The 56,024-nt window shown below is 59.0% G+C and carries 55 protein-coding genes and 2 tRNA genes (1 of these 57 cut by a window edge); 16 read left to right on the top strand and 41 right to left on the bottom strand.

What is annotated here, in order from left to right; genetic code table 11:
* Together QM007_RS01195 and QM007_RS01190 are read left to right on the top strand one after the other, a co-directional pair.
* Positions 1-75, top strand: partial view of a hypothetical protein gene (locus tag QM007_RS01195; protein WP_283490199.1) — the 3' portion only. It extends 654 nt beyond the left edge of the window; only the last 75 of its 729 coding nucleotides appear in the window; its start codon lies off the left edge, out of view; the stop codon is at positions 73-75.
* Positions 76-111: 36 nt separating this feature from the next.
* Positions 112-726, top strand: a complete 615-nt coding sequence (locus tag QM007_RS01190) for a recombinase RecJ (protein WP_283490198.1) — start codon at positions 112-114, stop codon at positions 724-726.
* 19 nt (positions 727-745) lie between these two features.
* Here the strand turns inward: QM007_RS01190 and QM007_RS01185 are convergent, their stop codons facing one another.
* From QM007_RS01185 to QM007_RS01165, 5 genes are all read right to left on the bottom strand, one after another.
* Entirely contained in the window at positions 746-937 is a 192-nt protein-coding gene (locus QM007_RS01185; protein ID WP_283490197.1) for a hypothetical protein, read from the bottom strand.
* Positions 938-1,028: 91 nt separating this feature from the next.
* Positions 1,029-1,394, bottom strand: a complete 366-nt coding sequence (locus QM007_RS01180; protein ID WP_283490196.1) for a DCC1-like thiol-disulfide oxidoreductase family protein — start codon at positions 1,392-1,394, stop codon at positions 1,029-1,031.
* Complete coding sequence (locus QM007_RS01175) at positions 1,354-2,628, bottom strand: glycosyltransferase 87 family protein (protein ID WP_283490195.1); 1,275 nt, start codon at positions 2,626-2,628, stop codon at positions 1,354-1,356. Before QM007_RS01175 ends, QM007_RS01180 begins: the two co-directional genes overlap by 41 nt.
* 2 nt (positions 2,629-2,630) lie before the next feature.
* Positions 2,631-3,023: an antitoxin HicB gene (locus QM007_RS01170; RefSeq protein WP_283490194.1), complete on the bottom strand. Its 393-nt coding sequence runs from the start codon at positions 3,021-3,023 to the stop codon at positions 2,631-2,633.
* Positions 3,024-3,227: 204 nt separating this feature from the next.
* Positions 3,228-4,088 carry an HAD family hydrolase gene (locus QM007_RS01165; protein ID WP_283490193.1) on the bottom strand — a complete coding sequence of 287 codons (861 nt, stop codon included), beginning with the start codon at positions 4,086-4,088 and terminating at the stop codon, positions 3,228-3,230.
* Positions 4,089-4,306: 218 nt separating this feature from the next.
* Between QM007_RS01165 and QM007_RS01160 the strand changes: the two genes are divergently transcribed.
* A complete protein-coding gene (locus tag QM007_RS01160) occupies positions 4,307-4,990 on the top strand; it encodes a metal-dependent transcriptional regulator (protein ID WP_283490192.1) in 684 nt (227 codons plus the stop codon).
* A 76-nt stretch (positions 4,991-5,066) separates the two neighbouring features.
* Here the strand turns inward: QM007_RS01160 and QM007_RS01155 are convergent, their stop codons facing one another.
* From QM007_RS01155 to serS, 4 genes are all read right to left on the bottom strand, one after another.
* Positions 5,067-5,891, bottom strand: a complete 825-nt coding sequence (locus QM007_RS01155; protein WP_283490969.1) for a metal ABC transporter permease — start codon at positions 5,889-5,891, stop codon at positions 5,067-5,069.
* 31 nt (positions 5,892-5,922) lie between these two features.
* Positions 5,923-6,666, bottom strand: coding sequence for a metal ABC transporter ATP-binding protein (locus QM007_RS01150; protein ID WP_283490191.1), 744 nt, complete (start codon positions 6,664-6,666; stop codon positions 5,923-5,925).
* 9 nt (positions 6,667-6,675) lie between these two features.
* The gene (locus QM007_RS01145; protein ID WP_283490190.1) at positions 6,676-7,683 is read right to left on the bottom strand and encodes a metal ABC transporter substrate-binding protein; all 1,008 of its coding nucleotides are present in this window, start codon (positions 7,681-7,683) and stop codon (positions 6,676-6,678) included.
* 220 nt (positions 7,684-7,903) lie between these two features.
* Positions 7,904-9,211: a serine--tRNA ligase gene (gene serS, locus QM007_RS01140; RefSeq protein WP_283490189.1), complete on the bottom strand. Its 1,308-nt coding sequence runs from the start codon at positions 9,209-9,211 to the stop codon at positions 7,904-7,906.
* Between the two features lie 127 nt (positions 9,212-9,338).
* On the opposite strand from serS, the gene QM007_RS01135 reads away from it, so the two are divergent.
* Complete coding sequence (locus QM007_RS01135) at positions 9,339-10,499, top strand: diacylglycerol/lipid kinase family protein (RefSeq protein WP_283490188.1); 1,161 nt, start codon at positions 9,339-9,341, stop codon at positions 10,497-10,499.
* 277 nt (positions 10,500-10,776) lie between these two features.
* On the opposite strand, the gene pheA is transcribed toward QM007_RS01135, so the two are convergent.
* Positions 10,777-11,730, bottom strand: a complete 954-nt coding sequence (pheA, locus tag QM007_RS01130; protein ID WP_283490187.1) for a prephenate dehydratase — start codon at positions 11,728-11,730, stop codon at positions 10,777-10,779.
* A 146-nt stretch (positions 11,731-11,876) separates the two neighbouring features.
* Positions 11,877-15,092, bottom strand: coding sequence for a DEAD/DEAH box helicase (locus QM007_RS01125; protein WP_283490186.1), 3,216 nt, complete (start codon positions 15,090-15,092; stop codon positions 11,877-11,879).
* A 637-nt stretch (positions 15,093-15,729) separates the two neighbouring features.
* Between QM007_RS01125 and QM007_RS01120 the strand changes: the two genes are divergently transcribed.
* From QM007_RS01120 to QM007_RS01100, 5 genes are all read left to right on the top strand, one after another.
* A complete protein-coding gene (locus QM007_RS01120; RefSeq protein WP_283490185.1) occupies positions 15,730-16,410 on the top strand; it encodes a DUF6318 family protein in 681 nt (226 codons plus the stop codon).
* Between the two features lie 49 nt (positions 16,411-16,459).
* The gene (locus QM007_RS01115) at positions 16,460-17,389 is read left to right on the top strand and encodes a hypothetical protein (protein WP_283490184.1); all 930 of its coding nucleotides are present in this window, start codon (positions 16,460-16,462) and stop codon (positions 17,387-17,389) included.
* Between the two features lie 348 nt (positions 17,390-17,737).
* Positions 17,738-18,160 carry a hypothetical protein gene (locus QM007_RS01110; RefSeq protein ID WP_283490183.1) on the top strand — a complete coding sequence of 141 codons (423 nt, stop codon included), beginning with the start codon at positions 17,738-17,740 and terminating at the stop codon, positions 18,158-18,160.
* Between the two features lie 67 nt (positions 18,161-18,227).
* Positions 18,228-18,644 (top strand): hypothetical protein, encoded by a 417-nt coding sequence (locus QM007_RS01105; RefSeq protein WP_283490182.1) that lies wholly within the window; start codon positions 18,228-18,230, stop codon positions 18,642-18,644.
* The gene (locus tag QM007_RS01100; protein ID WP_283490181.1) at positions 18,641-19,048 is read left to right on the top strand and encodes a hypothetical protein; all 408 of its coding nucleotides are present in this window, start codon (positions 18,641-18,643) and stop codon (positions 19,046-19,048) included. Before QM007_RS01105 ends, QM007_RS01100 begins: the two co-directional genes overlap by 4 nt.
* Positions 19,049-19,138: 90 nt before the next feature.
* Here the strand turns inward: QM007_RS01100 and ald are convergent, their stop codons facing one another.
* From ald to QM007_RS01085, 3 genes are all read right to left on the bottom strand, one after another.
* Positions 19,139-20,227 (bottom strand): alanine dehydrogenase, encoded by a 1,089-nt coding sequence (ald, locus tag QM007_RS01095; RefSeq protein WP_283490180.1) that lies wholly within the window; start codon positions 20,225-20,227, stop codon positions 19,139-19,141.
* Positions 20,228-20,354: 127 nt separating this feature from the next.
* Positions 20,355-20,771: a DUF3151 domain-containing protein gene (locus QM007_RS01090; RefSeq protein WP_283490179.1), complete on the bottom strand. Its 417-nt coding sequence runs from the start codon at positions 20,769-20,771 to the stop codon at positions 20,355-20,357.
* A 41-nt stretch (positions 20,772-20,812) separates the two neighbouring features.
* Positions 20,813-22,021 carry a Fic family protein gene (locus QM007_RS01085; protein WP_283490178.1) on the bottom strand — a complete coding sequence of 403 codons (1,209 nt, stop codon included), beginning with the start codon at positions 22,019-22,021 and terminating at the stop codon, positions 20,813-20,815.
* 318 nt (positions 22,022-22,339) lie between these two features.
* Between QM007_RS01085 and gltS the strand changes: the two genes are divergently transcribed.
* Positions 22,340-23,563 carry a sodium/glutamate symporter gene (gene gltS / locus QM007_RS01080; RefSeq protein ID WP_283490177.1) on the top strand — a complete coding sequence of 408 codons (1,224 nt, stop codon included), beginning with the start codon at positions 22,340-22,342 and terminating at the stop codon, positions 23,561-23,563.
* Between the two features lie 93 nt (positions 23,564-23,656).
* Here the strand turns inward: gltS and fbaA are convergent, their stop codons facing one another.
* The 10 genes from fbaA to QM007_RS01030 form a co-directional block, all read right to left on the bottom strand.
* Positions 23,657-24,682: a class II fructose-bisphosphate aldolase gene (gene fbaA, locus QM007_RS01075; RefSeq protein WP_135012224.1), complete on the bottom strand. Its 1,026-nt coding sequence runs from the start codon at positions 24,680-24,682 to the stop codon at positions 23,657-23,659.
* Positions 24,683-25,018: 336 nt separating this feature from the next.
* Positions 25,019-26,629 carry an SLC13 family permease gene (locus QM007_RS01070; protein WP_283490176.1) on the bottom strand — a complete coding sequence of 537 codons (1,611 nt, stop codon included), beginning with the start codon at positions 26,627-26,629 and terminating at the stop codon, positions 25,019-25,021.
* Between the two features lie 140 nt (positions 26,630-26,769).
* A complete protein-coding gene (locus QM007_RS01065; protein ID WP_283490175.1) occupies positions 26,770-28,218 on the bottom strand; it encodes an MFS transporter in 1,449 nt (482 codons plus the stop codon).
* Between the two features lie 204 nt (positions 28,219-28,422).
* Positions 28,423-29,079 (bottom strand): TrmH family RNA methyltransferase, encoded by a 657-nt coding sequence (locus QM007_RS01060; protein ID WP_283490174.1) that lies wholly within the window; start codon positions 29,077-29,079, stop codon positions 28,423-28,425.
* Positions 29,080-29,661, bottom strand: a complete 582-nt coding sequence (pyrE, locus tag QM007_RS01055) for an orotate phosphoribosyltransferase (protein ID WP_237187354.1) — start codon at positions 29,659-29,661, stop codon at positions 29,080-29,082.
* 107 nt (positions 29,662-29,768) lie between these two features.
* On the bottom strand, positions 29,769-30,701 hold the full coding sequence (locus QM007_RS01050; RefSeq protein ID WP_283490173.1) for a hypothetical protein: 933 nt from the start codon (positions 30,699-30,701) through the stop codon (positions 29,769-29,771).
* Positions 30,694-31,608, bottom strand: coding sequence for an ATP-binding cassette domain-containing protein (locus QM007_RS01045; protein WP_283490172.1), 915 nt, complete (start codon positions 31,606-31,608; stop codon positions 30,694-30,696). Before QM007_RS01045 ends, QM007_RS01050 begins: the two co-directional genes overlap by 8 nt.
* Entirely contained in the window at positions 31,605-32,021 is a 417-nt protein-coding gene (locus QM007_RS01040; protein ID WP_283490171.1) for a GntR family transcriptional regulator, read from the bottom strand. Before QM007_RS01040 ends, QM007_RS01045 begins: the two co-directional genes overlap by 4 nt.
* A 184-nt stretch (positions 32,022-32,205) precedes the next feature.
* Positions 32,206-33,630, bottom strand: coding sequence for an anthranilate synthase component I family protein (locus tag QM007_RS01035; protein ID WP_283490170.1), 1,425 nt, complete (start codon positions 33,628-33,630; stop codon positions 32,206-32,208).
* Positions 33,631-33,737: 107 nt separating this feature from the next.
* Positions 33,738-34,067, bottom strand: coding sequence for a rhodanese-like domain-containing protein (locus QM007_RS01030; protein ID WP_237187352.1), 330 nt, complete (start codon positions 34,065-34,067; stop codon positions 33,738-33,740).
* 179 nt (positions 34,068-34,246) lie between these two features.
* On the opposite strand from QM007_RS01030, the gene QM007_RS01025 reads away from it, so the two are divergent.
* Positions 34,247-35,728 carry a peptide MFS transporter gene (locus QM007_RS01025; protein WP_283490169.1) on the top strand — a complete coding sequence of 494 codons (1,482 nt, stop codon included), beginning with the start codon at positions 34,247-34,249 and terminating at the stop codon, positions 35,726-35,728.
* 138 nt (positions 35,729-35,866) lie between these two features.
* Here the strand turns inward: QM007_RS01025 and mnhG are convergent, their stop codons facing one another.
* Genes mnhG through QM007_RS00995 form a run of 6 tightly spaced genes read right to left on the bottom strand, consistent with a single transcriptional unit; the run spans position 35,867 to position 42,485 of the window.
* On the bottom strand, positions 35,867-36,223 hold the full coding sequence (gene mnhG, locus QM007_RS01020) for a monovalent cation/H(+) antiporter subunit G (protein WP_237222104.1): 357 nt from the start codon (positions 36,221-36,223) through the stop codon (positions 35,867-35,869).
* A gap of 3 nt (positions 36,224-36,226) precedes the next feature.
* Entirely contained in the window at positions 36,227-36,646 is a 420-nt protein-coding gene (locus tag QM007_RS11030) for an MrpF/PhaF family protein (RefSeq protein ID WP_349361491.1), read from the bottom strand.
* Entirely contained in the window at positions 36,643-37,227 is a 585-nt protein-coding gene (locus tag QM007_RS01010; protein WP_283490168.1) for a Na+/H+ antiporter subunit E, read from the bottom strand. Before QM007_RS01010 ends, QM007_RS11030 begins: the two co-directional genes overlap by 4 nt.
* Entirely contained in the window at positions 37,224-38,840 is a 1,617-nt protein-coding gene (locus QM007_RS01005) for a Na+/H+ antiporter subunit D (RefSeq protein WP_283490968.1), read from the bottom strand. The genes QM007_RS01010 and QM007_RS01005 overlap by 4 nt, the downstream gene beginning before the upstream one ends.
* A 9-nt stretch (positions 38,841-38,849) precedes the next feature.
* Entirely contained in the window at positions 38,850-39,362 is a 513-nt protein-coding gene (locus QM007_RS01000; protein ID WP_135012253.1) for a Na(+)/H(+) antiporter subunit C, read from the bottom strand.
* A 3-nt stretch (positions 39,363-39,365) separates the two neighbouring features.
* Entirely contained in the window at positions 39,366-42,485 is a 3,120-nt protein-coding gene (locus QM007_RS00995; protein WP_283490167.1) for a Na+/H+ antiporter subunit A, read from the bottom strand.
* A gap of 279 nt (positions 42,486-42,764) precedes the next feature.
* Between QM007_RS00995 and QM007_RS00990 the strand changes: the two genes are divergently transcribed.
* From QM007_RS00990 to QM007_RS00980, 3 genes are all read left to right on the top strand, one after another.
* Positions 42,765-43,547 (top strand): type IV toxin-antitoxin system AbiEi family antitoxin domain-containing protein, encoded by a 783-nt coding sequence (locus QM007_RS00990; protein WP_283490166.1) that lies wholly within the window; start codon positions 42,765-42,767, stop codon positions 43,545-43,547.
* Positions 43,548-43,568: 21 nt separating this feature from the next.
* Positions 43,569-44,471 carry a nucleotidyl transferase AbiEii/AbiGii toxin family protein gene (locus tag QM007_RS00985; RefSeq protein WP_283490165.1) on the top strand — a complete coding sequence of 301 codons (903 nt, stop codon included), beginning with the start codon at positions 43,569-43,571 and terminating at the stop codon, positions 44,469-44,471.
* Positions 44,472-44,630: 159 nt separating this feature from the next.
* Entirely contained in the window at positions 44,631-45,977 is a 1,347-nt protein-coding gene (locus QM007_RS00980; protein WP_283490164.1) for a uracil-xanthine permease family protein, read from the top strand.
* Positions 45,978-46,076: 99 nt separating this feature from the next.
* Here the strand turns inward: QM007_RS00980 and QM007_RS00975 are convergent, their stop codons facing one another.
* The 5 genes from QM007_RS00975 to QM007_RS00955 all read right to left on the bottom strand — a co-directional run bounded on the left by QM007_RS00975 (position 46,077) and on the right by QM007_RS00955 (position 49,374).
* Positions 46,077-46,301 carry a glycerophosphodiester phosphodiesterase family protein gene (locus QM007_RS00975; protein ID WP_283490163.1) on the bottom strand — a complete coding sequence of 75 codons (225 nt, stop codon included), beginning with the start codon at positions 46,299-46,301 and terminating at the stop codon, positions 46,077-46,079.
* 20 nt (positions 46,302-46,321) lie between these two features.
* Positions 46,322-46,876, bottom strand: coding sequence for a glycerophosphodiester phosphodiesterase family protein (locus tag QM007_RS00970; protein ID WP_283490162.1), 555 nt, complete (start codon positions 46,874-46,876; stop codon positions 46,322-46,324).
* Between the two features lie 28 nt (positions 46,877-46,904).
* A complete protein-coding gene (locus QM007_RS00965; RefSeq protein ID WP_283490161.1) occupies positions 46,905-47,738 on the bottom strand; it encodes an HAD-IIB family hydrolase in 834 nt (277 codons plus the stop codon).
* Between the two features lie 10 nt (positions 47,739-47,748).
* A complete protein-coding gene (locus QM007_RS00960) occupies positions 47,749-48,273 on the bottom strand; it encodes a YbhB/YbcL family Raf kinase inhibitor-like protein (RefSeq protein ID WP_283490160.1) in 525 nt (174 codons plus the stop codon).
* Positions 48,274-48,429: 156 nt separating this feature from the next.
* Positions 48,430-49,374 (bottom strand): carbohydrate kinase family protein, encoded by a 945-nt coding sequence (locus QM007_RS00955; RefSeq protein ID WP_283490159.1) that lies wholly within the window; start codon positions 49,372-49,374, stop codon positions 48,430-48,432.
* A gap of 221 nt (positions 49,375-49,595) precedes the next feature.
* Here QM007_RS00955 and QM007_RS00950 point away from each other — a divergent pair, with 221 nt between their 5' ends.
* Positions 49,596-51,041 carry a glyceraldehyde-3-phosphate dehydrogenase gene (locus QM007_RS00950; RefSeq protein ID WP_283490158.1) on the top strand — a complete coding sequence of 482 codons (1,446 nt, stop codon included), beginning with the start codon at positions 49,596-49,598 and terminating at the stop codon, positions 51,039-51,041.
* 221 nt (positions 51,042-51,262) lie between these two features.
* Here the strand turns inward: QM007_RS00950 and QM007_RS00945 are convergent, their stop codons facing one another.
* From QM007_RS00945 to QM007_RS00930, 4 genes are read right to left on the bottom strand one after another with little or no spacing between them, the layout of a single operon-like run.
* Entirely contained in the window at positions 51,263-52,189 is a 927-nt protein-coding gene (locus QM007_RS00945) for an ABC transporter substrate-binding protein (protein WP_283490157.1), read from the bottom strand.
* Positions 52,190-52,195: 6 nt separating this feature from the next.
* Complete coding sequence (locus QM007_RS00940; RefSeq protein ID WP_283490156.1) at positions 52,196-52,852, bottom strand: ABC transporter permease; 657 nt, start codon at positions 52,850-52,852, stop codon at positions 52,196-52,198.
* Positions 52,849-53,523 carry an ABC transporter permease gene (locus QM007_RS00935; protein ID WP_283490155.1) on the bottom strand — a complete coding sequence of 225 codons (675 nt, stop codon included), beginning with the start codon at positions 53,521-53,523 and terminating at the stop codon, positions 52,849-52,851. The genes QM007_RS00940 and QM007_RS00935 overlap by 4 nt, the downstream gene beginning before the upstream one ends.
* Positions 53,520-54,650: an ABC transporter ATP-binding protein gene (locus QM007_RS00930; protein WP_283490154.1), complete on the bottom strand. Its 1,131-nt coding sequence runs from the start codon at positions 54,648-54,650 to the stop codon at positions 53,520-53,522. Before QM007_RS00930 ends, QM007_RS00935 begins: the two co-directional genes overlap by 4 nt.
* Before the next feature lie 178 nt (positions 54,651-54,828).
* Between QM007_RS00930 and QM007_RS00925 the strand changes: the two genes are divergently transcribed.
* Positions 54,829-55,632 (top strand): exodeoxyribonuclease III, encoded by an 804-nt coding sequence (locus tag QM007_RS00925; RefSeq protein ID WP_283490153.1) that lies wholly within the window; start codon positions 54,829-54,831, stop codon positions 55,630-55,632.
* A gap of 156 nt (positions 55,633-55,788) precedes the next feature.
* Here the strand turns inward: QM007_RS00925 and QM007_RS00920 are convergent.
* A tRNA-Phe gene (locus tag QM007_RS00920) sits at positions 55,789-55,861 on the bottom strand.
* A 63-nt stretch (positions 55,862-55,924) separates the two neighbouring features.
* Positions 55,925-55,998 (bottom strand) — tRNA-Asp (locus tag QM007_RS00915).
* Positions 55,999-56,024: the final 26 nt, after the last annotated feature.

Genomic DNA, 56,024 nt, shown 5'->3' with positions numbered 1-56,024 from the left:
TGCGCCCAGCCATTGCAGGAGCAGCTCTTCCTTGCTGGGGTGGACGCCGAAACCCTGCTCTGGGGCGAGGGCTAGTTTTCTGCCCGGTGACTCTAGGGCATACTGAGAGACATGTTTGTACTGACCTTCATCGCCCGCTCTGCTCGGGCAGATCTCACCGACCTGGGGAGCCGTCTCGAACAGCTGGCTCCCACTGTTGCTTTTACCCGCACCTACCCCGATGAGCTGCAGGGGGCTTTCGATCAGGCCGAGGACGCCCTCGCCGCCGCCCTGCTCGGGGCTCGTTTTGGTGATTTCTGGGTGGGTATCGGAGCCGGTGAGCTAGTGCGGCCGCGCTTCGCAGCGGCCCTGGGGGCGGTTTCTACCCCGGAGTGTTCCGGTACTGCTTTAAGCCTGTCACGCTCAGCCGTGGAGCAAGCCCAGACCGGCGCCCCGCCGCGCGGCATCTGCGTGCACGCAGCTAGTCAGGGGGTGCGGGCGGATCAGGTGACCGGCCTGCTGCGCCTGCTCTACCGGGTGGCGTCCGCCCGCACCGAAGCCGAGTGGCGGGTGCTCGACCTGCTCGTGCCCGGCGTGCGCGGGCAGCAAAAGGCGGTAGCCCAGGCTCTGGGGATTACCTCCCAGGCGGTGAGTAAGACCCTGGTGCGGTCCTACTGGCATGAGGAGCTGGCTTCTCGCGAGCTCATCGCCGAGCTGCTTGAGGGTTTGGAGAGGCAGGACCAGTAGGCCGGGCACCGGCAAACTGTCAGTGCAAGAGGAGTGAAATCACCAGAATCACGGGCATGGCGCCCACGGTGACGGTTCCGGCGTCCTTTTTGAGCAGGAATCTGGCGATGACGGCAAAAAGCAGGGCGACCGTAGCGAAGCTCAAAATAGCCACGGGAAGGCGGCCGGAGAAGATAACGTGCAGGTCAGCCCCGCCCATGGTCACGAACATGAGGGGGCAGGGGCGACGAAGAAGGCAAAACGGTTGAGGGAGACCCTTCAAGAACTGCGAGCATGCTGGGCTTCTTTCTGCCGTCGAGCCGTTAGGGCTTGAGCTGGCAGGCGGTGGAGCGGTTAGTGGAGATGTGCAGGTAGACTCGCTCAGCCAGCGGGCGCAGCAGGGGGTTCTTCAGGGCGGACGCCGCTACCCGCACGGGTGCGTACCGGCTGGTGGCCAGGGCTAGGGCGATGGCGAGCGCCCCATAGGCTACCTGCCCGGTGGGGGTGATGAAGGGGATTTGGCGCATGAAGCGCTCAAAATCGACGCCGTGCCCTTGTAGGCGATCGTAGTGCCCGGCTTGCACCCGGGCGTCTAGGCCCAGATGGGTGAGTACCCCTGCGGCTTTTTGGCAGATGCCGCAGTCGGGGTCATAGAGTAGGACGCCGGTGGCGGGCAGGGTGTCGCTCATGGTGGGCCTTTCTCTGCGGGGTCAGGTATAAGACCACCATAGCAAGCAGGGCGAGCAGCACCAGAGATGAGCGCATTATTTCAACGGGTATGACGGGCCAGCCGGCATGAGCTGCTAGATCACCCAGGTCTGTGAGCTGAGCCAGGCAGGCTAAAGCCCAGATAGCAGCCAGAGCACGTGCAGCTCGCCCACGAGTAACCAACACTGCAAGAGTGGGTATAACCCAGACCCAATGGTGCAACCAGGAGACCGGGGAAAGTAGGCAAGTAGCACAGCCGAGTACTGCGGCGGCAGCAAAACCATCACCACACGCTAACTCTCGGTGGGCCTGGGAAAACGCTACCGCTACAACAGCTAGCAGGAAGGGTGCTAACAGGAGCAGAGAGTGGGTACCTACCCAGCGTTCAGCCACCCCCTGCAGAGAGCTGTTACCCGAAGTAGCGAAGTTGGTTCCTAAATCGACAACATTCTCCAGGCCAGAGAGTTTAGACCCAAAATAGGTTGAACTGGGTTCAGGCAGGAGCAGGAACCCCAGGACTACGGTAGCTAAGGCTGTCGCAGTTGCCGAAAAAGCCGGGTGCAGGCGTCCGCTGACCCAGAAGAAAAGAATAAAAAGAGCCGGAGTCAGTTTGATCCCTGCTGCCAGCCCGATCAGCACTCCGCGAGGCAGGTAGCGGGTCTGTGGGCGAACCATGTCGATGAGGCAGAGAGAAACAAGAAGCAGATTAATCTGCCCAAAGATAAGATGCTGAGCTACGACGTTCAGGGGTAGAGCAAGCAGGTAGGTAGCGGAGAGTACCGCGGCCCGGTGGACACCGGTAAGGGACGGGCGTATGTAGATGAGGCTGAGCAAGAGCAGGATGCCCAGCGCCAGGCAGTTGAGGAGGGTCCAGACTCCAATCCCTAGCGGTTCCGGCAGCCAGGCTAAAGGAATCAGCAACAGAGCGGTAAAGGGCGTGTACACGAAGGGGAGACCCTGGGGTACGTACACCCCGGTAATGGTCTGACTATAAAAGTCAGCCCCGGCAAGCACTGCTACCCCGGTTCCGCGGTAGACTCCGTAGTCAGCCGGAGTAAAAATGAGGGTTGAATCCAGGAGTAAGCAGCGCGCCCAGGCGGTAGCCAGAGCTAAAAGGCAGAGAGCAACCGCTCCTGCACAATAGTTCTTAAGGACGGAACGGTTCGCCCCCCCCTGAGAGCTCTGATGCTGGTTATCAACGAGGGTGACGCTCATGTCTAGGCGACCTGGAGCTGCTGGACGCGTGCTTTTGAAACTTCAAGAATCGCTGCCGTCTCGCCTAGCGAAAGCCCATCTTGTCTGAGCTGCCGCACAACTTCTCGAATCTTTGCTGCAGCTTCTTCTTCTTTTTGCTGGGCGAGTTTTAGGTCTCGGCGAGCTGACTCAAGTTCCTCAGATACTTTTTCATAAATCAGGTGAACCCGAATAGTAGAAAAATCGATGTCGGGGTAAAGGGTACCCATATAGTCAATTACTTGCTGGCGGGCAGAGGTAAGACTACGTACCTGGGTAGCATTGTCTTCATCGATAATGAGTTCCCATCCACTTGCCCAGGGACGCGCCAGAACATTAAGATCAGTTTTCATTCTGCGTTTCATGGGCTTAACCATAAATACAGTATATCCCCCCTACACCCAATAGGTATAGAGGGGATATATGGGGGCTTATTCATTAGGGTAGGTGGAGCAGGCTCACAGCGAAGCTGCTGGCTCGGCGGCTGGCGTGAATCGCATTGTGAGCGAAGCGAACCATGCGAGAGGGTCGGCAGCGAGCGTGAGCCTGCGGAACCCCTTATGAATAAGCCTCATGGTTTTTTAGAGCAGGTCCCGCAGGATCGGCACCGTACCGTCCTCGTAGACCGAACCGGTGACGTCCGTAGCCAGCTCCGCCACCTCGGGCAGGGCCTGGCCCATAGCCACGCCGCGGGCGGCCCAGTGGATCATTTCCTTGTCGTTCAGGCCGTCACCGATGGCGATGGTGTGGCGGGGGTCCACGCGCAGTTTGCGGCGGATCTGTTCCAGGGCGGTTGCTTTAGAAACACCGTGGGCGGCCACGTCGAGCCAGGCGCTCCAGCCCACTGCGTAGTTGACCCCGTGCAAACCTGAGTCGTAGATAGCGCGTTTGAAATCTTCGGGGGTGTCGGTGGGTGAGCAAACCACCACGCGGACGGCCGAGTTCATAGAGGCCATCTCGGTGCGGGTGGTCTTGACAGTATTGACCCCAAAGGACCAATCCTCGAAGTTGTCGGTGGCGTACACGGTGCCGTCGGGTGCTTCAAGGGCTAGGGAGGCGTGTGGCAGCTTGGCCTTGAGTAGCTTAATAGCGTTGGAGGGGTCGAAGCTGACCTTGTCGATAATGCGGTAGCCAGCCTCAAGTGAAGGGTCGATACTGAGAGTAACCGCGCCGTTGGAGCTCACCGCGTAGCCGCGGGTCAGCCCAATCATCTCGACGATGGGCAGGGTGGCGCCCAGGGAGCGTCCGGTGGAAATGACCACGTGGTGGCCGGCGTCCACGACATCCTGGGCGGCCTTTTTGACGGCTTCGCTCATGGCGCCGTCGTGGTTGACCAGGGTGCCATCAACATCGATAGCGACCAGGTACTTGGCGCCTTCTTCTTTCTGCCAGGTGGAGCGGCGCAGCGGCAGGGTCTGCATGTCTTTGATCTCTGAAATCATCGGTGTCTCTTTTCTTCTCGTGTAGACCAGACTATACAAAAGCCGGGTTAAGGCAAGGTGAGCAGGGGGTGAAGGGTCGCCCAGCGGGGGCGTCCGTAGGGTGAACTGCATGGTTTCTTTCGAGATGCGGTAAGAATATCCGCAGTTCGAAAGAAACCCCGCAGTTCGCGAATCTATCGGGTCGGGCCAGTACAGAAGTGGGGGTTAAACTTGTATGTATGTCTCTTGCCAAGCTGTCTAACAGTACCCAGAACTACCTCAAAATTATTTGGGGCATTACCGAGCACGGTACCGAGCCGGCGTCTACCTCTGTCATTGCGGCGAGGGCAGGGTTACGTCCGTCGTCGGTATCGGACGCGGTGAAGCGGCTTGCTGCCGCCGGGCTGGTGGAGCACCAGCGGTACGGGACAATTGAGCTGACAGAGCAGGGACGGGAATATGCGGTGTCGATGGTGCGTCGCCACCGCCTAGTTGAGACTTTTCTGGTGAAGACGCTGGGCTACACCTGGGATCAGGTACACGATGAGGCGGAGGTGTTGGAACACGCTGTCTCAGACTTAATGATTGAACGGATTGACGCCCTGTTGGGGCACCCAACCCGCGATCCACACGGTGACCCGATCCCCTCCCCCACGGGTGAGGTAGAGTCCATTGCCCCGCATACCCTTCTTGATTGTTCGCCGAAGGACAGGGTGCTGGTAGAGCGTATTTCGGACGACGACCCCCAGCTTTTGCGGTTCTTTGCAGGGCATGACATTGCCCCGGGTACGCGCTTAGAAGTTACCGCTGTTAACAGTGCAGAGGCGGGGCAGGGTTCCGCCGTGAATCTGGTTCTGCCTAATGATTCTGAGCTCTCCCTCGATGCGGGTGCAGCTGCCGCCGTGTATGTCTCTTACCTGTAGAAAGTAGGAGCGTAGGACGGTCTCGTCGTGGCCTGCCCGCCTTGTGAGGAGGTGCAGGTTGGCTCTTCCCTCGTCCCTAGACGCCTAAGCCTGTGGACGCCTGTGCGGTTGCCTGGCGTCGGGCCAGTAGGCCATGGCGCGGGGCGCATAGGTAGGCTGCGCCGAAGAAGGTGCCTAAGGCGATTACCACCGCGCCACCGGAGGAGACGTCTAGATGGTAGCTGGCGTAGAGCCCCACCAGGGCACCGGCTAGGGACACACCTGCAGAAATCGCCAGCATGGTGCTGAATCTGTCGGTGAGCAGACGCGCTGTGGAGCCGGGAATTACCAGCATGGCGACAACCAGCACCACGCCCACAATCTGCAAGGCGAGTACCGAGGTCAGGGCGAGCGCCACTAGCAGGATCCCTGCCAGCAGGCGCGGGCTCAGCCCAATGGCGTGGGTGTAGCCGGGGTCGAAGGCGTAGAGCACCAGGTCGCGGCGTTTGATCATGAGTACGGTGACTACCAGTACCGCCAACACCGCAATTTGGGCGACTTCAGCCCAGGACACCCCTAGCACGTTGCCAAAGAGTATGCTGTGCAGGTCTGTCTGGGAGGGCGTCACGGAAATCAGTACCAGCCCCAGCGCGAACATCACCGTAAAAACGATGCCGATGGCGGCGTCCTCCCTGATGCGCCCGCTACCACGCACCGCCCCGATGAGGGCAACTGCAAGCAAACCGGCAACCACCGCCCCCACGGCGAAGGGCGCCCCCACCATGTAGGCGAGCACCACCCCGGGCAGCACGGCGTGAGAGATAGCGTCGCCCATGAGCGACCAGCCCATGAGCACCAGCCAGCAGGACAGCAGGGCGCAGACGAGGGCGGCAATCACTGTCACCAGGAATCCGCGTTGCATAAAGCCATAGGTCAGCGGTTCTAGGAGTACTTCAAGCACGGTTGCCCTCCTGGGTTGAGGTCAGTGGGTTCATGCCGAAGGCACGCACCAGGTTATCGGGGGCGAGCACAGTGGCGGGATTCCCTGCCATCAGCACTTGGTTACGGAGCAGGACGGCGGTGTCTGCTAAGTCTGCTAGGTTGGCTAGGTCGTGGGTTGAGATCAAGATTCCTGCCCCGGCGTCCCGTAGTTCCCGCAGGAGGGTTACCAGCATGGTTTCGCTCCGTTTATCGACCCCTGCGAAAGGCTCATCGAGTAGTAGGAGTTTAGCTCCTTGTGCCAGTCCGCGTGCCACAAAAGCCCGTTTGCGCTGGCCGCCTGAGAGGTTGCCAATTTGCCGGTGGGCCAGGTCGCTGAGTTCTACCCTTTCCAGGGCATCGTCCACAGCGGCGTGGTCTTCGGCCCGGAGCCGTCGGGCGAAGCCCAGCCGCCCGTACCGTCCTTGTGCTACCACGTCACGGACAGATACGGGGAACGAGAAATCGATCTCCTCCCGTTGGGGCACATAGCTCACCACGCCAGCTTTCCGCGCTGCTTTCGGGGTCATACCGCCAATCATGACCGACCCGCTGGCGGGAGCAACGCCCATGATTGCCTTAAAAAGTGTGGATTTACCCGACCCGTTCATGCCTACCAAGCCGCACACGCTCCCGGCGTCTACTGCCAGGTGCGCCCCCCGAAGAGCATGCACATCGCCGTAGGTAACCGTTACATCTCGGATATTTAAAAGGCTCATTCTTGTACTCTAACGCTGCTCAGTTTCTTTTGAAGTTATGGACGCGGCGCCGGAGGGCAGGTTGCGGGGATACTTGCTGAGCGCCTCTGCAATGGTTTCTGCGTCATAGCGAATCAGGTCCAGGTAGGTGGGCACGTCTCCGCCTTCTTCAGAGAGCGAATCGACGTAGAGCGCGCCTGCATAGGTGGAGCCTGATTCTTGAGCTACCTGTTCCATAGTCTTAGACGACACTGTGGACTCGCAGAACACGGCGGGTACCTTGTTGTCCTCTACAAAAACAGCCACCTCAGCTACCCGGGAGGCGCTCGGCTCGCCGTCTGAGTTCACCGCCCACAGGTACTTTTCGGTTAACCCGGCGTCTGCTGCTAGGTAGGAGAATGCTCCTTCACAGGTCACCAGGGCCCGTTTGCCTTCGGGTACGGTGGAAAGATCTGCCACTAGCTCGTCGTGGACGGCTTGTAGTTGCTTCTTGTAGGTCTCGGCGTTGGCTCGGAAAGCATCCGCATTTTCGGGGTCTAGCTCCGCGAAGGCGTCTGCGATGTTATCGACGTAAGTCTGCGCTACTAGCGGACTCATCCAGGCATGCGGGTTGGGCTTACCTGCGGATTCTGCTTCAGCGATGTTGATGGTCTGTACGCCCTCGGATACGGTCACGCTCTGGGCGTCGGTGTCCTGTAAGAACTGTTCAAACCATGCTTCCAGGCCTAGTCCGTTAGCGAGGATAAGGTCTGTGTCCGCCCCCTTTTTCACATCGGACGGGGTGGGGTCGTAGTCGTGTATTTCGGCGCCGGGTTTAGTGAGGGATTCTACGGTGATGTGTTCGCCGCCCACGTTCTGCGCCATATCTGCCAGCACAGTGAAGGTGGCGATGACGGTAGGGGTGTCGTTTTGCGCTGTAGTGTCGCTACCGTCGCCTGGGGTACAGGCGGTGAGGACGCCCAGGGCAAGTGCCCCGCTGGCAGCGAGCAGGCGGCGGCTGAGGCGGCGGGTTTTGGGGGTGTGGGTTGCCGTGTTCATGGGTGCGTTATTCCTTCGTTGGAGGTGCGCGTCCTTCTGATTTACGCCGTTGTAGTCGGTGAAGCCCTGTTCATGGTCTGGCGCGCGCAACCATCATAAGTTCGTCTAGGCGAACTTTTCAAGGGGGGTGATCTAAGCCTCCCGTTCGTTAACACAAAAATTCCCCACGAAACCCTGCTTGACAAGTACAAACAGCATCTCGTGGGGAACCAAAAATAAGCTACTGAGCGACGGTGGGAATGACCTCAAGGCCGCCCATGTAGGGGCGCAGGGCCTCGGGGATACGCACGGAGCCATCAGCCTGCTGGTGGGTTTCGAGGATTGCGACCAGCCAGCGGGTGGTTGCCAGGGTGCCGTTGAGGGTGGCAACAGTGCGGGTGCCGCCCTTCTTGGTCTTGCCATCTGCGGTAACAGTGTCGGGCATACGCTCACGTACGTTCAGGCGGCGGGCCTGGTAGGTGGTGCAGTTGGAGGTTGAGGTCAGTTCGCGGAAGGCGCCCTGGGTGGGCACCCAGGCTTCACAGTCGAACTTGCGGGCGGCGGAGGAGCCCAAGTCACCCGCGGCGGTGTCGATCACGCGGTAGGAGAGCTCGCACTTGGCCAGCATCTCTTCTTCCCAGGCCAGCATCTTGGCGTGCATCTCTTCTGCCTGCTCAACGGGGCAGTAGACAAACATTTCGGCCTTGTTGAACTGGTGCACGCGGATAATGCCGCGGGTGTCCTTACCCGCTGAACCGGCTTCGCGGCGGTAGCAGGATGACCAGCCCAGGTACTTCTTGGGGCCCTTGTCGAAGTCGATGATTTCATCGGCGTGGTAGCCAGCGATAGCGACCTCGGAGGTGCCGACCAGGTAGAGGTCGTCGCGCTCAAGGCGGTAGATTTCGTCGTCGTGTTCGACGTTGAAGCCGGTACCGTTCATGGTTTCGGGGCGCACCAGGGTGGGGGTGGTGAGCATGGTGAAGCCGTTGGCGGTGGCCTGGTCGAGGGCCATCCACATGAGGGCCTGTTCCAGGCGGGCTACATGGCCCTTGAGGAAGTAGAAGCGGGAGCCTGAGACCTTAGCGCCACGCACCATGTCGATGCCGTCTACCAGTTCGCCGATCTCCAGGTGGTCGCGTGGTTCAAAGCCGTCGGCTTCGAAGTTGCGGGGTTCGCCGACGTGCTTGACGACCACGTAGTCGTCCTCACCGCCAGCGGGAATGCCGTCAATAATCAGGTTGCCAACACCGGCGACCAGTTCTTCCTGGCGGGTGGCAGCGGCGTCAGCTGCGGCCTTGGCTTCTGAGACTTTCTGGGAGAGTTCCTTAACCTCAGCGAGCAGGGCCTGCTTTTCTTCCTTGGCGGCCTTGCCAATCTTCTTGGAGAAGATGTTCTGTTCGGCGCGTAGCTTCTCGAACTCGTTGATGGAGGTGCGGCGGGTGGCGTCCGCTTCGAGAATCTGGTCGATGACGGTTTCGTCAGCGCCGCGAGCACGCTGGGAGGCGCGGAAGGCGTCGGGGTTTTCACGCAGGAGGTTAATGTCAATCATGCCTCTAAATTTACCGTAGTTGCCGCTGCGATGTCAGGCGCGCGGACGCTGAGAGCAGCGGGGCGCGTCCGCTGGGGTTGGGGAGCCGGGGTCGGCGGGGAAGGGTTTTATTCAGTATGCTGGTGATATGGTTTCGCGTACGACCCTCAGTGTTTCTCTTGCTGCTGCTTCTGCCCTTGCCCTGGGCGGGGCGGCACTGTCCGTACGCAAGGGCAGGCGGAAGCGTCCTGATCTTTTCCCGGTCTACCGGCCCCTGCACCGTATGTTGGAGCCGGGTGAACCGAAGCAGGTTGCGGTGGTCTATAACCCCACCAAGAATCGGGCTGATTCGGTGATTCGCATGATTACCGCTGAGCTGGGCCTGGCTGATTGGCCTCGGGCTAGGTTCTATGAGACTGAGGCAGACGACCCTGGCTTTGGTGTGGCCCAGCAGGCTGCGGAGGACGGGGCTGAGATTGTGCTGGCTGTGGGCGGTGACGGCACGGTACGCGCTGTAGCGGACGGCCTGGCGGGCACCACTGCCACCTTAGGCATCGTGCCCTTAGGCACGGGCAACCTGCTGGCCCGCAACCTCGACATGGACGTAAATGACCTGCACGCCTGCATCAATATTGCCCTGCACGGGCAGAGCCGCACCATCGACATGATTCGCATGGAGATGCAGGGCGAGAAGGAGCTTCCACCGGTCAATTTTGTGGTCATGGGCGGGGCGGGCTTTGACGCCCAGATTATGACCGATACCCGAGAGGATTTGAAAGCCCGTATCGGCTGGTTGGCCTATGTTGAGGCTAGCACCCGGCACATGTTCACTCGCCGCCGCCCAGCGGTGATTACGGTGAATAACGGTGCGCCTGTTCGCCGCAAGGTTCGGTCTGTGTTGGTTGCCAATACCGGCAAGATTCAGGGTGGGGTGAATCTTGCGCAGACAGCTCAGCTGTCCGATGGGCAGCTTGAGGTGATTGTGCTGACCCCGCGCAACCTGGGTAGCTGGGTGCGCATGGCAGCTCAGTTTATTCTGCGCCCCACCCGGGTGCGCTACCCGGTTGTCGAGCACTTTGTGGGTACGGACGTCCGCGTCTACTTCCCCAATACCAGCTTGCCCGTTGAGGTGGACGGGGACGTACTCGGTGAGGTCAGCGATTTCCACGCCCAGGTGCTCCCTGCGGCGGTCAAGGTGCAGGTCTACCCTGATGACATGCAGATCCGCTCACTGAGTGATTTTGTGAACGCCCGCGAGGAGCTAGTAGAGCAGCACCGCCGCTGGTGGCAGCGGCTACTGAGGCTCTAGAGGCTCTCGGCAGAGTCTGGAAACTCAGCTCATACGGGGGGATGACGCAGGCTCACGCTCGCTGCTGACCCTCTTGATCCTCGCGCTGGGGCGCTCGGATCAATTCACGCCAGCCCCGAGCCAGCAGCTTCGCTGTGAGCCTGCGTCATCCCCTAAGCCAGAAAGCTCCCGGTGGCAACGCAAAAGGTTTTATAGAATGTAAGGCAATCGTTCAGCCCGCCTTCGCTCTTGTGAAGTGCGGGCTGGATTTCTATACATTTCATTGATCTTAAAAGCCTTAGATATTGTGCTTAAGTTCCTCGGGGCGTCCGCCGGGGAAGAGGGTTTCGACCCAGTCGCGGGCGGCGTTGAAAGAAGCCTCGTCATGCATGGGGTCTACCGCGGCTAGGCGCTTGTCGGCGCGGGGGTAGGACCCCAGGTAGAGCACGCCGGGTGAAACCCGGTGGATGCCGCGCAGGGCATCGCGGACGCGGGCGTCGTAGAGGTGCCCGTCAATGTCGATGGAGAAGAAATAGGCTCCCAAGAATTCGCCGGTGGGTCGGGACTCAATGCGGGAGAGGTTGATTCCCCGCGTTGAGAACTGTTCGAGCAGGTCGAGCAGGGCGCCGGGACGGTCCTGGGGCAGCGGGATGACCAGGGTAGTTTTGTCTGCGCCAGTGGGCGCGGGGGTTTCGGCGTCGCGGGCAACCAGCACAAAACGGGTGACGGCGTTCTTGTTATCACCGATATTGTGGGCCAGCACTTCTAGCTCGGGGTGGGCCTGGGCCACAGCAGGCGAGCAGATAGCGGCCTCGTAGCCGGAGTTCTCATTCAGCAGCCCCAGGGCGGCACCCGCGGTGGACGAGCCCGGCAGGTAGTCGACGCCCGGCTTGTTCTCAGCCACCCAGCGGCGCACCTGCGCCCAGGCGTGGGTGTGGGTTGAGATAGTTTTGATGTTCTCTAGGGCGGTGCCGGGGCGGGCAACCAGCACAAAGGTGATAGGCACCAGCACTTCCCGGACAATGCGCAGGGACCCGTCGAGGGCTGCGATGGCGTCGAGGGTTGCGGTCACACCACCTTCAACGGAGTTTTCGATGGGTACCATGGCGGCGTCAGCGGTGCCGCCGCGCAGGGCGTCGAGGGCTGCGGGGACGGATGTTGCAGGTATGCGTTCAGCGTCAGACGCGCCAGGCACGGTGAGAAGAGCTGCTTCGGTGAAGGTGCCCGACGGGCCAAGGTAGGTGTAACGCATGGGGTCTAGTTTAGCGGGTGGACGCCGCACCCCGGCCCCTGCCAAAGGGTTCGTGGAGGTTTGTACCGGGCGCTGCCCATAAAGAGAGCCTTTTGTGGGCACCACCCGGTACAAAGTGTAGGCAGGGAGCGGACGCCGGTCGGCAACTAGGCCGTAGAACGGGCCAGCGCAAAAAGATCGGCAGGCATAGGCCGTTCAAGCTCCCACTTAATATGCATCGGCTTTGAACCACTATGGGAACGGTAATTTACAGGGCCTACAAACAAATACGGTGCGGTACCAATTCCGTCCTCTTTGGTATAACGCACAAAGAGTAAGGGCATTTGGCCCAGCTCTCCGTGATGCTGGTAAATCTTTCCCAAACGACTATCAGGAGCGGTTGAGTTCTGGGAGTCCCAGGCAAATTCACTCTCGGTCACTGCATAGTCTTTATACATCGTTTCAGGGGTAAAGTGCTTCTCAGACTTACTGAGGTTAACAAGCAGAGCAATAGTATCTGTTGCGCGTGATTCATAAACGCCCTGTACCGCACCGGCTGGCACCGATTTCTTTTCGTTCTCGTGAAGGCCTATAGCTGCAAAGATTTCCTCACGCGAATAATAGGCATGGGTGCTGAGAGGGATATCAGGCGATATGGCAGACAGCCTCTGAGTCGCGTGTCTATCCGTGCCAAGACGATACGACCAAATCTGTATGAGCTCTTGAATGAAGTACGGATGCTGGCGGAGCTCACTCAGCCCCTGGTCAAGTGTGAACTTCTCTTCACCGCTCCGTATCTTGCCCTTAGGCCAGAATGAAAAGAGAAGCATCCACGCAAAACGCCTTTCACGCATGCTAAGGTCTTCTTCCCATATATCGGTCGTCAGCAACCTTTGATAAACGTCAATTCGCTCTTCATCATTGACGTTAGCCAAGGATTTAATACGGTTCGAAAGATGTTCAGTTACCGAACCCTTTTCATACAGCCCAGATATCCTAGGTATTTGTCCTGCATGATCCAGTAAGAAAGTAAAAGTTAGCCCTTTACCGTTCTTAGTCTTCCGGCCATATATATGAGCAAGTTCCAGGCCGTACCTATCAAGGTAGGGTTCTAGCAGCTCGGTAACGACAACCTCAAAATTCTTTCTCTTTTGCTCCTCAGCAAATATTTTAAGATTGTCGGCCAGTACTTCTACCTTGGGATTAAGGGCCTCTTTAATACTTCTCAGTACCTGCTCTTGAGTTTTCTTATCAAGCTGGATACTACAACCCGGTGGCAGGTGGGGGTTTTCAATCTCACCAGGCGTCACTACGCCCGCACGAGTAAGCGAACGCATTTTCAAATCAAATCTGAAGCCTTTAGCTTGATTACCTACGAAGTCCAGCACAACTAAAACAGCTTTATCAGCAGACCTGCGTAAACCACGGCCAAGCTGCTGTTGAAAGAGAGTCGGTGACTGAGTAGGACGAAGCATCAGCAAAGTATCTACCTCAGGGATGTCTACGCCTTCGTTGAAGAGGTTAACCGTAAAGACTGTAGTAAGTTCATGCTCCGGGTCTTTTAGCTGATTGATAACCTCTCGACGTCGTTCTGCGCTATCGTTACCCAAAAGATAAGTGGCTGGAATATCAGCCTTACAAAACTCTTCGGCCATGTACCGCGCGTGTTCCCTATCAACGCAAAAACCGATAGCTCGCATGCTTCGGGGGTTAGCTATTTTTTCGTCGATTTGTTGCAGGATAAGTGCCACTCGTCGTTTATTAGCAAGGTAATACTGTGATAGTTCGCTATCTCGGTAGCTTCCTCGCTCAAATGTTAGCCCGCTGAGGTCTGTTGCATCGTTGATTCCGTAGTAGTGGAAGGGAACGAGGAGATCAGCTTCAAGTGCGTCCCAAAGCCTCAGTTGGGTAGCGATACGTCCGTCGAAATATTCAGCAGCAACATTTTTTCCATCCGTACGTTCTGGGGTCGCTGTCAGTCCCAGTAGCTCCCGGGGCTGGAAGTAGCTAAGAATTTTCTGGTAAGTCGGGGCTGAAGCATGGTGGAACTCATCAACAATCACTACATCAAAATGATCAGGCTCAAACCGTTCACTGCCTGTACTAGCGAGAGTCTGGATTGTGGCAAAGACTTGGTTATTGTCTCGGGGAACTACACCCCCAAAGTATTGCTCACCGAAGTTAGCATCACGCATGACTGTCGCAAAAGCGCTCTGTGACTGATTCAGAATCTCAGCTTGGTGAGCGATGAAAAGAAGACGAAGCTTTTTCCCGGACTCTTCGCAGAGTCTCTTGTAATCGAGAGCTGAAAAGATTGTCTTACCTGTGCCTGTGGCAGCTACGGCAAGATTACGGTGATGCCCTTTCTGGCGCTCTGCCTGAAGCTCATCAAGCATAATAGCCTGGTGTGGGTACGGATGAACGTCCACGTATGAAAAGTTAATCTGCAGATTTGGACGGGTCGAAGCTCCCGTTCCGATGGTCGCTTGTTCCAAGGACCTATCAAGTTTCTCGCGGTCTTCTTCTGAGGCCGTGTAGCTCTCGAACTGGTGCGATTCCCAGTAGCTTTCAAATGCAGCGTTAAACTGTCCAAGAATGCCTGGAGTAACGGTGTTGGATATTCTCACATTCCATTCGAGGCCGTCCGTAAGAGCCGCGTGTGAGAGGTTTGAGCTTCCCACATAGCCAGTGGAGAAACCCGTGTCTCGATGAAATAGCCAGGCTTTTGCGTGTAAACGCGTGGAATTCTTTTCATAGCTGATTTTGACTTCAGCCCCGTATTCTTGGACGAGTTTGTCAACGGCTTTACGGTCGGTGGCTCCCATATACGTAGTGGTAATGACGCGGAAGGGGATACCTCGTCTTTTGAGAATTTCTAGTTGCGGAGCGAGGACGTTAACGCCCGTCAGCTTAAGGAATGAGCAAAGAAGGTCAACCCTATCAGCGCTTTCAAGTTCTCTTTTTATTTCCTCACCGAGCTGGGGCTCTTTGGGATTATTTGTCAGAAGTGCGACGTTACTCAGCGGAATGCTAGGACGTTCCGAAGGCTTTTCCTGCTGCCGGGGTTTAAGCTCTATAAGCTGCACCAAAGAGCCAGTATGTTTTGTTTCCTCTAGCCCAAGCACTTCATCAGGACCTGACTCATCTCCTAGCTGTGCAAGAAGCGAGTTCACCAGGGCAACTCGTTCGTGAGCGTCAGTTTGTTCGAGTTTGGCTGCGATCTGTTGCGCTACATACCGAGCAAGAGAGGTAACATGCTCAGAGTCTTCTCCTAGTATCTCTAACTCAACCCACTCAGTTTCAGCCGGAAGTTCCTGCGAAAGTGTTCTACGGGTTTTGACTGTTTCATATAGTCCGAGAGGAAGAACCTGTTTATTGCTCATATATGCAGCATAAGGTTTTTCTGAAATAGAAGCTGGTTTTTGCAGGTGAAACTTTCTGTCTAGCTACCAACTATTCCCATTCTGTGTAGTAGACATCGTCTGTCTCATCTCGATAGACCTCTGTTATTCCGGCGCCCCATAGACGGAGGCATAGAGCTTCTGCCCTGAGTTCATCTGCAATATGGTACATCCCACCTAGGAATACCCAGCCATCAGTCATGCACTGACCAGTTTCGCTATCGATTCTGTAATCATCAGCAAATCTGTCTCCGCACTCCCCGAGGTCTGTATGCACCTTACATTTGTTAGCCGGCTGCAGAGCATGCAAGATAAGCTGATGCGTACTCCATATAGGAATCTCTTGGCTCATAGATGCCCCTCAGGTTTTTGTCTAAAGCTACTGGAATAATCTACCGATCAATGCCATAAAAAGCAGATCCCTAAAAACTTGACGCCTCAAAGCAAGCTGTAGGCCTATTAGCCCACGTCAGACACAAGACCTGTGGATAACTGGCCGTCTTCAGCGTAATCTACTGTCAAAAACCGGGCAAGCGGGCCGAAACTCTTGCCATGGCACAAACCCAGCACTATAAACACACATAAGACCTAGTCACAAAGATGTCACAAGGAGACCCTCATGAAACACACTCCCACCCGCAATCTTGCCCTAACAGCTATCGCACTACTAGCTCTTACAGGTTGCGGTGCACAGGCTACAGGCTCGGTTCCCGAACCAGATTCAAGCAGCACGACCTCCACAGTAGCGTCCAGCTCTACGAGCGCTGTTGAGGAAACTGCCAGCACAGAAGAGACCAATTATTCGGGTGGCTCAAAAGCACCCGAAGGCGAATACCGTGCTGCTGATGAGCACGGCCCCGCCCAGAACGTGCCCAAACCGGTTGCTCCAGAAGGCATGAACGTGGAAAGCACCGAGGCCATGCTCCTGTTCATCAACTACTGGAACGACATGCGAAACTACGCAATTCAGACTGGAGACACGCAAGACCTCAAACGTATGTATGAAGATACCTATGAGGCTGACTTACGATTTATCGACTCTGTCGACAAACTTTATAAAAACAATGGATGGATTATAGGCCTTAAGCGTGACATACACGCAAATAGAGAACTAGTCACGAACCTAGGGAATAGCGCATACAGCCTGGGGGCAAACATCACCGTTGAGAACGGCGTTATCAATGAAGTTCACAACATTAAGGGCATCGATAATTCTGAAGCAAATCTCAATGGATATGAAATTATTGTGACTTTCAAAGATGGGGAATGGAAGGTGTCCGATGGGAAGGTAGTCAAATAAAGTGAAGAAATACTGCTTAGTCATCCCTCTGTTATCACTTGGACTACTTGTGCCCCTCGACTCCGCTACAGCTAACGATTCTGGTGAAACTGATGGTAATGAATTCAAGGTAAGTATTGAATACGATTGGGAAACCGCAACTGGCTTCGAACAAGATGAAACGATAGTCGAAGACCACAAAGTAGAAGGCACCCTCACCGACACTTTGGCAGCGGTTAAACTCATCTACTTCGATAAGCCCCGAGGCCCCAACCGCGCAGCCCTCCAAGTAGGGGGCTCGCCCTCCCCAGGCACCTACTGCCTAGCAGGCAACGGGGACCTCGGCGTCCTCTCCCTCGTCCCATCCGACTGGGCCGACGGTGCAGACACCCCCTACAACACTCCCCAAGGCCCCATCGGCTGCGTCCCCCTCACCCCAGCAGAACTCGAAGCCGCAGGCCTAGAACTCGCCGAAGAAAACGGGCAAACCGTGCTACGCACCGTCCGCGTCACCCTCACAACCCACGACTTCGACACCTTCCCTATCGCAGCCGCCACACCCCACCAAGAACGCGCGCCCCACACCCTCAAAAACTACAACACCAACTTCTGGGCCAACCCCAACCCCCAAGAATTCACGCGCACCATCAACGGCCAAAACGTCGCACTCCGTGCAACCCCCATCTCCTACACCTTCGACTATGGGGACGGCGCCACGCTCGGTCCGGTCGCCTACCCCGGCTACCAGCTCGGCACGGACGTCTGGGACCAGCCCACCGACACCTCCCACCGCTACACAGACCCCGGCGACTACTACTTCGCCCTGACCACCACCTACCGCGGTGAATACTCCGTCGATGGCGGGCCCTGGCAGGTCATCGACGGTACAGTCAGCCGTACCAGCGACCCGCAGCTGGTGCGGGTTTGGCGCACACAGGTTGGGTTAGTTGCTGACGACTGCGCCGCGGGTGCGGACGCCTGGGGCTGCACCAGCGGCTAACCCAGCCCCTCACCCAAGAAACTTCACCAGAAAAGTATTTTCTTAGGTTTCGCACAGGTTCCCCGAATTGAGCTCAAAGGTTGGGGTGCCATAGTTAAAGACATGAGGACGAGGAGAGAAAACCTCACCACCTCAAGAGACTGAGAATCTCACTGTGGCGATGAGTCACCTCCTTCAGAGAAATGTGTGTAACCTCTGAAGCTCCTCCCGTGAGGGATAGGTGCGAAAGAAATGTGTGTGTATGAGAAAAGGTCGCAACCAGAAGGTTGCGACCTTTTCTCTGCCCTCCAAAATAGTAAGCAATGATATAATTGGGTGGAGTAGGCAAACAACAAGGAGGTTACCGCCATGACAACACCCTTACAGACCGCCGAAAAAATTGGCTACCAGGCCAACGGAGCGCCCTGGGGGCCGTCTCTTCTCCTCGCAGCCATATACACAGGCATGCTTACCGTCATACTTACAGGACACGGCTACTTAGCTGGGCTCTTCCCACTCATATTCATCCCCATCTGGTACACGCAAGACCAGTCCAAACTCAAATATGACCGTATCGAAACATACACCCGCACCAGCTACACCGTTCTCTTCCTCGTAACTCTTGTCATCTGGTTCTTTACCGTTATGTGGCTTATTCTCACCGAGCCAGAAACAGATACCTGGTCAAACATTGCAAGCCTCATCAGCAGCTTTGGTACCCTCACCATGGCGGCCCGGTTCGCGATGCCCTGGATTCACAAGAGTAAACCAGTCATACCCAACGAAAAATAGCGGGCGACCCTAGCCTGGCTAGAACCTACAGTTCTATAATGGTAGAAATCTCAAGGAGGAGATTCCCATGACCGAACAGACCATCCAGTCCCGCCCGGCCGTGCAGCAGGCGTCCGCGTCCTACACCCACGAGGAGCGCATCGGCTACAACTGGTTGCAAACCCTCACCGTCACAGCCCTCTTCACGGCTCTCGCAGCCAGTCTCATATTCCAGGCCCACCTGCTCAATATGGTTCTTGTCTTCTGCTGTGTGGCGTTCGGCTTTTACATTAGCCGTTGTCGCGCATCAGCAAAAAGAACCCTGCCTATCAGCTATGGTTTAGCCTCCCAGACGGTTTTCGCGGTGGCCGTCCTTGCCCTGCTCTACCCCGGCCTGGACGACCCCGCCAGCACCTCTTGGCGCCTCCCCCTTCTGGCATTCACCACCCTGCTATTTCACCGCTTCGTCACCCCCGGCTACCACCCCATCAGGGAGCAAGAATGACAAACTCACCGACACACACACCGAGCAAAGACCCCATAGTCATTGGGGCTTCCCCCGCAGCAGCCTTGGTCATTGGCCTGGGCTACGGGTCTATGGCCTGGGGCATATACGCCGACAGCACCTGGCTGGGGTTTGTCTCAATCTTTCTTGGCGGGGTCGGCCTCGAGATGGCTCGTTTTCCTTGGCAGGGCAAGTATGTCTGGCATGCAGCCGGAATCCTCCTTCTCGGCCTGGCAGGTACCATACTAGGAACCTTCCTCTTCTATTCTCTGCTCCCGGAGTCCATCGCGTTCACGGCCTGGGGCACCGCTGCCCTCCATGCCGGGCTAGCCTACATGCTCTACCTCCTGGCCCGCAGGATCCTACCGGTACGCCCGCCCTACACGGGCAAGCACAGCAAGTAGCCCCTTAACAGCAAGGACGCCCGCCCCACTCCCCTGCCGCAGGGCAGGAAGGTGGGGCGGGCGTCCGCACCCTTAAGCTACCTCTAAAACCTAGGCGGCAGGCAGCTCGGGGAAGGCCTCAGCAACACCGGCAAAAGTAATCTTGCCAGCATCGGTATTCAGACCCAGAGCCAGGTCGGGGTTGTTAGCTAGAGCCTCGTCCACACCAGCAGCCAGCTTCAGCACGTAGGGCAGGGTGGCGTCGGTCAGGGCGATAGTCGAAGTGCGGGGCACAGCACCGGGCATGTTAGCAACGCAGTAGTGACGGATGCCGTCCACCTCAAAAATCGGGTCAGCATAGGTGGTGGGGCGGGAGGTCTCGAAACAGCCGCCCTGGTCAATCGCAACGTCAATCAGCAGGGTGCCGGGCTTCATGGTCTTCAGGTGCTCACGGCGCACGACCTTAGGAGCCTTAGCGCCAGGAACCAGAATCGAACCGATAATCACATCGGCCGCAGCGATTTCACGCTCAATATTTGCGGGAGTGGAGTTCAGCACGCGCGCGCTGGAGCCAAACAGGTCAGACAGTTCACGCACACGGGGGCCGTACCCCTCAAGAATAGTAACCTCAGCGCCAGCACCAACAGCCAGCTTAGCGGCGTGAGTACCCACATTGCCGCCACCCAGAACCACCACGCGGCCGGGGGCAACACCGGGCACGCCACCCAGCAGAATACCCTGGCCACCCTCGGTAGCCATGGTGTACTGGGTCGCAGCCTGAGCAGCCAGACGGCCCGCAACCTCACTCATAGGAAGCAACAGGGGCAGGGCGCGGCCGTTACGCACAGTCTCATACGCAATACCGCGGGTCTTAGCAGCCAGCAGAGCCTCGGTCAGGGGCTTATCGGCAGCTAGGTGCAGGTAGGTGAAAAGGGTCAGATCCTCGCGCAGGTACTTGTACTCGGGCTCAATCGGCTCTTTGACCTTCACGAGCAGTTCAGCCTGGTTCCAGGCCTCATCCTGGCTGACTAAGGTAGCGCCTGCCTTCTCGTATTCCTCGTTGGGGAAGCCTGCGCCGAGTCCGGCGTCCTTCTCTACCAGCACGTCGTGGCCAGCCTGAACAAGAGCCAGCACACCGTCGGGGGTGAGGCCAACGCGCTGTTCCTGGGGCTTGATTTCGCGGGGTACGCCAATGCGCATGAGGGGTCTCCCATTCATTTTCGTCGTTGAAAACTGTTGCGTTAATCAGCCTACGCCCTTTTGTTGAACGAAGACAAACCGCCCCGGGTTTTCTTTATATTCTTAGAAAACCCGGGGTGGACGGCGACTAGGCAAGCTCGGCGGCAGCAGCCGGGTCGGAGTCGTTCAGGAACTTCTCGATACGCTCAGCTTCGTCCGCCTCACCGATGGCGGCGGCGGTCTGACCCAGAATCAGCAGGGCCTTCAAGAAGCCCCGATTCGGTTCGTGGCTCACCGGAATCGGGCCGTGCCCGCGCCAGCCGTTGCCGCGCAGGGCGTCCAGACCGCGGTGGTAACCCACGCGAGCGTAGGCGTAGGCTTCAAGGGTCTTGCCAGCCTTCAGAGTCTCTTCAGCCAGCAGGGCCCAGGCCAGGGATGACTTGGGGAAGGCCTGCGCAAGGTCAGCGGGGGCCTCACCGGCGCGGACGCGGGCGGTCAGCTCAGGCTCTTCAGGCAGCAGGGTGGGGGCGGGGCCATCTAGCAGGTTCTTACCGGCAAGTGACATGGGTACTCCATTCAACTCAAATTCTTGTAACTACAAAAAGTCTACGCGTGCTCGGGGAAAAGCAGGGTCTTGCCGGCCTCACTCAACCGAATACGCAGGGGGCGGGAGGAAGTACGCTCAACGAGTTTTTGCTGCTCTAGTTCAACGAGGTAGGCCCGAACGGTGTTGCGCGATTTTTCTAACATCTGGGTCAGCTCATCCCAGGAAAGCCCGCGGCCACCGCTCAAAAGGTAGGTCTGCCCCACAATAAAAAGCACGTCACATGCGCCAGATGCCAGTTCAAAACTACCGTCTTTGAGGCCATCAACCCGTTCCCGCAGTGACTCTATAAGTTCTCTCTTCTGCATAAAGTCGTCCAGAAGCTCACACTGGGCATCATAAATAAACCCTAGGATGACATGGGCAAAAGAGGTAACCTCACCGTAGTTAAGGGGCTCTTCAACATCGCTAAAGGCCCTGTGGTACTCCTCTTTTTTCTGGTTCACAACGTGTGAGAGCGTAAGCACCGTGTAGGTAGAGAGCACCTCCTGCAACTGGGCGCTTAAGAAAAAACGCCCGAACCGCCCATTACCGTCATAGAAAGGGTGCACAGCCTCAAACATAAAATGAGAAACAACCCGAGAGAGAAGAAAGGGAGTATCCTCCTCAAGATGCGCCAGCATAGCCTGTAGTTGTTCCCAGATTGCAGGTTCGCCCTGTGTACCGGCATGAACGGTTGCACCAGCGCCATCCCGGATATAGACCGGGCCAGCCCTAAAAAGCTCCCCGTCCAGAGCGTCCTGGCTAGAGATTTCTGCACCAAAAAGAGCATCGTAGATGTCTCTTATTTCCTGTAGAGTCCGGGGAGCCTCGATTCTGCCCTCAGAAAGCTCCAGGTAAAGCCGGGCTATCTCCCTAAAAGACTTATTCTCAAGGGGCTCAGCTTCAAGAGCCTCCTGAATTTCCTGCCGGGTTGAACGCACACCTTCCAGCTCATTAGTTGCTGTAATTTCACGGACAATCAGCTCGTAGAGGTAGCCCCTTTGGGCAGCCAGAGGAATGTCAGCAGCGAGCTGTTCAATCGTCCGCTCATTCAGAAGCACCTGCTCCTGTAAGACTAGGAGCTGGGGTGTAGCCGTATAGAAAAGGGAGTGCTCACCTACCCGAAAGGAGGTTTCAAAACCGTTAGCTCTTCTCCGCCTAGCTTCTTCCTGGGCGGTGGGGGCATCGAACTGGTGGAAGACTGTTTTCAGACTCTTGTATTTCTTCAAGGCCTACCCCTATCTCACAAAAATGGCTGTTTTTGGTAGTTAGACTCCATCATAACCGGACCTATCTCCCAAAAACCCCCTTTTTTGGGAGATAGAACCCTCGCTCCAAGCCCCTAACTCCCAAAAACACCCTTTTTTGTATTTAGGCCTAGTTCCGCCCGCCAGCTACTCCCGCGCCTGCCGACGGGATGCGTCCGCGCGCCTCACTGTGATGGAAACCCAGCCGCACCGCACCAAGACGTCCCGTATAGTGTGAAAGGTCAACTTCACCGACGAAGTGGAAAACACACACGATCACATAGATACAGAGAGACTCCTATGACGCTTGAACTGACTATGGTTCAGTCCGCCGGCTGGGCAGTAATGCTGCTCCTACTCGGTATGTGGATTAAGAACCGCTTCTACTTCTTCCAGCGCTTTGCTATCCCCTCACCCGTTATCGGCGGCTTCCTTTTCTCCCTGGTCAACCTGGTGCTCAACCAGACCGGGGTGCTGACCATCAAGTTCGACACTACCCTGCAGAGCTTCTTCATGGTCATCTTCTTCACCTCGGTCGGCTACGGCGCCTCCCTCAAGGTGCTCAAGTCAGCCGGCTCAAAGGTAGGCCTCTTCCTGCTGGTAGCAACGGGTCTCTGTATCGCCCAGAACATCGTGGCCGTCCTGATCGCCCCCGTGGTCAACGTCGACCCCGCCCTGGCGCTGATGACCGGCTCCACCCCCATGACCGGTGGCCACGGCGTTTCTGGCGGTATCGCCCCGCTCGTTGAAGCCTCCGGCGTCACCGGCGCAGAAACCGTCGCCTACACCGCTGCAACCTTCGGCCTGATTGCTGGCTCGCTCATGGGCGGCCCCGTTGCCAACCGTCTCATCATCAAGCACAACCTGCTTGAAAAAGAGTCCTCCCACCAGGTCAACATCAATACGGCCCTGCTGACCGTACGCCCCCGCAAACTCGACGCCGACAGCGTCCTGCACGGCTTCATCATGATCCTGGTCGCCATGTTCATCGGTAGCTACCTAACCGAAGCCCTCAACTACCTGGTCGGTCAGCTCACCGACCGCGCCGCCTTCCCCAGCTATATGGGCCCCATGATTATCGCCATCACCCTGCGCTACATCAGCGACCGCCGTAACTCCAAGGAATATCATGAGCTCGTGCCCGAGCAGGAGGTCGAAGTTTTGGGCAACATCGGCCTCAACGTCTTCCTGGCAATGGCCCTCATGAACGTGCAGCTCTGGCAACTGGCCGAGCTGGCTATCCCCCTCATCGTGCTGCTCCTGGCCCAGGTTGCGCTCATGTGGGTTTGGACTAACTTCGTTACCTTCCGCGCCATGGGTTCAGACTACGACGCTGCCATCCTCTCCGCCGGCCACTGCGGCTTCGGCATGGGCGCAACCCCCAACGGCATCGCCAACATGGCATCCCTGGTCACCAAGTACAAGGCATCCAAACTCGCCTTCTTCATCCTGCCCATCGTCGGTGGCATGTTCATTGACTTCACCAACCTGGTGAACATCATGACCTTCATGTCTATCGTCTAAAGGCCCCTCAGCACGACAAAGGCGCCGGACGCACCCGCACAAGCGGGAGCGTCCGGCGCCTTTGGTCTAGGCTAACGAGCCTAGCTACAGGGCTTACTTGCCGGAGGTACCAGCGGAGCCGAGCTGCTGGGCAGCCTCAACAACGCGAGCAGCCATACCAGCTTCAGCAGCTGCACCCCATACGCGGGGGTCGTAGGTCTTCTTGTTGCCAACCTCGCCGTCAACCTTGAGCACGCCGTCGTAGTTGCGGAACATGTGATCCACGACGGGGCGGGTGTAGGCGTACTGGGTGTCGGTGTCGATGTTCATCTTGATAACACCGTAGGACACTGCATCTGCGATCTCCTGCTCGGTGGAGCCTGAGCCGCCGTGGAAGACCAGGAAGAAGGGCTTTTCGCCCTTGCCGTACTTGGCGCCAACCTCGGTCTGGATTTCCTTGAGCAGTTCGGGGCGCAGGTGAACGTTACCGGGCTTGTAAACGCCGTGGACGTTACCGAAGGTCAGGGCTGCCATGTAGGTGCCCTTTTCGCCCAGGCCGATGGCCTCAACGGTCTTGATGGCGTCCTCAACGGTGGTGTAGAGGGAGTCGTCGATAGCGCCTTCAACGCCGTCTTCTTCGCCGCCAACTGCGCCGATTTCAACTTCGAGAACCTGGTGGTTCTTGGAGGTGCGCTCGATCAGTTCCTGAGCGATTTTGAGGTTCTCTTCGAGGGAGATAGCGGAGCCGTCCCACATGTGGGAGTTGAAGATGGGGTCTTCACCGCGGGCTACAGCCTTCTCTGATTCTGCAAGTAGGGGCAGCACGAAGTCATCGAGCTTGTCCTGGGGGCAGTGGTCGGTGTGCAGGGCGATGTTGACGTCGTACTGCTTAGCAACTTCGCGTGCGTAGGCAGCGAAGGCGAGGGAGCCGACAACCATGTTCTTCTTGTTGGGGCCTGACCAGTAGGCGGCGCCACCGGTGGAGGCCTGGATGATGCCGTCTGAGCCTGCTTCTGCGAAGCCGCGGATAGCTGCGTTCAGGGTCTGTGAAGAGGTGACGTTGACTGCGGGGTATGCAAAGCCCTTGGCGCGGGCGTTTTCGAGCATTTCTGCGTAGACTTCAGGGGTTGCAATAGGCATGCTGACTCCTTGGTTGTCGGTGGGGCCACCCGGTTGGTGGCCTGGTGTGAGTTGGCGCTGCACCCGGTGCCTTGTGAGGACGCGCGGGGCGAGCGCCTGCCTGCTTTTCAGTTTACCAAGGGCGCGGCGGGAAAGGGTAGGTTTCCCACACTAATTTCGGACATAAACCCACAGAAAACCATGTATTTCTGGGGGTCTTAAGCACCCTAACACCGGCATTTGGTGCTTGCCGGTGTTAGGGTGTTGGGTTTTTATGGGTTTAGTGAGGGGTATTCAAAAGGTGAGTGAGGCGGGGGTCGTAGCCAGCGTGAGCCTGCCAAACCTTTTGAATACGGTTTACAGCGCGAAAATCCACATGGCCAGGGTCATGGTCACTGCGGTGATTGCCACGATAGAGAAGAGGTTGAGCCAGAGGCCGCCCTTGACCATCTGCCCGATGGTGACGTAGCCCGAACCGTAGGCGATGGCGTTGGGCGGGGTCGCTACGGGGAGCATGAAGGCGCAGGTGGCGGCGAGGGCGACGGGGATGGCGAGCAGCATGGGGTCGTAGCCCATGCCCATGGCGATGCCCCCGGCGACGGGCAGGAAGGTGGCTGCGGTGGCGGTGTTACTGGTGAGTTCGGTCAGGAAGATGACGCCGGCGGTCACCAGCAGCACGATGACGAGGATGGGCAGGGTGCCGAGGGCGCCAACGGAGTCACCGATCCACTGGGTGAGGCCGGAGCTGGTGAACTGGCCTGAGAGGGCTAGACCGCCGCCGAAGAGCAGCAGCACGCCCCAGGGCAGCTTGGTTGCGGTTTCCCAGTCAATGAGGCGCACGCCCTTGTTAGCGGTGCCACCGGCGGGGAGAGCAAAGAGCAGCAGGCCAACGGCCATGGCGATGCCGGCGTCGGTGATGGGTGGGGATTCAGACCAGATGATGGGGACGAAAATCCAGGCCAGCGCGGCTGCGATGAAGATAATGAGCACGCGCAGTTCGCCCGAGCTCATGGCGCCGAGCTTGGCATATTCGTTGGCAATGAGTTTCTTACCACCGGGAATCTCTTTAATTTCGGGTTTGAAGAGCACCTTGGTCAGCAGGAACCAGCAGACAAAGAGAACCACCACAGACAGGGGTACGCCTACCAGCATCCACTGGCCAAAGCCGATGTGTACGTCGTGGGTGTCTGCCATATACCCGGCCAGCAGGGTGTTGGGTGGGGTACCAATCAGGGTGCCCAGGGAACCGATGGAGGCGGAGTAGGCGATACCCAGCATGAGGGCGGTACCGAAGTCGGACTTAATCACGGCGTCTTTGACGGCCTGGTCGTCGGGGGAGGCGCCGTGCTTAATCTTAATCTCGGTGGTGCCGCTGGCCTGGGCGATGAGCATGAGCACGGAGACGCCGATGGGAATCATCATGACGGCGGTGGCGGTGTTCGAGACCCACATGGAGAGAAAGCCGGTGGCTACCATGAAGCCCGCAACCATCATGGAGGGCTTGGTGCCCATGACCTTGAGGGTGAGCAGGGCGATGCGGCGGTGTAGGTTCCAGCGCTGCATGGCCAAAGCCAGCAGGAAGCCGCCCATGAAGAGGAAGATGATGTTGTTGCCGTAGCTAGCGCCGATGTCGTTGATTTTTACTTCGCTGTTGAAGACGGGAAAAATCACCAGCGGCAGCAGGGCGGTGGCGGGAATGGGCAGGGCCTCGGTCATCCACCAGGCACCCATCAGGACGGCGGTGGCTGCGGTCAGGCGTGCGGCGTCGGGTACGTCGCCGGGCATGATGACATAGACCAGGGCGGCTGCAAGCAGGCCGCCGAAGAGGCCAATGAGGCGCTTCTTGCGTTCGCCGGCTTCAACCTCGGGCGCTTGGGAGCCGCGCGAGCGGTGGATTTGGTCGATGGCCTGGGTGGGGGCTGCACTGTATTTTTGCAGGTGGTCACCCGTGATGTGGGGCTTGTCCATATCAACCTCACTTCATTGTGTGCTGATGCCGCAGGTAGCCGTTTCGAAAGAAGAAACAGCTCACCTAGGCGGAATGTGTGTACAGGGAATGCTTTTACTGTACCTGATAAGCACTTTTATGAAGCGGACGCGGGCGAGTGTTACCCCTCGCGCAGTTCGCGGCGGCGGTCGGCGACGGTGAAGGCAAGACCCAGCGAGAGCGTCAGCACGATAGCCCCGAAGGAGGCTATGAGACCCACGTTCCAGTGGGCGCCCGATTCAACCAGCCCGTAAAGAATCGAGGGAATGATGGCGGTACCGATTGCGGTGCCCATGCGCTGGCCGAGGGAGAGCACGCCGCCAGCTACACCGCTGATAGCGGGAGGTACGGACGCCAGGGTCAGGGTCTGGTTGGGAGAAATCACTAGACCACCACCGGCACCGATAAGAATCAGGGGCACCGCCAGAGCCCACACCGGTAGCAGGCCCTGCTCCACAGGGGTCACGGTGAGCATGGTGGCCACAATCGAGGTGAGCGACAACCCGAACCCCAGCATCACTATACGGCGCCCCATAGCCAGCACACGGCGTCCTGCCCAGGGAGCTGCAAAAGCAGAGAGCAGGGAGGAGGGAATGGTAATCAGCGCGGCGGTCAGCGCGCTTTGCCCCAGGTGGTTCTGCACGTAAATGGGGATTACCAACCAGACGCTGGTGTTGCCCAAGAAGTAGAGGGTCACGATCATGATGCCGTTGCGGAAGGCGGGCTTGGTTACCAGGTCGATATCGAGCATGGGCGGGCGCCCGGCCTTCTTATAGCGCTTTTCCCAGGCAATAAAGAAGGCGATGAAGGCAAGACCGATGGGCAGAACCGCCCAGACTAGCGGGTTGCCGCTGCGCTCGACGAAGGGGAAGAGTACCGCGAAGATTGCCAGGGCCAGGGTGGTCATACCGACGGGGTCTAGGTCGAGGCGGGCGCGCTGGGCCGAGGGGGCGGACGGCCGGTCGTTGGGCACCCAAAGACGGGCCAGCAGCAGCCCGGCAAGCCCGATAGGTACGTTGACCAGGAACATCATGCGCCAGCCTAAGGAGTCCCCGAAAATCTGGATGAGGAAGCCGCCGAGCACCGGCCCCACAATGACGGCGAGTGCCACCACCGTACCGAACATACCGTAGGCGCGGGCGCGGGCCTGGCCGGTGAAGTTGGCCTGGATGATGCCGGTGGTTTGGGGGTTGAAGAAGCCCGCGCCGAGGCCCTGGAGCACGCGGGCGGCGATGAGGATTTCGATGGTGGGTGCAATAGCGCTGAGCAGGGAGCCTAGAGTGAAGAAGGAAACGCCGATCATGAACATGCGGCGGCGGCCGGTGGCGTCACCAATGCGCCCCGCGGCAACCAGGGGCACGCCGAATGCCAGGGCGTAACCCGAGACTACCCACTGGGTCTGGCTGGAGCCTGCGTTCAGAGAGTTCCCGATGGGGGTGAGAGCAACATTGACCACCGAGATAGCCATGAGGGCCATGAAGAGCGGAGTGAGCAGGGCCGCCATGAGCTTGCGCGGGCTGCTGGTGGTGGGCAGCTGGGGGTTCTTGTTGGGTTCCGGTTTCGTAGCCATGCTGCACCTCTTTGCTCTCGTCTTTAGCCTACAGAGCCATTCTAGACCCGCTAGTACATGAATAAAATATTTCAGGAGGAAAGTTTCTGCAGAAATGCAAGTGCTTACGAGAATCGCGGAGTGCCCACGAAAGATGTGGGTACTCCGCGACTTTCATGGACACTTAGCACCAGCGGACGCCGGGGCAGGCGTCCACCCCCAGGTCTAGCTGACGCGCTGGCCAAACTCGTGGCGGCGGATCCAGGCATGCATGGCGATACCAGCGGCGGTCGCTGCGTTCATAGACCGGGTGGAGCCGTACTGCTCGATAGACAGGGTTGCCTCGGCGGCCGCGTGAATCTCCTCTGACAGGCCGGGCCCCTCCTGACCAAACACCAGCACGCAGTCCTTGGGCAGGTCGTAGGTTTCCAGCTGCTTGGAGTCGGGGAAAATATCAATGCCAATAATGGCAAGCCCCTCCCCCTTCGCCCAGGTCACAAAGTCTTCGACGGTAGGGTGGTGGCGCACGTGCTGGTAGCGGTCGGTCACCATGGCCCCGCGCCGGTTCCAGCGGCGCTTACCGATAATGTGCACTTCTTTCGCCAGAAAGGCGTTAGCGGTGCGCACCACGGTGCCGATGTTGAGGTCGTGCTGCCAGTTTTCGATGGCTACGTGGAAGGAGTGGCGGCGGGTGTCGAGGTCGGCGATGATGGCGTCCATGGTCCAGTAGCGGTAGTGGTCAAGGACGTTGCGGCGGTCGCCCTCGCGCAGTAGCTCGGGATCCCAGTGGTCGCCTTCTGGCCATTCGCCTTCCCAGGGGCCGACGCCAATTTCCCGCTCCGAGCTCTCGGTTTCGGGCTCGGTTGCTTCTAGGTCTGCCACTTAGTCCAGGCCCAGGTCGGTCTTGGAGTAGGCGTAGAGGCAGGGCACGCCCGCAACCTCTTCGATATGCTCCTTGGCGCCGGTTGCACGGTCAACAATGACGGCAACAGCTACAACCTCAGCGCCAGCCTTACGTAGGGCTTCGACGGCGGTGAGGGCGGAGCCGCCGGTAGTGGAGGTGTCCTCGACAGCTACCACGCGGCGTCCTTCCACTGAGGGGCCCTCAACTTGACGGCCCATGCCGTAGGACTTCTGGGCCTTACGTACCACGAAGGTGTCGATGGCGCGGCCCTGGTCGCCTGCGGTGCGCATGATGGCGTGGCCAACGGGGTCGGCGCCCATGGTCAGGCCGCCTGCGGCGTCAAATTCGATTCCGGCTGAGTCGAGCAGGTCGAGCATGACCTGGCCAACCAGGCGGGAGGCCTCGTGGTGCAGGGTGATACGGCGCAGATCAACGTAGTAGTCGGCTTCCTTACCAGAGGCCAGGGTGACCTTGCCGCGCACAACGGCCAGTTCGCTGATGAGCTCGCGCAGACGTTCGCGGGCTTCTTCGATGGGGAGGGTGGTGGAGAGGTTAGTCATGCCTTTTAGTCTAGTAGACCGGCAGATATTTACCCCGCGAAAAGTGCAAGTGCCCCGTGAAAAGTGACAGGCACTTGCACTTTTTAGGAGGTAGCAGGCAGGGCAGGTTAGCGTAAGGACGCTCGAGCCCAGCTCATAGCGGAGAGCAGGTAGGCGGCGCAGAGGGGGAAGACGAGCAAACCGTACTTCCACACGATCAACTCAAGGGGAGGATGATCAAATACAGAGATATCCCGGTCAGAGACTCCGCCCTGAGCTGCAGCCAGCTCCCAGATGTTGTAGGTATCGTAATCGGAATGGAACTGGACCCAGAGGGTGCCAATACCCATATCCCAGGCAGTGGCCCCGAAGAGCTGACGGGAAATATTGAAGATGAGCAGGACCACTACACACAGCATCAGACTCATCGCCAGAGGCCCCCAGCGTAGGGAGACTATGGCAATAAAGAGGGCTGCTACCTGCACAGCCAGCAGGACGATAAACCAGGTAGCTAGGTAATCTGTTACCGTATATGCCCGCCCCAGAGTGCTGTAGGTCTTATCAAAGGCAAAGGGCCAGGTATCGAAGTCCTGGTTGAATACCTGCCACCCGCGCCCATAGCCCTTGTTCAGCAATTCGAGGGCAAGGGTTACAGCGTAGACCAGTGTGGCAAGAGCCGCCCGGTAGAGAGCTAAGGAGAGGTAGCCACGGAAGTAGTCCCAGCGTCCTAGCCCCATCCCCAGTATGAGCCGGACATGTGACCGGTAGCTGAGGAGCATAGTCACACCCAGAACCAGGGGCAGGATAATGACCTGCATAGAGTTGTGGTTAATGAAGCCGCTGTAGTCCGCCAGCGGGTGGCCGGTCAGAACCGCATGAACCCAAGCGAGTCCCAGCATAAGTACTGCAATGCCGAGCGGCAGGAACAGGGGAAGTAGAGTGCTGGTAGCCCGTTCGCTCAGGAGCATACGGAAGACGGTACGAGTACCTCCCCCGGTACGGGTGGGCTGTGCTTCCGGTAGAGCTGGGTAGAGGGGCTCAGCGTGAAGTGTGCTAGTCATGGCGACCTCCTTGGGGCTCAAGTAGGGGTGAGTAGGTGGCGTCGCTGTGTACGGCCAGGGAGTCCTGCAGGCTGACGGGTTGAATGTGAACTCCGAGCGAGACCGCAAGCTGTTCGTTCGTTTCGGTGAGCGGGGCGGCGAGTAGGGCTGTGACCAGCGAACCGATTGCGCGCTGCCGGGCGACGGCGTCCACTAGTCCAGTACGGGCTAGGTAGACGTTGATAGCGTCTTGACTACCGGCAATTTCGTGGGCGCTGGTGGCAGCCTCGTCGTGGGACCCGTCGAGTACGAGGGCGCCGTCACGGAGCATCAGCACGCGGTCTAGCAGGGGCGCAATTTCATTGAGCAGGTGGGTGGAGAGGACGATGGTGCGTGGGTTGAGGGCAAAGTCAGTTAGGAGCCGGTCATAGAAAATGGTGCGGGCGACAGGGTCCAGGCCGGAGTAGGGTTCGTCCATGAGGGTGAGTTCTGCCCGGCTGGCGAGGGCAACGATGATTCCTAGGGCGGATGCCTGCCCATCGGATAGCTTGCGAGCCTTGGCCGCAGGGTTGAGGGCAAAGTCCTTGATGAGGGTATCAGCCAGGGTTTCGTCCCAGGCCGGATACGCTAGGCTTGCCAGTCTCAGGACGTCCCGCACTTTCAGTCCGTCGGGGTAGGCCAGGTGGGTGCGTTGAAAGTGGGTTCGGGCAAGGATGCGCCCACTCGGCTTGGTACCAAAGAGTTCAACAGAACCGCTGGTGGGGGTAACCTGCCCGATGAGGGCAGCGAGCAAAGTGGTCTTACCGGAGCCGTTTCGCCCGGCCAGACCGTAGATAAGCCCCTCCTCCAGGGTGATGTTAATGTCTGAGAGGGCTGCGGTGGAGCCGTAGATTTTGGTGAGGCCCTGGGTGCGTACTACTGCCGTCATGACTGCTCCCCGCTTTCGCCGAGGGTCCGCAGGGAGCTCGCGCCTCCACCGCCCTCAGCATTGAAACCGGCGCGGAGGGCCGTGAGAACCTCGTCCTGGCTCAGGCCCAGGGTACGGGCCTCATCAATGAGCGGGGTGATGTAGCCGGCAATGAAGTCGCGCCGCCGGTTAGTGCGCAGAATGTCTTGTGCCCCCGTTGCCACAAACATGCCTATACCTCGTTTCTTGTAGAGAACGCCCTGGTCGACCAGGAGGTTGACGCCTTTACCGGCGGTTGCAGGGTTGATCCGGTAGAAGAGAGCGAATTCGTTGGTGGAGGGAACCTGGCTTTCTTCGGCATAGGTTCCTGCCAGAATTTCGCTGCTGATATGGTCTGCAATTTGTTGGAAGATCGGCTTGTCACCGGTCAGCATGAGCACCTCCTTCTGTGTGGTTACCTAACCTGCCCAGCGGGCAGGCTAGTTGGTTAGTTACTCATGTAATTAACCTAAGTTGCAGAGCGGGGAAGCGCAAGAGTTTTTTAAAAAAAGAGGGGCAGGCTTCCGCCTACCCCACAGCTCACAGGGTTATTTACCTTATCGCAGCCCCTACCAGGTGCTACCTGGGCACAGCTGCCTTGAGCTTGGTGACCATCTCGTCATATTCGGCAGCCGGGTCAGAATCAGCGACGATAGCGCCACCGGCAGCCAGGGTGATAAGGCCGTCGGAGTGGGCTACCAGCGTCCTGATGACGATGGAGAGGGCGGCTGAGCCGTCCGCACCCAGGTAGCCCAGGGCGCCCGAGTAGACCCCGCGGGCCCGGCCCTCAAGCCGGTCAATGATAGCCATGGTGGCCGCCTTGGGTGCACCGGTCATGGAGCCGCCGGGGAAGCAGGCGGCGACCGCGTCCAGGGCGGTGATGCCCGGGCGCAGCTGGGAAACGATGGTCGAGACCAGCTGGTGCACGGTCGAGTAGGACTCCACCCCCATCAGTACCGGCACCCGCACGCTCTCAGGTTCAGACACCATCGACAGGTCGTTGCGGAGTAGGTCCACGATCATGAGGTTTTCGGCCCGGGTTTTGGGGTCTTGTGCGAGCCAGGCGGCCGCCTGGGTATCTTCATGAGCGGACGCGCCCCGCGGCACGGTGCCCTTGATGGGCTTGGCTTCGGCGCGGCCCTCGGCAGTGACCGTCAAGAATTTTTCGGGTGAGGACGAGAGCACCGTAAAGTCATCGCAGCGTAGGAAGGCCGCGTAGGGGGCGGCGTTGGCCTGGCGCTGGGCCAGGTAGAGGCTCAGCAGTTCGTCAGCCCCCAGCGGGGTGGGCAGCTGCACGGAGGTCTCAGCCGTCAGGCAGACCTCGTAGCTATTGCCCTCAGCAATCTCAGCCTGGGCGGTAGCAATAGCAACTAGATAGTCCGTGCGGTCGGGCAGGGGGAAGTCCGGTAAAACTACCCGCGAAGCATATTCTTGACCGGCTATAGATTCAGGTGAAGAGCTAGTTTTAAGCAGTTTTTGCGCGGTCTCTTCAACCCAGTCAGCGGGGCCAACCAGCCAGGCTTTCCCACTAGCGTGCTCGTAGATGAGGTAGTGGGTTGCGGGCATCCAGAGGGCGTCGGGGGTGCGGGCCACCCGCTGGGGGTGTTCGCTGTGGAAGGCGGTGACTTCTAGGTCTGCGTGGGCCTCATAGCCCATAAACCCCACATAGCCGCCCAGTAGGACGTCGGTGGGCGGGGCGTCCTTACCCTCGCCGAGTTCGGAGCGGGGCGCAGATTCCAGGAAGCCAGGGAGCACCTGCCAGATGCTGTCGCGATAAACCTGGTGCGAGCGTCCGCTCACATCGATCACATCAACCTGCCCCGGCTGTGCGTAGCGTAGCACTCCCCCACCCAGGGGCGCCCCCAGGTAGGAGTAGCGGGACATGGGCGACTCGTCGCGGGCTGAATCCAGCCAAAAAGCATAGGGAGAACTGCCAGCCAGCAGAGGAAAAGCGGTGGCAGGGTCTACCGGGAAATTTAGGGCACGACAGGTTAGAGAAGTCACCGACTCATTGTAACGGGGTAGGCAGGGGTTTTACCTGTGTAAGCCTGGCTCGGGGCTGGCGTTAAGGGTGGCTTGCACAGGTAAAACCGTAGCTACCCGCCATCAAGCTAGCGAACCTGCGGGGTTTCGCCGTTTTCTGAGACCATGGGTTTCTCGGCGTCCTGCCAGGCACCCATGCCACCGATAACGTTGATGGCGTCAAAACCGTACTGGGTCAGGTAGGCTGCGGCGCGCAGGGAACGGCCACCGGCGCGGCAGATGACGTAGACGTCCTCGTCGAGGGGAACTTCGCCGTAGCGTTCGGGCACCTCGCCCAGGGGAATGTGCTGGGCACCTTCGATGTGGCCTTCTACCCATTCGTAGTCTTCACGCACGTCAAGAATCTTGGCGTCTGCGGGGATTTCGTCGACGGTTACCTGGCGTAAATCGTCATTCATAAGGGTCTCCTTCACGATAAAAATATCTAAGTGCTGTCGCCACTAACTCTAATACCCCGCAGCCTAAACCTAAAGAAAAGTGACTGACGGGTTTAACTAAGCCAGCTGAGAAGAGTATCGTTACCTACCGAACAGATACCGTGTACACGCGGTTTTCCTATCTATATAAGTGAGTCGATATGTCTACTCTGCCCGCGGCAACACCGCCGAATCCAGCAGACACCTCAACCAACGACCGGGGCTTCTTCGGCCACCCCCGCATGCTGGCTAATCTTTTCTCCGTAGAGCTCTGGGAGCGTTTCTCTTTCTACGGCATGCAGGTCATCATGCTCTACTACCTCTACTGGGAGGCCGACCGCGGAGGTCTAGGCCTGCTCAGCGAGGCATCAGCCGCTGGTGTTATGGGCGCCTACGGCGGCATGGTCTATCTCATGGCAGTGGTAGGTGGCTTCCTGGGTGACCGAGTGCTCGGCCCCGAGCGTACCCTCTACTACTCGGCCTGGGCCATCATGGCAGGTCACATCGCTCTGGCGATTCTACCCGGTGCTGCCGGCGTAATCGCGGGCCTGGTATTGGTTGCCATTGGCTCTGGCGGTCTTAAGACCAATGCCTCGGTGCTCGTCGGCTCGCTCTACAGCAAGACCGACCCCCGCCGTGACGGTGGCTTCACTATCTTCTATATCGGTGTGAACATCGGCGCTCTTCTCGGCCCCATGCTCACCGGTATTTTGCGTGAAAACTACGGCTTCCACATTGGCTTCGGCTTGGCAGCTCTGGGTATGGCTGCTGGTCTCATCCAGTACTCGCTGACGCGCAAGAACCTACCTGCGTCCGTCCACCAGCTCTCTCAGCCCCTGACTGGTAACGAAAAGCGGAATTACTCTCTCGCGGCTGTAGCTATCGTTGCGGTCATCCTCATTCTGGTCTTCACCGGTCTCATCAACCCCGCCAACCTCGCAACCTGGGTTATGTGCACCGTAGCGGTCTGCGCCGCCCTGCTGTTCTACACTTTGCTGACCTCTAAGCTCACGAGCTCCGAAGAGCACTCTCGTGTAGTCTCCTTCATTCCCATGTTTATCGGTAACGTGGCCTTCTGGGCTCTCTTCCAACAGCAGTTCACCGTATTGGCTGTCTACTCAGAGTCACGTATCAACTGGAATATCTTGGGTCTACAGCTCACTCCCGAGTTCATGAACTCTATCAATCCGGTCTTCATCATCATTTTTGGTGCTATTTTCACGGCCATGTGGACTAAGCTCGGCGATCGTCAGCCCACGACCCCGGTCAAGTTTGCTATCGCTCTTATCCTCATTGGCATCGCCTTCCTTATCTTCCTTACCCAGGCAGGCAATACCAACGTAAACTTCCTGTGGATTGTGCTGATTCTCTTTATCTGCACTATGGGTGAGCTCTCTATCTCACCGGTAGGGTCTTCTCTAGCAACAAAGCTGGCTCCCGAGAAGCATCGTGTAGCAATGGTAGCGCTCTATTTCACCTCCATCTCCCTGGGTACTGTACTGGCCGGCTGGCTGGGTCAGTTTTATTCGCTCGAGACCGAGGTCGCTTACTTCACCACGCTGGGTGTTGTAACCATCGGTATCGGTGTGGCCCTCTGGGCGCTCAATGGCTGGATTGTGAAGAAGATGGCGGGTATCCGCTAGTTTCTTTGCTCTCCCCTCTTCTTCTGAAAAGGGGACCGCAGAACTAAAAAAGGACCGCATATTTCGCGGTCCTTTTTTGGTTTTCTGGTCCCCTTGCAGGAATGGGGTAGGCGGACGGACGCCCGCAGGTTAGGTTCGCTAGTTCCCCTCTACCTCATCGACCAGGGCGCGCAGGTCGTCGTGGCGCAGGTCGTCCTTGCGGAAGTGCTTGTTGCGGTAGCCGGAGCGGCCCATCATATGCCCCGAGATGGGGATAGTGAGCATCTGTAGGAGCAAGATAACCAGCAGTACGGGCAGGAGCGCCAGGGAACGGAAGTGGAAGGCCACAGCCAGCAGCATGAGAATCATGCCGAAAACCTGGGGCTTAGTACCCGAGTGCAGGCGGGTGAGCAGGTCGGGGAAACGCACCAAGCCAATAGCGGCGCCCAGCGACATGAGGGCACCTAGAATCATGCAGATGATGGTCAGGGCATCGAAAACGGTATCAAGATTCACGGTTTACTCCCCCAAATCCTTACTTGCCCGCACGGGGTGGGCACCATCGTGCCCCTGCTTATCGGTGTCTTCTGCCAGCTCCCCGGCGGTGTACTTGCTGCCCTTCTTGCGGGAGCGGCGGCGGGGGCGTCCTTCATGTAGACGGGAAACCGGGGTGCTCTCGTCCGCCTTGGAGTTATCGGCAAAACGGGCTACAGTCACCGAACCTACGAAGCCAATCATAGCCAGGGCTACCAGCAGAATCAGGAAGAACTGGCTGTCGGTATAAATCATGAGCACGCAGAGCGCGGCCGTGAGAATTGAGAACAGCACGTCGCTGGCGAGCACGCGGTCCAGCAGGGCGGGGCCCTTCCAGATGCGGTAGACGGTGCCCCAGGTGGCTAGGGTGAGAATCAGGCCGGTTGCCCAGATAACCCAGGTCATGCGTGCTCCTTTCGGCTGGCTGTGAGGTCGGCTTCTTCGTCCTGTTTGAGTGCTTCGTACTCTTCGCGGCTGCCGGCGGCCTTGATAATCAGGTCTTCAAAGTAAGCCACCTGGCGGGTGAAGCGCTCGATTTCCTCCGGGGTGGAGGTATTGAGCACGTGAAAGTAGAGCACCGACAGGGAACGGTCTACCTCAACCACCACGGAGCCAGGAATCAGCGACATAGTGTGCGAGACGGCGGTCAGTAGCAGGTCGGAGCGGGTGCGTAGCTGTACGGCCACTACCGAGTTGCGCAGGGGCGGATGGAAGGTGGCAGCTAGCCACATGACCTCAATCGAGGCTTTGGCGATGTTCCAGAAGAGCTCCACCACAAACCTCGCCGCGTAGAAGATGTTGAAGCGGTTAGAGAGGTAGAGGGTGGGCAGTCGGAAGACCGACATGGTCAGGGCTGCCAGCACCGCGCCGAAGGCGATGAAGGGCAGAGAAAAGTCCTGCCAGAGGGCGCACCAGACAAAGATCAGCCAGAGGAAGGGCGGGATAGCGTGAATCAAGCTCTCGCGTGAGAGATCGGGCTTTTTCACTGGTTCACCTCCTGGGAGTGGTTATCGACAATCTGCTGTTCCAGGTACTCGGCCCGGCTGGGGGCGTCGGGGCCAAAGACCGAGCTGATATACATGTCGGGGTCAAAGAGGTTATCTGAGGCATTATCTGCCAGCTGGAAGAGGGGGCCTGAGAAGAGGGTGATGAGCACACCCACCACAACCAGGGAGACGGTGGAGGCCATCATGGAGGCCGGAATTGGCTTGGTCTCGTAATGGGCGGGGTCATCGGAGTGCTCGGCCATAACCAGCTCAGGGGTGGGCTCTTCGGCTTCCTTGGCGGGGCGCCAGAAGGCCTTGTTCCATACACGAGCTAGGGCCAGCAGGGTCAGCAGGGAGACCAGGACGCCCACACCCGCGTTGATGTAGGCCAGGGCACCGCCGTTTTCTACGGATGCCTCGATGAAACCGACCTTACCGATGAAGCCGGAGAAGGGCGGGATACCGCCCAGGTTGATGGCGGGGATGAAGTAGAGCAGGGCTAGGACGGGGGCTGTCTTCATCAGGCCACCCAGGCGGCGCACGTTAGTGGAGCCTGCCCGGCGTTCCACCAGGCCAACCACCATGAAGAGGCCGGTCTGAATCACGATATGGTGGGCGATGTAGAAGACGACGGTGGTCAGGCCCAGCTCGTTGCCCAGCGAGATGCCCCAGATCATGTAGCCGATGTGGCTAATGAGGATAAAGGAGAGCAGACGCTTAATGTCACCTTGAGCCAGGGCACCCAGGATACCCACCAACAGGGTCAAACCTGCCACGACCCCCAGAAGCGTATCCAGGGGTCCTTCGGGGAAAAGCAGGGTTTCAGTACGAATAATCGCGTACACGCCCACCTTGGTCAGCAGGCCCGCGAACACGGCGGTAACAGGGGCCGGGGCTGTGGGGTAGGAGTCAGGTAGCCAGAGGGAGAGCGGAAAGACCGCAGCCTTGATACCAAAGGCAATCAGCAGCATGAGGTGCAGCTGCATCTGGGTGCCCTCGGGCAGGGTGCCCAGCTTGAGTGACAGGTCGGCCATGTTGATGGTGCCCACCGAGGCGTAGACAAAGCCGATAGCGGTGAGGAAGAGCATGGATGAGACAACCGAAACTACCACGTAGGTCACGCCCGCACGAATACGCGGGGTGTTGGCGTTCATGGTAATCAGCACGTAGGAGGCCATGAGCAGGATCTCGAAGCCCACGTAGAGGTTAAAGAGGTCGCCCGCCAAGAAGGCGTTCGACACACCCGCCAGTAGCAGCAGGTAGGTGGGGTAGAAAACCGAGATGGGTACCTCGTCGTCCTCGTCCTGCAGGTTCTGGCCGGTAGCAAAGACCAGCACCGCCAGCGAGATAGTGGACGAAACCACCAGCATAAGAGCCGAGAGCTGATCCACCACCATGGTGATACCAAAGGGGGCCTCCCAGCCTGCCAGGTGCACGGTCTGGGGCGCAGCGTTCCAGACCGAGGCCAGGAGCAGGACCTCAAAAACCAGGGTGATAGCTACCGCGGCGAAGGCGATGACGCGCTGCACACTGTCTTTCTTCGAGACGAAGGTGACGGCGGCAGCCAGGAAGAGAATGATGATGCAGAGAGGGGCGAGCTGGGCGATAGCGATATCCACGGGCTAGTCCCCCTTCTTTGACACGGTCTGCTGGGCGCTTGTCTGGCTAATTTTCTTCTTCTCTTCTGCTTCAATAAATTCTTTTTCGCGGGTCGCTTCGTCAGCGTCGAACTCCGAAGCATCGAACTCGGCAGCGGCGTCCTCTTCCTTATCGAAGGCCTCCTGCCCGGCCACGCGAATATCTTCGGCGTCGTCGGTGATTTCATCGGCCTTAGAGAGCAGCCAAGAGCGGTAGATAATACCCAGAATCAGGGCGGTTACCGCGCAGGAAATCACGATAGCGGTCAGAATCAGGGCCTGCGGGAGCGGGTCGGAGTAGTCTTCAGCGGCAATGTCTTTGCTGTAGAAGGGGGCTAGACCGGCCGGGCCGCCCGCGTGCAGGATTAGGATGTTGGTCGCGTTGGTCATGAGCATCAGGCCCAGGAGCACGCGGGTCATGGAGCGGTCAAGAATCAGGTAAACCCCCACGGCGTAGAGCACGCCCATGACCAGGATCAGACTGAGGTCGATAATCATGGTTTATGCCTTTCGTGCCTTGTCGCGGGCCTGCTTGTCTTTCTTGCGGCGCTCGGCCACCAGCTTGAGGTCGATGCGTTCACCCAGGCTGCGCAGGATATCGAGCACCAGGCCGACGACCAGCAGGTAGACGCCGATATCGAAGATGGTGGCGGTAACGAAGTGGACGTCGCCAAAGACCGGCAGCCAGAAGTCCAGCACGTAGCTGGAGAAGATGGGGTCGCCCCAGAGGGCCGGGGCCAGGGCGTAGAGGGTAGCGATACCCAGGCCAACGCCAAGGAAGGTACCGGCGGAGAAGGGGGATGCTGCCCGCAGTTCCGCACCGCCACCGGCCAGGTAGCGCACAGCAAAGGCCAGGCCCACCATCAGGCCACCTGCGAAGCCGCCGCCGGGCAGGTTGTGACCGGCAATCAGCATGTAGAAGGAGACGATGATGAGGGTGTGGAAGAGCAGGCGGGTCATAACCTCCAGCAGAATCGAGCGGGATTCCGGGGGCAGGGTGCGGCCTGCCACGATGAAGGGGTCGCGCTCAACCGAGGAGAACTGGCCCGCTACGCGCTGGGCCACAGTAATCTGGGTGCGCTTGGCGAAAGAGCTCTCGATTTTCTTCATCGCCTGGGTGTCGAGCCTGCGCGCGGACGCCGAGTCGGCGCGTCCTTCAATAAAGAGCAGGGAGGCAACGCCGGTGGCGGCCAAGGCCAGCACCGAGATTTCACCGAAGGTGTCCCAGACGCGCATATCGACCAGGGTCACGTTGACCACGTTGTAGCCGTGGCCAATTTCGTAGGCCAGACGAGGCATCTCGAGTGAGATCGGGGCGAGGGAGCGGGACGAGAAGGTGAACATAGCCAGGGCCATCATCAGGGCCGAGAAGCCCAGGGCTATGATGACGCGCAGGGTCTTATGGGCGCCGTCCTTGCCGTCCTTGGAGCGGATGCGGGGAATCTGGCGGGGCAACACGCGCATAGCCAGCACAAAGGCTACCAGCACAATGGTTTCAACCAGCAGCTGGGTGGTTGCCAGGTCGGGGGCGCTGCGCAGGGCGAAGAGAATGGCCATGCCGTAGCCGGTCACCGAGACCATCATGATGGCCAAAAAGCGCTTGCGCACGAAGACCACGACTAGGGCGGCCACGATCATGACAACGGCAATCGACCACTGGGCCGGGGACTCAGAAACACGCACGTTGGCCAGCGGTGGTGTCTCATTGACGAAGAGGGCTGCGAAGGGTACCACTACCGCGGTAATCAGAATGACGCCCAGGTAAAAGCCCAGGGAGCCTCGCTGGGTCATACCGGTGACCCACACAGCCAGGCGGTCAAGCCCGTCGATAGTATCCCGGTAGACCACGGAGGCCGCCGGTGTGCTGGGCAGGGCCTTCTGCAGTTCTTCAATCTGCTTGCGGAAGATGAAGAGCAGGGCACCGATACCCATAATGACCAGGGATGTCAGTAGAGCCGGGGTGACACCGTGCCAGAGGGCCAGGTGCAGTTCTAATTCGGCTGCGGTCTCGGGGAAGGCCGCTAGGAAGGGTTTGACGAAGAAGTGGACCGGTTCGGGGTAAAGGCCGTAGACGATGGTGAGGGCGGTCAATACCGCCGGGGCAAAGAGGAAAGTGAAGGAGACCGGGTGGAAGGCGGTGTCGGGGCTGAGCTTCTGGCCGCGGCGGTTACGCTCTAGCGCCCGGGTGTTGATATCGATATCGCCATTGTCGACCTCTTCAAAGTCGGCGGTTCCCTTTTCGACCTTGCAGTACTTGACGCCTTCCTTGTGCATGTAGGCGTAGGGCTTGACGGCGAAGGCACCCCACACAAAGCGGGCTGAGTAGGCGAAAGTAAGGATAGAGCCCAGGACGATGGCGATGAAGGTGGTTGCCCCCTGCCAGCCGGTGGTGTGGGAGAGATAGGTTTCGAGCACCGCTTCCTTAGCTACGAAACCGGCCAGGGGCGGGATGCCTGCCATGGACGCCGCCGAGATGGTAGCGACAGTAGCCAGCTTGGGAGCGCGGCGGCGGATGCCGGAGAGCTTATGAATATCGCGAGTACCTGACTGGTGGTCGATGATACCGACCGAAAGGAAGAGGGTTGCCTTGAAGAGGGAGTGAGCCACCATGAGCGCCATAGCCGCGTAAATGGCGTCCGGGGTTCCGCCCGAAATCACCAGGGCCAGGAATCCCAGCTGGGAGACGGTGCCGTAGGCCAGAATCAGCTTGAGGTCGGTCTGCTTGAGGGCGGCCCAGCCGCCGAAAACCATGGTGAAGGCACCGAAGATAATCAGGACGTTCTGCCAGATCTCTACCTCACCGTAGCCGGGAGCCAGACGCAGCAGAATGTAGATACCGGCCTTGACCATAGCCGCCGCGTGCAGGTAGGCGGAAACCGGAGTGGGCGCGGCCATAGCACCGGGTAGCCAGAAGTGCAGGGGGAAAATCGCTGATTTGGAAAGGGCACCGCAGAGAATCAACACGAGGGCGGCAGAGAGCATACCCACGGTCAGGGGGCCGTGACCGTCGATAGCGGCTTCTAGAACGGCGGGGCCCCGCTCCACGAGTTCAGCCAGGGAGTAGGTGCCCAGGCTGTAGCCCAAAATGACAATGCCCACCAGCATTGCCAGACCGCCTGCGGTGGTGACGGTGAGGGCCTGCAGGGCGGAACGGCGGGCAGAGAGACGGTGGCGGGAGTAGCCAATCAGCAGGTAGGAGAGAATGGTGGTGATTTCCCAGAAGATGAACATGAGAATGAAGTCATCTGCGGTAATCAGGCCAAACATAGCACCGGCAAAACCGAAGAGGTAGGCCGCAAACTGGCCGTTATCGCCGGTGGAGTGCTTGAAGTAGCTGGCGCAGTAGAAGAGCACCAGGGAGCCAACGCCAAGCACCAGCAGGCTCATGACCCACGAGAGGGTGTCCATACGGAAGGTCAGCGCCATGTCCAGCTCGGGAATCCACTGGTAGCTCTCGTTCCAGGGGGTACCGCCGAGAATCTGGCCGGTTTTGGTCAGCACCAGAGCCAACACAGCGGCGGGAATCGCAGCTAGTAGGTAGAAGGTGGATGTGCCCAGGCGGCGGTAGAGCCAGGGGGTCACTATGGACACAAGCAGGAAAAGCGCTAGAACTATGGTCACGTATCGGCCCTTAGGGTCGGCGGCGGTGGGAGCCGTCAGGCACGAGGCTAGGACGGCAAAGGTCTCTCCTTTAAAGAGTAGGCATACTTAGTTTACCTGTCGATGACCCCCATCTCATAGAGAGTGTAATATTTCATTTATTTCTGAACGGTTCGCACGGTACAAACCCTGATACATATTTCCCATTTTTTGGCGCAAGTACGACCATACGCTATGCCACTCTTTCATCTTTATTCATGCAATAGCTGCATATGTTTCATTATGTGCAACAATTGAAGTATGGCTTTTGAGGAAGTAAGAGAAATTGCAGCTGAGCAGTACGGCCTGTTCACTACTGCACAGGCCGAAAATCTGGGCCTGGCACGTTTGAAGGTCCATCGTCTAGCACAGGCAGGCAGAATCCGTCAGGTACGCAGAGGGGTTTATTCCACGGAGCCATTTCAGAGCGACAACCTCGAAGATCTACGGGCGGCTTGGCTTTCACTTGATCCGGCCAAAACAGTAGCAGAGCGACTGGCTGACAATGTATGCGCCGTGGCAGCAACCTCATCAGCCGCGCATGTGTTTGGAGTCGGCAACCTCATGACCTACAAACATGAGTTCTTCTCCCCGCACCGGAAACAATCAAGGGCGGATGACCTCCATATCCGGGTACGGACGATTCCTGCCGATGATCTTGCAACAGTACAGGGGATACGAATAACTACAGTTACTCGCACCGTGCTTGATTTACTAGCCGATGGCGAAGAACTAGAACACATCAGCGCTCTGCTGCTGGGAGCGGTTCAAAAGAACCTTGATATTGATTGGCAGAGACTACACAAGGAATCTGCCCGCTTCGAAAAGGTCTATGGAATCAACGGGTCAGATATTTTTTCAGCCCTATTTTCAGCAGCGTCAAATGAAGTGGAGCAAGCAAGTTTTGCCCAGGATATAGCTAGACAGAATTTCCCGGGCATCAGCGAACAGGTAGCAAAGATATGGAGCCAGCAGCTTGAACTAATGCTTCACAACATCACAGAAAACTACCCCACTCCAAGACCTCGCTTTCCGGAAAAGTAGCAGAACCGTAGGAGACCACAGATGAATCATGAGCCGAGAAGTTATCGCCAGGGTAGAGCTTCTGCTAATGGTGGCAGAGGGCATTTTGCAACGATTTCTAAAGCCGAACGGGTAGAACACTATCATCGCAGTATTGTGCTCGCCCGCATCTTCGCAAATACAGATAAGAGATGGGTATTGAAGGGTGGCACGGCCCTCGTCTGGAGAGACCCTGACGCAAGAGCTACTCGTGATCTGGATATTTTTAATCAGAGTGCGGAAGATATCCAGAAAGCAGTTGAAGAGTTCAAAGAGGCCCTCAAAGAGATATCAACTGCGCCGTTTGATATCAGTTTCGAATGTGAAAGCGACCCTGGCCGTATAACGGTTGCAGGTAACCGGCAGAGCACAAGCATTCGGGTTCACCTTCTGAATGAGTTTGGTCGAAGAGTCCCCAACCCCATTTCAATTGATGTAGTGGTAGGTTGCCAGGTGACCGGTGAGCTAGAAGAAAGACGCGCACAACCGCTTGAAGATGCTTTACAAACAGAGCTTCCACTGATTTTGCTCTACCCGATAGTAGATCATTTAGCTGACAAGGTAGCTGCCACGATACAAACCTATGAGCAGTTGGGCAAAGAGAATCCAAGCACTAGAGTCAAAGATTTGGTTGATATCGTCCATATAGCGTTAACGGAAACGATTGACGGCGCCCAACTTCACACGGCTTTAGAATCCGAGCGTCTCGAACGCGGACTCACGCGGTATACCGAAGGGCTACTCTGCCCCGATTCCTGGAAGACTTTATATACGAACCGAAAAGTAAAGAAGGGGAAAGCACCCGAGTCTTATGACGAGGCACTAAGCATAGCTAAAGCCCTCATTGATCCTGCTATCCGAGGTGAAGTTAATGGAAAAATATGGCGAGCCGGAGCCTGGCATTAAAGATCAGCCAAAACTCATTTTTCCCAGAGGAAAATAAAAGCGGCACCAAAACACGCGTCTCTACCTAAATCACACCGCTTTCCCCGCTAACGGGCGTCCGTGCGCCCCTTCCACGGCGTAAAATAAGGACGATTTACCCACACACTGCGAAAGCATCTCATGTCTAACGGTTCCCAGCCCCACAAGGGCTCACAGCTTGGCCTCGCCTGGTCGCTGCACGGCGACGGCAAGAACATCACCCCGGGCGGGGTCGTCCGCCCCCTCGAACGCCTCACCTGGGGCCGCACCATCGGTATCGGCGCCCAGCACGTGGTCGCTATGTTCGGTGCGACCTTCCTGGTGCCCCTGCTGACCGGCTTCCCGCCGGCCACCACCCTCTTCTTCTCAGGCATCGGCACCATGCTCTTCCTGCTCATCACCGCAGGACGCGTACCCTCCTACCTGGGTTCATCCTTCGCCTTTATCGCGCCCCTGGCAGCTGCCACTAACCAGTACGGTCCCGGCGGCGCCCTAGGCGGTATCGTCATGGCAGGTGTCTCCCTATTCATTGTTGGCCTGATTGTTCAGGTCGTCGGAACCGGCTGGCTGACCAAGCTCATGCCCCCGGTCGTCACCGGCTCCATCGTGGCCCTGATCGGCTTCAACCTGGCGCCGTCCGCCAAGAACAATTTCATGGAAGCGCCCGTGACCGCCCTGGTGACCCTGAGCTCCATCATCCTCATTTCGGTACTCTTCAAGGGCATGATTGGCCGCCTGTCAATTCTGCTGGGCGTCATCATTGGCTACATCACCGCCGTGCTGCGTGGCGAGGTTGACTTCACCACCATCGAAAAGACCTGGGTCGAGCAGGGCCTCATTGGCCTGCCGCATTTCCAGCACCCCGAGTTCCACTGGAACCTGGCCGGCCTCTTCATTCCCGTCATTCTGGTGCTGGTTGCCGAGAACATCGGTCACGTAAAGTCCGTTGCCCTGATGACCGGGGATAACCTCGACAAGTACTCCGGCCGCGCCCTCATGGCGGACGGCCTCGCCACCACCCTAGCCGGTACCGGCGGCGGTTCGGGTACCACCACCTACGCCGAAAACATCGGTGTTATGGCAGCTACCAAGGTCTACTCCACCGCTGCCTATTGGATTGCTGCGATTTTCGCCGTCCTGCTCTCGATTTTCCCGGTTTTCGGTGCGGCCGTGGCGTCTGTGCCTGCCGGTGTGCTGGGCGGCGCTGCCACCGTGCTCTACGGCATGATTGGCATGCTGGGTGTGCGTATCTGGGTTGAGAACCGCGTGGACTTCTCGAACCAGGTCAACCTGACCGCTGCGTCCGTGGCCCTGATTGTGGGTATCGCCGACTACACCTGGGATATTGGCGACCTACAGTTCGCCGGTATTGCCCTGGGTACTGCCGCGACCCTGGTGGTCTACCACCTGATGGCGGCACTCAATAAGGCGTCGAGGGCCCACCCGGAGCCGCTGACCCCGACCGAGGCTAAGGGAGACGTGCACTAGCCTCTCCCCTGCTCGGAGCGCTTGCACGGGGACCAGATTTCCAAAAAGGGACCGCATATTATGCGGTCCCTTTTTGATTTTGCGGTCCCCTTGTTGCGGCTAGGAGGCGAGGACGCCCGCGAGCAGATCAGTGCGGTTAGTGACGATTCCGTTGACCCCCAGGGCGATAAGTTCCCGCATGGTGCGTTCATCGCCGATCGTCCACACGTGCACCTCTACCCCGGCCCGGCAGGCGGCAGCCACCAGCTTGCAGTCAACAATGCGCAGGTGGCGGCCCGCTACCCGATGATAGGCCGGCACCTGAACCGCGTCGAAGGGAAGCATAAATCTGCGAGTTATCGGCCTCAAGAAACTCCACAGGCTAGGGTGTATGCGCGATAGGGCATAGAAAAAGTGAAGGCCGGCTGCGAGGCGCTCAGGGGAATCTGCACTCCTAGATTCTGGGCCGCCCGGTGCGCCTGCCGCAGGCGGCGCTCCGAAAAGGACGCCAGTCGCACCCGCTCTACCGCACCGGCACCTACCAGCACCCGCGCAACTTCAGCCGCCGAACCGGCGTCCTTAAGGTCAATATTGAAGCGGGCCTCGGGGAAAGCCTCGAGCATATCGCGCAGGCGGGGAATCTGGCCACCGTCCACCAGGTTCAGGTCACGCAGCTGCTCCCAGGTCATCTCAGCCACCCGACCGGGGCGGCCCACTAAGCGATTGAGGGTGGGGTCGTGAAAGACCAGAACCTGGCCGTCCGCAGTGGTGTTCACGTCGGTTTCGAGCCAGTGAGCCCCGGCATCGAGGGCGCTACGGAAAGCTCCTTCGGTGTTTTCAGCCTGCCCTATGGCGAACCCCCTGTGGGCATAAATCTGGGTGCGGTCAGGTGAAGACGATGAAAATGCGTGTGAAGGCATAAGAATCAGTATATTACCGACCAGTAACTTAGGCCTGGCGCCCCTCACGTTCAGCCAGCATGCGCTCGATAATCTGGGCAACGCCGTCCTCTTCAAACCCCGGGCAGATACGCCCCACCCGGTCTTTGAGTTCCGGCAGGCCCGAGGCCATGACGTAGCCGTGGCCTGCCCAGTCCAGCATTTCGTAGTCGTTGGGCATGTCGCCAAAAGCAGCCACCTCATCAGGGCCAATGCCCAGCGACACCGCGAAGTCAGCCAGCACCCGGCCCTTATTCAGCCCCCGCTGGGCAATTTCCACCAGGGGCTGGTAGGGGGCAGAGCGGGTTGCAGAGGCCCGCTCCCCCACAATCTCTTGCACGCGGGCCAGCAGGTCGGCAGGTACCGCGCCATCCCGGAACAGCAGGTACTTAACAACCTCAGCGTCGGGCGCGAGAATCTCTTCCAACCGCCCCTCAACCACCTTGCTGGTGTCTTCCTGGGCATGCGGGTCATAGGTTCCCTGCACGTAGACATGCTCCAGGGTCTCAGCGATATAAAGAGCGCCGGGGAAGACTTCTTCTATATCGGCGTGCAACGCGCGCACCTCGCTGCCGCTCATCGTGCGGGTGGCAGCGACCTGCGAGCGGGCAATATCGAACGTGACCGCACCGTTGGAGCAGAAAGCAAAAGAGTTCTCGCCGTTCCACTCCTCGCCCAGCTGCTCCAGCACGGGAGCCATCCAGCGCAGGGGGCGGCCGGTCACAAAGACGATACGGACGCCAGCGTCCGCCGCCGCGTGCAGGGCCCGCAGAGTGCGGGGGCGGAACCTGAAATCACTCCCTATGAGGGTGCCGTCCAGGTCGCTGGCAATCAGTTTAATCATGCTTTACATTCTAGTTCTCTTCTTCATAGGTAGCTGTCAGGAAGGCGCGGGCGATACCGTGGAAGAAGAGGTTGAAGTTGACCACGGCGGGGCTGGCGTTTTCGTCAATGTCGAGTTTTTCCACGTCAACGGCGGTAACGCAGAAGATGTAGCGGTGGGGGCCGTGGCCAGCGGGCGGGGCTGCGCCGATGAAACCGCGGGTGCCGCCGTCGTTGAGGTGCCCCAGGGCTCCTTCGGGTAGGTTCTCGGCGGCGCCGGTGGCCAGTTCGGTAACCGAGGCGGGAATGTTAGATGCCGCCCAGTGCCAGAAGCCTGAGGGGGTGGGGGCGTCCGGGTCAAAGCAGGTCACCACAAAGGACTTGGTTTCTGCGGGGAAGCCGCTCCAGGAGAGCTGGGGCGAGACGTCCTCACCGCCTGCACCCATGATGCCGGAGACCTGGGCGCGGGGTAGGGTCTTACCTTCGGTGATATCGGCGGACGTCAGCGTGAAAGTGGGTAGGTTGGGCAGGTCTGCGTAGGGTTCGCGGTTGAGCATGGGGGCCTCCTCGTCGTTGATGGGCTTTTACTATGCACTACCCAGTCTACTGACTACTCACCCCTCACGAAAAGGGACCTGAAAACTAAAGAAGGACCGCAAAATATGCGGTCCTTCTTTAGTTTTGCGGTCCCCTCGGGGAGGGAAGCGGAGGAACTAGCCCTGCGGGTAGAGCACAGCGTTCAGTTCGTCGCGACTGGGTGGGTTAGCACCCTCGCGGGAGACGGTGATGCCGGCAGCAACCGCTGCGAAGGCCAGAACCTCCTTGAGGTCGTCCTTACTCAGCAGCTCAATGGCGGCGCGGGCGCCCTTGCCCTTGATATCGCGATCGAGTAGGGCCGCAATGAGGGCTGCCATGAGGGAGTCACCTGCACCTACGGTATCGGCGACCTCTACCCGGTAGGCGGGCAGGGCGATGCCGTCGGGCGAGGTCTTGCGGGTGATAGCCCAGGGGCCCATCTCGCCGCGGGTCACAACCACCAGGGAGGCGCCCAAATCAAGCCAGGCCCGAGCTGATTCTTCCAGGGTTCGGTTGGGGTAGAGCCACAGAAGGTCCTCATCAGAAGCCTTCACCACGTCTGAGTGGCGCACGATGCTCTCAGCCCAGGTGCGGGCTTCTGCGGCGTCGGGCACGATGGAGGGGCGGCAGTTGGGGTCGTAAGAAATCAGGGCGTGAGGGGCTGCCTGCTTGATGGTTTCCAGGACGGCGGTGGCCCCGGGTTCCAGCATGGCACCGATAGAGCCCACGTGTACGGCTGTGGCGGTCTTACCAACTTCTTCGAGAGCAGACTTAGCTGCGTCGAGTGACCAGTCGATATCGAACTCGTACTCAGCAGCGCCGGTTTCGCCAATAATTGCCTGGGCAACGGAGGTCTTTTTGGCGTCAGCACCGACAGGGAGCAGGACGCCCGAGGCCCGCAGGTGCGCATCGATAAGTTCACCGTAGGCATCCTTGCCATAGCGGCCAACGAACTGGGCCTCGTGGCCCAGGCGGGAGACGCCGACGGCAACGTTCATGGGGGAACCGCCGGGGTGGGCGTGGGATTCGGCGCCAGGGCGCTGGACAACATCTACGAGGGCTTCGCCAATGACAGTAAGCATGCCCTTATTTTACCGGTTGTGGCCCCGGCCTCAGAGAAGTTCCGCGTCACAAACTCCACATGTGAGAGAACAAACTATAAACTTAGGTCTGTAGTGCCCACCAGCTCGTCGTGCCCGTGCATGAATCGGGGTGTGGGCCGCCAGTCACCAACTACCAGCGCACCGCCGCGCTGCTAACCGATGAGTTCAATGACGCTACTCATCGAGGAAGAGGTCACACCATGACTATTTCTGCCGACAACGCTCACGAGCAGTGGCTTGCCTCTGAGGCTGAAGCCGAGGCGATGATTCCCCTGATTGGCAAGCTGAATCGAGAGAACAACGTGGTTGTCTCTATTCACGGCCACAGCCTGATCAACAAGTCTGTTATTCAGATTTTGAAGGCCCACCGTTTTGCCCGTCAGATTGATGATGTTGAGCTGAACCCGGCTGATTCCCTGAAGATTCTTGAAATTGTGAACACCCTCGACCTGGGTGCCTGCTCGCTGGGTCTGGCCAGCCTGCAGCGCAAGTTTGAGGCTTCTGGTGCCGGTGATCTTGAGGCCTGGCTGAAGGAAGAACTGGCTCCCGTCGTCGGAAAGAAGGGCCAGATTGAAGCTGCCTCGCAGGACGTTGTGCTCTACGGTTTTGGCCGTATCGGCCGCCTGCTGGCCCGCATTCTGCTGGAGCGCTCCACCGGCTCTGGCCCCAGGCTCCGCGCGGTCGTGGTTCGTAAGAACACCGACAACGACCTCTACAAGCGTGCCTCCCTGCTGCGCCGCGACTCCGTCCACGGTGCCTTCAAGGGCACCATCCGCGTGGACGAAGAGAACTCCACCATCATCGCCAACGGCACCCCCATCAAGTTCATTTACGCCTCTGACCCGGCCGAGGTCGACTACACCGCCCACGGCATTGACAACGCTATCGTGGTCGATAACACCGGCCGCTGGCGCGACAAGGACGGCCTCTCCCGCCACCTGCAGGCCAAGGGGGCTGCGCGCGTCCTGCTCACCGCTCCCGGCAAGGGCGTGAAGAACATCGTCTGCGGCGTTAACGACGACATCATCGAAGATAGCGACACCGTGCTGTCAGCAGCCTCCTGCACCACCAACGCCATCACCCCCGTGCTGGCTATTATGGACGAGGTCTTCGGCGTCAAGCGCGGCCACGTTGAGACCGTGCACTCCTTCACCAACGACCAGAACCTGATTGACAACTTCCACAAGGGTGACCGCCGCGGCCGCTCCGCTGCCCTGAACATGGTGATTACCGAAACCGGCGCAGCCAAGGCTGTGTCCAAGGCCCTGCCCCAGCTCGAGGGCAAGCTGACCGGCAACGCTATCCGCGTGCCCACCCCCGACGTCTCCATGGCTATCCTGAGCCTGCAGCTCAACAAGCCCGTCGGCTCTAAGGAAGAACTCAACAACCTGCTGCGCGAGCGCTCCCTGCGCTCCAACCTGCGCCGCCAGATTGACTACACCGACTCACATGAGGTTGTCTCAACCGACTTCGTGGGTTCCCGCGCCGCCGGTGTAGTGGACGGCCTGGCCACCATCACCTCCGGTGACGATAACGCCATTCTCTACGTCTGGTACGACAACGAGTTCGGCTACTCCTGCCAGGTCATTCGCGTGCTTGAGACCATGATTGGCGGTAAGCTGCAGAGCTTCCCCGCAGCGATCTAAGAGCGCGGACGCCCGCCGCACGTTCTGGTGCCCTCGGCTAGTTATGCCGGGGGCACCTGCTTTTTAGGGGTTGGGGCGGAAGTTGCCGCCAGCGACCCTCTCGTTCCTCGCCTGGGGGCTCGTCGCGATTCACGCCAGCCCCGAGAGCCAGCTGGCTTCCAACCTTCGCCCCGCCCCCCTAGGAGGCAACAAACGTAAGCCCGTCCGCCAAGAATCCCAGGTTACGCGAAGTTCTCGCTCACCCAGTCCCCTGCCGCGGTGGCGGGGGCTGCTTTTTCTGCGCCGGAGACACGCGTGTTCAGCTCAATCAGAGCCTCGGTGGTGAGTAGGGCTGAGACCTCATCGAGTGCGCGGGCGGCGGCTACCGAGACCTGTCGGGTGTTGATGACGGGAAGAACCTGCTGGGCCAGAATCATGTTTTTGGGGTCATCAAGCACCACGAAGTTGTTGGCGGTGATGGCGGGGTCGGTGGAGAAGAGGTCCACGATGTCGACGGTGCCGTCGGCCAGGGCGGCGACGGTCAGGGGCCCGCCACCGTCGTTGATGGGTTCGAAGGACGCCGGGGTGAAGCTGTAGAGGCGCTCTAGGCCGGGTAGGCCGTAGGCTCGTTCCGCGAATTCCGGGGGTGCCCCGAGGCTGAACTGGCCGCTGAGGGTGGTGAGGTCGTCCAGGCTGGTCAGAGCGTGTTCTTCGGCGGTAGCGGCGGTGACGACCAGGGAGTCCTTGTTTTCTGCCTGCGAGGCTGCCAGAACACCCAGCTCGTCGGGCAGGGCGGTGGGGAGGGCCTGCACGATGTCTTGGGCGGTGACGGCTGTGGTCTCTGCGTCGAAGTAGAGCAGGAGGTTGCCGGAGTAGTCGGGTACCACCGAGACGGTGCCTTCGCGCAGGGCCCCGAGGTAGGCTTCGCGGGCGCCGATGGCAGGGCTGGTAGTAGCGTCTAGACCGCGGGCGCGCAGGGCTGCGGCGTAGATTTCGGCGATAATTTGCGATTCGGTGAAGTCGGCTGAGCCTACGGTAATGGTGCCGGTGGTGCCCCCACTACCAAAGGCTGTGGAGCCGTCAAGGCCGCAAGCGGAAAGGCCTAGAGCCCCGGCGGCGAGTCCTGCCCCGGTGAAGAGGGAGCGGCGGGTGAGGCGAGGTGAAGTCATGGCTGTTTACCTTAGTCCAGGGTAGGTGAGAGCACGCTGTACGAGGGCGAGGAGGGCATCGACGAGAAGGGCCAGGGCGGCAATCAGAAGGACGGCTGCGACCATGCGGGTGTAGTCACGCACTGCCAGCCCGTCGATGAGGTAGCGCCCTAGCCCGCCAAGGTTGATGTAGGCAACCACGGTGACGGTTGCGATAATTTGCAACACCGCGTTACGGATGCCACCGAAAATGAGGGGCAGGGCCACGGGAATTTCTACCCGGGTGAGCACCTGCCAGCCGGTCATGCCCTGGGCGCGGGCGGCGTCCTTAATAACGGGGTCCACAGCCGCAATACCGGCGTAGGTACCCGCCAGGAGCGGGGCGATAGCCAGTATGACGAGGGCAAGCGCCGGGGCGGTTAGACCCAGACCCAGCCAGAGAGCAAAGAGGGTGAGCAGACCCAGTGTGGGCAGGGCTCGCAGAGCACCGGTAAGAGCTACGACCAGGTTCTGCCCCTTGCCGGTGTGCCCCACCCAGGCCCCGAGCGGCAGGGCGATAGCCGCCGCGACCAGCAGCACCAGGCCGGAGTAGGCCAGGTGCTCACCGAGACGCTGCAAGATACCGCCGGTGCCCGCCCAGGCACCGGGGGTGGTGAACCAGGCCCAGACGTCCTGAAAAATCATGGGTTCCTCCAACGGGTGAGCGTGGCGCCGACCAAGGCCAGCAGGCGGTCGAGTACGAGGGCAAGGACGAGGGTGAGCAGGATTCCGGTGATAATTTCAGCAGGTATGTCCCGGCGCAGGCCGTCGGTGAAGAGAGTGCCGAGGGACTGGATGCCAATAACAGCGCCCACCGACACCATAGAAATATTCGAGACCAGAGCAACGCGTAAACCGGCAATCATGACGGGTAGCGACAGGGGTAGCTCAACCTGCCAGAAGCGGCGCAGCGGGGTGTAGCCTACGGCTGTGGCGGCTTCGAGGGTGATGGGTGAGACCGATTCAAAGGCGTCCACGGCGCTGCGCACCATCATGGCTACCACGTAGATAGTCAGCGCCACATAGACGTTGAGCGGGGAAGTAATAGAAGTTCCCAGCACCAGGGGCATGAGCACGAAAAGCGCTAGTGAGGGCACGGTGTAGAGCAGGGCTGCCCCGTTCACCACTGCCCCTTTACGCACCTGGCCGGCAGTGGTGTAGGCCTCGGTGGAGCGTCCGTCCGCCCGCCGCCCCAGAGCCAGCCGGGCCAGAGGTAGGGCGAGGGCAAAGCCCACCACTACCGGGATTACAGACTGCGCCAGGTGCAGGGCGGTGAGCTGCCCGATGTAGGGCAGGTTCGCCAGAAACCAGCTCATGCGGACGCCCCGCTACCGGGGGTCTCGTCGGTGGGTTCTCGGCCCCTATCGGCCCCATCAGTACGGGCCCGAGGGGCTTCTAGGCCGTAGCGCAGGTAGCGCTCCTGGCGGGTTGCTTCAAGCACGTTATCGGCTTCCAGCAGGCCCAGGGCCTTCCCCTGCTCATCTACAGCCACGCCCCAGCCGGAGGGAGAAGAGAGTACCGAATCCAGGGCATCACGCAGGGTTCCCCCCTGCACGAAGAGGGAGCCGCCGGGCAGGTGCCTACCGCCGGTCAGCCAACCGTCGGGGCGTCCGTCCGCTAGTCTCAGCTGCCAGCCCTCGGCCTCAGCAGCCTGCAGGGGGCTAACTGCCACATTCTCTGCCCCGGCAAAGGTCAGGCGGCGCATACCGCGATCGCGGCCCACGAAAGAAGCAACATAGTCACTGGCTGGGGCACGCAGAATCTCTTCGGGGGTGCCAAACTGGGCGATAGTGCCGCCGGGAGCAAAAACAGCGATATAGTCGCCCAGAAGCACAGCCTCATCAATATCGTGGGTGACAAAGACGATGGTGCGGTGAAGTTTCTGCTGGAGGTCTAAAAGGCTCTGCTGTAAATCTGCGCGCACAACAGGGTCGATAGCGCTAAAGGGTTCGTCCATCAGGAGTATGTCTGATTGGCCTGCCAGGGCGCGGGCCACACCCACGCGCTGGGCCTGGCCACCCGAGAGCTGGGCCGGGTACTTGCTGGCAGATGCGCGGTCTAGGCCCACCGTGTCGAGTAGGTCCAGGGCTTCCTCGCGAGCTTGCTTCTTCGCTACCCCCTTAAGACGGGGCACGGTAATGATGTTATCGAGCACGCTCTGGTGGGGCATGAGCCCAGCCTGCTGCAGCACGTAGCCGATGGAGCGGCGCAGTTCGTGAACAGGGCAGGTGGTATTGGCTTCGCCGCGCACCAGAATCTCACCGTCGGTGTGCTCGACCATGCGGTTAATCATGCGCAGGGATGTGGTTTTGCCGCAGCCCGAGGGGCCCACAAAAACCGTGATGCTCCCCCGAGGAATACTGAGGTTAAGGTTATCTACCACCGCCGCGTCACCGTATTTCTTGGTGACCGACCGGAATTCAATAGCGGGGGCCGCTGCCATACTTGCTCTTTCGTTTGAGGCGGGGCAGGTTTTGCTCCAGCAACCTAACACCCGTGGGTTCCACCCTATTCCAGCAGCTTCTAAAACAGCAAGTACCCTGTCATAAATTCACCTGCCCTGCTAAAAGTAACAGGCAGTTGCACTTTTAAGGCGGCAAGTCGGTTGCTAGGCTGGTGACATGAAAATTGCTACCTGGAACGTGAACTCTATCCGTGCCCGCGCCGACCGCGTGGAAGATTGGCTAGAGCGCAGCGACGTGGACGTACTGGCTATCCAAGAAACCAAGGCCACCGACGAGACCTTCCCCTACGAAATTTTTGAGTACTCCGGCTACGAGGTGGCCCATTTCGGTCTGTCGCAGTGGAACGGGGTGGCCCTTGCCTCCCGCGTGGGGCTTGAGGACATTCAGCGTACCTTCGCCAACCAGCCCGCTTTTGGCAAGCCCGGTGAGGACGCCGTCGTTGAGGCCCGCGCTATCGGGGCAACCTGCGGCGGGGTTCGGGTGTGGAGCCTCTATGTGCCTAACGGTCGCGGTATCGACGACCCGCACATGCCCTATAAGCTGGCCTGGCTTGAAGAGCTTCGCAAGGACGCTGCCAGCTGGCTAGAGCAGGACCCCGAGACGCAGTTCGCCCTGGTGGGAGACTTTAATATTGCCCCGCTCGATGAGGATGTGTGGGATATCGACTTCTTTAGGGAAAACCAGATGACCCACGTGACCGAGCCTGAGCGGGTAGCTTTCAGAGCTTTTCTTGAAGAGCCTCTGGGGCTGATCGATGTGGCTCGGGAGCACACCACGGTGCCCTACACCTACTGGGATTACACCAAGCTACGCTTCCCCAAGAATGAGGGCATGCGCATTGATTTTCAGCTCTACTCCCCAGCGCTGGCCCAGCGAGTTGTGGGCGCTGAGATTGACCGAGAAGAGCGCAAGGGCAAGGGGGCTTCGGACCACGCCCCGGTGATTGTTGAGATTAGGTAGCTGAGCGGACACCCCCGCCCGACAGTCCGGGGCATTGCACCCCCTAGAAAAAGCGGGATACAACAATAGCCCCAGCCCGTGAACTCACGGGCTGGGGCTATTGAATGCTAAAACAAAAAACCCACTCTCATGTAGAAGCCTAGAGAGTGGATTTCGTGGCTCCGACCGGCGTCGATCCGGTGACCTTACGATTTTCAGTCGCACGCTCTACCAACTGAGCTACAGAGCCAGGCATACCCTTAGATATGCCACAACCGCGTCTTCCCACAAGTGAGAACTTACGCGGTCAGAGCGACCCCGACGGGACTTGAACCCGCGACCTCCGGCGTGACAGGCCGGCGCGCTAACCAACTGCGCTACGGGGCCATACGCAAGAACCGAAGTTCTTACAT

The sequence above is a fragment of the Rothia sp. SD9660Na genome (assembly GCF_030064065.1).
Lineage (GTDB): Bacteria > Actinomycetota > Actinomycetes > Actinomycetales > Micrococcaceae > Rothia.
Note: the sequence above shows the minus strand (reverse complement) of the source record. Positions and strands in the feature narration are given on the sequence as shown.

Coding starts and splice junctions, on each gene's coding strand:
- QM007_RS01190 (WP_283490198.1), top strand. CDS start 112: ATGTTTGTACTGACCTTCATCGCCCGCTCTGCTCGGGCAGATCTCACC.
- QM007_RS01185 (WP_283490197.1), bottom strand. CDS start 937: ATGTTCGTGACCATGGGCGGGGCTGACCTGCACGTTATCTTCTCCGGC.
- QM007_RS01180 (WP_283490196.1), bottom strand. CDS start 1,394: ATGAGCGACACCCTGCCCGCCACCGGCGTCCTACTCTATGACCCCGAC.
- QM007_RS01175 (WP_283490195.1), bottom strand. CDS start 2,628: ATGAGCGTCACCCTCGTTGATAACCAGCATCAGAGCTCTCAGGGGGGG.
- QM007_RS01170 (WP_283490194.1), bottom strand. CDS start 3,023: ATGGTTAAGCCCATGAAACGCAGAATGAAAACTGATCTTAATGTTCTG.
- QM007_RS01165 (WP_283490193.1), bottom strand. CDS start 4,088: ATGATTTCAGAGATCAAAGACATGCAGACCCTGCCGCTGCGCCGCTCC.
- QM007_RS01160 (WP_283490192.1), top strand. CDS start 4,307: ATGTCTCTTGCCAAGCTGTCTAACAGTACCCAGAACTACCTCAAAATT.
- QM007_RS01155 (WP_283490969.1), bottom strand. CDS start 5,891: ATGCAACGCGGATTCCTGGTGACAGTGATTGCCGCCCTCGTCTGCGCC.
- QM007_RS01150 (WP_283490191.1), bottom strand. CDS start 6,666: ATGAGCCTTTTAAATATCCGAGATGTAACGGTTACCTACGGCGATGTG.
- QM007_RS01145 (WP_283490190.1), bottom strand. CDS start 7,683: ATGAACACGGCAACCCACACCCCCAAAACCCGCCGCCTCAGCCGCCGC.
- serS (WP_283490189.1), bottom strand. CDS start 9,211: ATGATTGACATTAACCTCCTGCGTGAAAACCCCGACGCCTTCCGCGCC.
- QM007_RS01135 (WP_283490188.1), top strand. CDS start 9,339: ATGGTTTCGCGTACGACCCTCAGTGTTTCTCTTGCTGCTGCTTCTGCC.
- pheA (WP_283490187.1), bottom strand. CDS start 11,730: ATGCGTTACACCTACCTTGGCCCGTCGGGCACCTTCACCGAAGCAGCT.
- QM007_RS01125 (WP_283490186.1), bottom strand. CDS start 15,092: ATGAGCAATAAACAGGTTCTTCCTCTCGGACTATATGAAACAGTCAAA.
- QM007_RS01120 (WP_283490185.1), top strand. CDS start 15,730: ATGAAACACACTCCCACCCGCAATCTTGCCCTAACAGCTATCGCACTA.
- QM007_RS01110 (WP_283490183.1), top strand. CDS start 17,738: ATGACAACACCCTTACAGACCGCCGAAAAAATTGGCTACCAGGCCAAC.
- QM007_RS01105 (WP_283490182.1), top strand. CDS start 18,228: ATGACCGAACAGACCATCCAGTCCCGCCCGGCCGTGCAGCAGGCGTCC.
- QM007_RS01100 (WP_283490181.1), top strand. CDS start 18,641: ATGACAAACTCACCGACACACACACCGAGCAAAGACCCCATAGTCATT.
- ald (WP_283490180.1), bottom strand. CDS start 20,227: ATGCGCATTGGCGTACCCCGCGAAATCAAGCCCCAGGAACAGCGCGTT.
- QM007_RS01090 (WP_283490179.1), bottom strand. CDS start 20,771: ATGTCACTTGCCGGTAAGAACCTGCTAGATGGCCCCGCCCCCACCCTG.
- gltS (WP_283490177.1), top strand. CDS start 22,340: ATGACGCTTGAACTGACTATGGTTCAGTCCGCCGGCTGGGCAGTAATG.
- fbaA (WP_135012224.1), bottom strand. CDS start 24,682: ATGCCTATTGCAACCCCTGAAGTCTACGCAGAAATGCTCGAAAACGCC.
- QM007_RS01070 (WP_283490176.1), bottom strand. CDS start 26,629: ATGGACAAGCCCCACATCACGGGTGACCACCTGCAAAAATACAGTGCA.
- QM007_RS01065 (WP_283490175.1), bottom strand. CDS start 28,218: ATGGCTACGAAACCGGAACCCAACAAGAACCCCCAGCTGCCCACCACC.
- pyrE (WP_237187354.1), bottom strand. CDS start 29,661: ATGACTAACCTCTCCACCACCCTCCCCATCGAAGAAGCCCGCGAACGT.
- QM007_RS01050 (WP_283490173.1), bottom strand. CDS start 30,701: ATGACTAGCACACTTCACGCTGAGCCCCTCTACCCAGCTCTACCGGAA.
- QM007_RS01045 (WP_283490172.1), bottom strand. CDS start 31,608: ATGACGGCAGTAGTACGCACCCAGGGCCTCACCAAAATCTACGGCTCC.
- QM007_RS01040 (WP_283490171.1), bottom strand. CDS start 32,021: ATGCTGACCGGTGACAAGCCGATCTTCCAACAAATTGCAGACCATATC.
- QM007_RS01030 (WP_237187352.1), bottom strand. CDS start 34,067: ATGAATGACGATTTACGCCAGGTAACCGTCGACGAAATCCCCGCAGAC.
- QM007_RS01025 (WP_283490169.1), top strand. CDS start 34,247: ATGTCTACTCTGCCCGCGGCAACACCGCCGAATCCAGCAGACACCTCA.
- QM007_RS11030 (WP_349361491.1), bottom strand. CDS start 36,646: ATGACCTGGGTTATCTGGGCAACCGGCCTGATTCTCACCCTAGCCACC.
- QM007_RS01000 (WP_135012253.1), bottom strand. CDS start 39,362: ATGATTATCGACCTCAGTCTGATCCTGGTCATGGGCGTGCTCTACGCC.
- QM007_RS00990 (WP_283490166.1), top strand. CDS start 42,765: ATGGCTTTTGAGGAAGTAAGAGAAATTGCAGCTGAGCAGTACGGCCTG.
- QM007_RS00985 (WP_283490165.1), top strand. CDS start 43,569: ATGAATCATGAGCCGAGAAGTTATCGCCAGGGTAGAGCTTCTGCTAAT.
- QM007_RS00980 (WP_283490164.1), top strand. CDS start 44,631: ATGTCTAACGGTTCCCAGCCCCACAAGGGCTCACAGCTTGGCCTCGCC.
- QM007_RS00975 (WP_283490163.1), bottom strand. CDS start 46,301: ATGCTTCCCTTCGACGCGGTTCAGGTGCCGGCCTATCATCGGGTAGCG.
- QM007_RS00970 (WP_283490162.1), bottom strand. CDS start 46,876: ATGCCTTCACACGCATTTTCATCGTCTTCACCTGACCGCACCCAGATT.
- QM007_RS00965 (WP_283490161.1), bottom strand. CDS start 47,738: ATGATTAAACTGATTGCCAGCGACCTGGACGGCACCCTCATAGGGAGT.
- QM007_RS00960 (WP_283490160.1), bottom strand. CDS start 48,273: ATGCTCAACCGCGAACCCTACGCAGACCTGCCCAACCTACCCACTTTC.
- QM007_RS00955 (WP_283490159.1), bottom strand. CDS start 49,374: ATGCTTACTGTCATTGGCGAAGCCCTCGTAGATGTTGTCCAGCGCCCT.
- QM007_RS00950 (WP_283490158.1), top strand. CDS start 49,596: ATGACTATTTCTGCCGACAACGCTCACGAGCAGTGGCTTGCCTCTGAG.
- QM007_RS00945 (WP_283490157.1), bottom strand. CDS start 52,189: ATGACTTCACCTCGCCTCACCCGCCGCTCCCTCTTCACCGGGGCAGGA.
- QM007_RS00940 (WP_283490156.1), bottom strand. CDS start 52,852: ATGATTTTTCAGGACGTCTGGGCCTGGTTCACCACCCCCGGTGCCTGG.
- QM007_RS00935 (WP_283490155.1), bottom strand. CDS start 53,523: ATGAGCTGGTTTCTGGCGAACCTGCCCTACATCGGGCAGCTCACCGCC.
- QM007_RS00930 (WP_283490154.1), bottom strand. CDS start 54,650: ATGGCAGCGGCCCCCGCTATTGAATTCCGGTCGGTCACCAAGAAATAC.
- QM007_RS00925 (WP_283490153.1), top strand. CDS start 54,829: ATGAAAATTGCTACCTGGAACGTGAACTCTATCCGTGCCCGCGCCGAC.